The organism is Streptomyces sp. NPDC052016 (assembly GCF_044548445.1).
Taxonomy (GTDB): Bacteria; Actinomycetota; Actinomycetes; order Streptomycetales; family Streptomycetaceae; genus Streptomyces.
Genome location: NZ_JBIUBX010000035.1, coordinates 1 through 57015 on the forward strand (window position 1 = coordinate 1; position 57015 = coordinate 57015).

Genomic DNA, 57015 nt, shown 5'->3' on the forward strand with positions numbered 1-57015 from the left:
TCGCCTTCCTCCGCGAATACGAGGACGACCTGGTCCTGTGCGTCCACAACTTCTCGCGCTTCGCCCAGCCCACCGAGCTCGACCTGCGCCGCTTCGACGGCCGCCACCCCGTGGAGCTGTTCGGCGGGGTCCGCTTCCCCGCGATCGGCGAGCTGCCGTACCTGCTGACCCTCGCAGGCCACGGTTTCTACTGGTTCCGGCTCGCCCGAGCCGCATCCCGCGTCGGCCGGCGCCTGTGAGCGTGCGCCGAGGAAAGGACGCGTCACCATGCCGAAGACCGCATCTCTGAACCCCGGCAGTGCCGTCGGCGTCCGCTCCGGCGGGACGCTCGGGGCGCTGCTGCGCGAGTGGCTGCCCCGGCAGCGCTGGTTCGCGGGCAAGGACCGGCCCCTCAACGACCTGCGTCTGCTGTCGATGACGGAGCTGTATCCGGGCTGTCTGCACCTGCTGGTGCAGACCGGCCAGTCGGGCGTGCCCTCACCGGGCGGCACTCCCCCGCCCGGGGACTGCTACCAGCTGCTCCTGGGCATCCAGCGGCATGTGTCGCCGCGCATGGGCCGGGCCCTGATCGGCAGGGTGGAGGAGGGGGCGCTGGCCGGTCTCGCGGTGCACGACGCGTTGCAGGACCCCCGGTCCGCGCATCTGCTGCTGGAGCGCATGCGGCACCCGGGCCCGCTGGGTCCGCTGACCTTCGAGTCCGACCCGTCGGTGCCGCTGCCGGCCGGGCTGGCGCCCCGCCTGCTGGAGGCGGAGCAGTCGAACACGTCCGTGGTGTACGGCGACGCGTTCATCCTGAAGGTGTTCCGGCGCATCCAGCCCGGGGTGAACCCCGATCTGGAGGTGCCGGTCGCGCTGGCGGGGCAGGGGTGCGGCCGGGTGCCGGCCCCGGTGGCGTGGTTCAGGACGACGGATCCCCAGGACGCGACGCTGGGCGTGCTGCAGCCGTTCCTGCCCGACGCCTCGGACGGCTGGACCCTGGCCTTGAACGCCCTCGCCCACGGTGACGACTTCGCGGTGGAGGCCGAGGCCCTGGGCGGGGCCACCGCGGAGGTGCACCTCGCCCTGGCCGCGGCCTTCCCGGCCGCTCCGCAGGGTGACAACGCGCGGACGGCGGCGGCGATGACCGAGCGGCTGGAGACGGCCGCGCACCACGTGGCGGCCCTCCGCCCGTACGTCCCCGGCCTGACCACCGCCTTCGGCGCGCTCGCCGTCTGCGACCCGGGTCCGCCGGCCCAGCGCATCCACGGCGATCTGCACCTCGGGCAGGTGCTGCGCGCCGGGCGCGAGTGGTTCGTCATCGACTTCGAGGGCGAGCCGTCCCGCCCGCTGGCCGAGCGGCGCAGCGCGCACTCCCCGGTGCGGGACATCGCCGGCATGCTGCGCTCCTTCGACTACGCCGCCCGCCAGCGCCGGCCCTGGCGTCCGGAGTGGGCGCGCCGCTGCCGGGAGGCCTTCTGCGCCGGCTACGCGGCCCGGGCGGGCTGGGACCCCCGCAAGAAGCACGCCCTGCTGCGTGCCTACGAGACCGACCGGGCGGTGTACGAGGTGCTGTACGAGGCCCGGCACCGCCCCGACTGGCTACCCGTACCCATGGCGGCGATCGAGCGACTCGCCGTCCGAGGAGGCTGACCCATGGCTCTGCGCGACATCTCTCTGCCCGAGTCGGCCGGCCCCCGCCCGCCCGCGGCGCCCGCGCTCGACCCGACCGACCGCGGGCGCCTGCTGGCGGGCGCCCACCACGACCCGCACGCCCTGCTGGGCGCGCACCCGGTGCCGGGCGGCATCGCCTTCCGGGCGCTGCGCCCGTTCGCCCGCTCGGTGGCCGTCGTGGTGGACGGTGAGCGCGTCCCGCTCGTCTCGGAGGGCGACGGTCTGTTCTCGGCCGTCCTGCCGCTCGAGGCGATCCCCGCGTACACGCTGCTCGTGGCGTACGAGGAAGACGGCTCGGACGAGCGGGAGGTGCACGACCCGTACCGTTTCCTGCCCTCCCTGGGCGAACTCGATCTGCACCTCATCCGTGAGGGCCGGCACGAGCAGTTGTGGAAGGCGCTCGGCGCCGAGCCGATGACCCACGAGGGGGTGGCCGGCACCCGCTTCACGGTGTGGGCGCCGAACGCCCAGGGGGTGCGGCTCGCCGCGGACTTCACCTTCTGGGACGGGACCGCCTTCCCCATGCGTTCCCTGGGCGCGTCGGGGGTGTGGGAGCTGTTCCTGCCCGGGGTCGGCGAGGGCACCCGGTACAAGTTCGAGATCCACTCCCGCTACGGCCACCGCTTCCTCAAGGCGGACCCGATGGCGCGGTGCGCGGAGGTCCCGCCGGACACCGCGTCGATCGTGCACGCCTCGCACCACGAGTGGGGCGACGAGGAGTGGATGGCGCACCGGGGTGACGTGCCCGTGCACGTGGCGCCGTTCTCGGTGTACGAGGTGCACCTGCCGTCCTGGCGACCGGGGCTGACGTACCGCGAGCTGGCCGAGGAGTTGCCCGCGTACGTCAAGGACCTCGGCTTCACCCACGTCGAGTTCATGCCGGTCGCCCAGCATCCCTTCGCGGGGTCCTGGGGTTACCAGATCACCGGTTTCTACGCTCCGACCTCGCGGCTCGGCACCCCGGACGACTTCAAGTACCTGGTGGACCGCCTCCACCGGGCCGGGATCGGCGTGATCATGGACTGGGTGCCGGCGCACTTCCCCAAGGACGACTGGGCGTTGGCGCGCTTCGACGGGGATCCGCTGTACGAGCCCGGGAACTCCCAGCGGGCCGAGCACCCCGACTGGGGGACGTTCGAGTTCGACTTCGGGCGCACCGAGGTGCGCAACTTCCTGGTGGCCAACGCGACGTACTGGTGCGAGGAGTTCCACATCGACGGTCTGCGCGTCGACGCCGTCGCCTCCATGCTGTACCTCGACTACTCGCGGGACTCGGGGCAGTGGACGCCGAACGCGTACGGCGGCCGGGAGGACCTGGACGCGATGGCGTTCCTGCAGGAGATGAACGCGACGGTGTACCGGAGGAATCCGGGCGTCGTGACCATCGCGGAGGAGTCGACGGCCTGGGGCGGGGTGACCCGGCCCACCGACAGCGGCGGTCTGGGATTCGGCCTGAAGTGGAACATGGGCTGGATGCACGACTCGCTGGAGTACATCAGCAAGGAGCCGGTGCACCGCAAGTACCACCACCACGAGATGACCTTCTCGATGATCTACGCCTACAGCGAGAACTACGTCCTGCCGATCTCCCACGACGAGGTCGTCCACGGCAAGCAGGCTCTGGTGTCGAAGATGCCGGGCGACTGGTGGCAGCGGCGTGCCAACCACCGTGCGTACCTTGGGTTCATGTGGGCGCACCCCGGCAAGCAACTCCTCTTCATGGGACAGGAGTTCGCGCAGGGCGCCGAGTGGTCGGAGGCGCACGGCCCCGAGTGGTGGCTGCTCGACCCCGGCTACTGCGCAGCCGCCGACCACCGTGGCGTACAGGACCTGGTCCGCGACCTCAACGCCCTCTACCGGGCGACCCCGTCGCTGTGGCAGCGGGACACCGACCCGGGCGGATTCCGGTGGGTGCTGTGCGACGCGGCCGACGACAACGTCTTCGCGTTCCTGCGGTACGACGCCGACGGCAGGCCGCTGCTGGCCGTCAGCAACTTCTCCCCGGTCGTCCGCCACGACTACCGTCTGGCCGTCCCCGGCGAGGTCCCCGTCTGGCACGAGGCGCTCAACACCGACGCCGCGCGCTACGGCGGCAGCGACGTCACCCACGCCGACGGGATCAAGGCGGAGAACGGGGAGATCCGGCTCACACTGCCGCCGCTCGCCACGATGTGGTGGACGCCACCGGCCGTGTGAAGCAGGCCCGACGGGGCAGTCGGGTGCGTACCACCTGCCAGAGAAAGGCTGCATGCCGTGCGCACCGTCGGAGTGGAGGAAGAACTCCTCCTGGTCGACCCGGAGACCGGGGAGCCCCAGGCCCTGTCCGCCGCCGTTCTCGCCCGCGCCACGCGGGACCCCGAGGAACCGGACGTCTTCGAGAAGGAACTGCACAACCAGATGCTGGAGTTCGCCACCCACCCGCAGTCGGGCATGGACGAACTCGGCGAGGAGATCGTCCGCATCCGCGGGGAGGCGGCGCGGCACGCCGGGGAGATCGGGTGCACGGTGGCCGCGCTGGCCACCTCCCCGCTGCCGGTGCGCCCGTCCGTCGGCATGAACCGGCGCTACCAGTGGATGGCCGAGCAGTACGGCATCGCCACCCGGGAGCAGTTGGTGTGCGGCTGTCACGTCCATGTGTCGGTCGAGTCAGACGAGGAGGGCGTCGCGGTCGTCGACCGGATCCGGCCGTGGCTGTCGGTGCTGTCGGCGCTCAGCGCCAACTCACCTTTCTGGCAGGGGAAGGAGACGGGGTACAACAGCTATCGCAGCCGGGTGTGGCAGCGCTGGCCGTCGGCCGGCCCGACCGAGCTGTTCGGGTCGGCGGAGCGCTACCACCAGCGGGTGGCGGACATGGTGGCCACGGGCACGATCCTCGACGAGGCCATGGTCTACTTCGACGCCCGGCTGTCGGCGCGCTACCCGACGGTGGAGATCCGGGTGTCGGACGTCTGTCTGCACGCGGACACCGCCGTGCTCGTGGCCACGCTGGTGCGCGGGCTCGTCGAGACCGCCGCCCGGGAGTGGAAGGCGGGCGAGGAACCGGTGGACCACAGTGTGAGCCTGCTGCGGCTGGCCGACTGGCGGGCCGCCCGCTCGGGACTGACCGGGGACCTGCTGCACCCCGCGACCATGCAGCACGCGCCGGCCGAGACGGTGGTGCGGGCGCTGCTGGACCACGTCGAGGACGCACTGGCCGACAGCGGGGACCTGGAGCGGGCCCGTGCGGCCTGCGCGCGGTTGCTGCGCGACGGCAACGGGGCCCGGATCCAGCGTGAGGTGTGGGAGCGCACCGGCAGCCTCCGCGAGGTCGTCACCACGTGCGTCCGGCACACCCAGGGCTGACGCCGGCGCGGGTCCTCCCGCTCAGAGCAGGAGGACCAGGGCGTACGCCAGGAAGAAGGCCGCGACCAGCACGGCGAGGACGATGATCAGACTGAGCGGGCCCTTGGCCCAGCCCTTGGGGGGATTGTGCGTCTCCTGGGGTCCGGCCTCGGGCATGCTGCTCTCCGCGGGCGGGGTCTCGCCCGGGGGGACACCGCCGCCCGGTTCCAGGCCGGTGCTGCGTTCCGGTTCGGGGTCGGGGTTGATGTGCGTCATGTCCTCCGAGTCCCCAGGACCGGCCGGGATCATCAACGCGGATTAGTTGTTCGTTCCCGGCCCCAAGCGGTCCTGCCTGGGCTACATTCGACCACCGTCGATAACAGTCCTCATCGGCGGAGTCACAGCCCGTACATGTCAGGAGCAGCGCATGCGCGACGTCGCCCTCGCTCCCCCAGCCGCCTCGCCCCTGACCGGAGGGCTCGCCGACAGCGTCTTCGAGACAGCCGCCCGCACCCCCACGCTCCCGGTGCTCGCCCGTCGCTCGCCGGGCTCCGCCGGGTGGGAGGAGGTGACGGCGATCGAGCTGCGCGACGAGGTGGTCGACCTGGCCAAAGGGCTGGTGGCGTCCGGGATCTCACCGGGGCACCGCGTGGCGATCATGGCGCGGACCCGTTACGAGTGGTCGGTGCTCAGCCACGCGCTGTGGGCGGTGGGCGCGGAGGTGGTGCCGGTCTACCCGACGTCCTCGCGGGACCAGGTCGAGTGGATCCTGCGGGACTCGGGCTGTGTGGGAGTGGTCGTCGAGGACGAGCAGAGCGTCATGACGGTGGGCTCGGTGTGCGCGGCGCTGCCCGCGCTGCGGCACGTCTGGCAGCTCGACGCCGGCGCGCTCGAGGAGCTCACCCGGCTCGGTGCGGACGTCCCACTGACCACGGTGGACTCGCTGCGCCGCATCGTGCTGCCGGACTCCACCGCGGCGATCGCCTACACCTCCGGCACCTCGGGCCGCCCCCTGGGCTGCGCGCTGAGCCATCGCAGCCTGGCCGCCCCCTGCGACACGCTGCTGGCCGGCTGGAGACACACGGCGGCGCCGCCCGGACAGCAGCCGTCCGTCCTCGCCTTCCTGCCGTTCTCGCACGTGTACGGCCTGATGATCCAGGGGCTGTGCATCCGCGGCGGCATCCTCATGGGCCACGAGCCCGACCTGGGCGCGGCCGCGCTCACGGAGGCCCTGCGCACCTTCCGGCCGACGTATCTGTACGCGGTGCCGTCGGTGTTCGAGAAGATCTACAAGAACTTCCTGCGCACGGCCCAGCAGTCGGGCCGCGGCGCGCTGTTCGAGCGGGCAGCGGAGACGGCCCGGGACTTCGCGGCGGCCGTCGAACGCCGGCGGCTGGGGCGGGGCTCGGGGCCCGGTTTCGACCTGCGGTTCCAGCACGCCCTCTTCGAGCGGACGGTGTACCGCAGGCTGCGCGCCGCGCTCGGCGGCCGGGTCCACCGCGCCACCTCGGGCGGCTCACCGCTCCACCGCGACCTGTCCCTCTTCTACGAGGGCATCGGCATCTACGTCCACGACGGCTACGGTCTGACCGAGACCAGCGGCGGGATCACCATGCAGCCGCTGGGCCGGGAGAAGTCGGGCACCGTGGGCCAGGCGCTGCCCGGCACCGAGATCCGCGTGGCGGACGACGGGGAGATCCTGGTCCGCGGCCCGTCGGTGTTCCAGGGCTACGTCAACGACGACGCGGCCACCCGGGCGGCGCTGCACGGCGGCTGGCTGGCCACCGGGGACCTCGGGTTCCTGGACTCCGACGGCTATCTCACGATCACCGGCCGCAAGAAGGACGTCATCATCACCAGCAGCGGCAAGAGCGTGGCGCCGACGGCCCTGGAGCAGCGGCTGCGGATGCATCCGCTGGTCCATCAGGCGGTGGTCGTGGGCGACAACCGGCCCTGCGTGGGAGCGCTGATCACCCTGGACCCGGACTTCCTGGCGCACTGGCGCGGCGGGCTGGCGATCCAGGGCGACACGCCGAGCCGGGAGGCGCGTGAGGAGAACGCCCTGCGGGACGAGATCGGGCGCGCGGTTGCCGCGGCCAACAGCGCGGTGTCCCGCTCGGAGTCCATCCGTGTCTTCCGGGTGCTGCCGGAGCCGTTCGACCAGACCAACGGGCTGCTGACCCCGTCGATGAAGCTGCGCCGCGACTCGATCGTCCAGCACTACGCGGCGGAGATCGAGGCCATGTACCAGGCGCGGGCACGTCTGCCCCGGCAGAGCACCCCGGAGGAAGTCCTGAGCTGGGACGACACGGACAACGTCTTCCGGTGAGCCGGGCGGTGGGGCGTCGTCAGCGGACGGGTCCGGCGGCCGCGCCGCCGCCGCGGCCCAGCAGTCCCGTCGGCTCGATGTCCTCGAGCCGGCCGGGGCCGCCGCTGTGCCGGCTGTGCCAGGCGACGGCGCCGGGCAGCAGGGGTCGCAGCACCCGCACCGCGCGCAGCCAGGGCTGGCCGTACAGATGGACCGCGCGCCGTTCGATCCCGTCGGCCAGCCGGCCGGCGACGGGGTCGACCGGGTAGAGCTTGGAGCCGGGCCAGGGCATCCCCGCCTTGATGCGGCGCAGGGCGGGGTGGCGGTCGGCGTCCTCGGTCATGCCGGTCTCCGTCCAGCTGAGGTAGGCGACGCCCACGCCGACGCCGCGCGGGCCGACCTCCGCGCAGCACGTGGGCGAACGCCTCGACACCACTCTTGGAGGCGCAGTACGCCGACAGCAGGGGCGCCGGGGCGAGGGCCGCCGACGAGGCGATCTGCAGGTGGTAGCCCCGGGTGGCCAGCAGACCGGGGAGGAAGGCCCGCGCGGTGTTGGCGCTGCCGACGAGGTTGACCTCGACGATGCGCCGCCACACCCGCGGGTCGCAGCGCCCGAAGGGGCCGGCCTCCGCGACGCCCGCGTTGGCCACCACCACGGACGGTGTGCCGAGCCGTCGTTCGGTCCACGCGGCCGCGTCGGCCAGGCCGGCCTCGTCCGTGACGTCGACCACCCGGTGGACGGCGGCTCCGTCGGGCAACGAGGCGGCCACCCGGGCCAGTTCGTCCCCCTCCAGGCCCAGGAGGACCACCCGTGCTCCCCGCAGGACCAGGGCCCGGCCCAGCGCCGCCCCGAGCCCTCGGGCCGCCCCCGTCACGACCGCGGTCCGGCCGCGCAGCACCGACGTTCGCGTCATCCGTGTCCCCCTCCGTCGCCCGGCCGGCGTCGCCCGCCGGCGGTCCCGTTCGGCATTGTGCGGGCGGACACGCTGTGTGGCCAGAGGGTCGCCCGGCGTGGCCTGCTCCGTCGCCGTGGAGCGGACGCGTAGCCTGCGCGGCCCCGGGAACCCTGAAGAGTGGCGACGCGAGAGAGCCGCACGAGAAAGGACGACGGCCCCGGAACGAGGGGCCGCACTGACGACATGGCAACCGAGCCCCGTGGTAACGACTCACTGGCCTCCTGGGCGATTCCGAGCCGCACCGCCCGCTTCGCGGGCGAACCGCAGGACGTGACGGGTGCGCGCCTGGCCGCGGAGGAGTTCCTCCGTGTCCTCGAACGGGCGTCACCGCCCTCGGCGCCGGAGTACTGGCACGACATCGTGCTGATCGTCACAGAGCTGGCCTCCAACGCGGTCCAGTACGCGCCGGGTCCGTTCGAACTGCAGCTGCGCCCCACCTTCGACGGGGTGCACGTCACGCTGCACGACACCAATCCCACGCCGCCGGCTCCGCGCCCGTTCCGCCCCAACAGCGGGGGCGGCGGCATCGGCTGGCATCTGATCCACACGCTGTGCAGCCAGGTCAGCGTGGTCTCGGGTGACGACGGGAAGGACGTCCACGTCTTCCTGCCCTGGTGACGCCTCGTCAGCGCCGGTCGCCGGTGCCCGGGGGTTCCGACGTCCGGGTCCGGATCGGCACGAGGACGCTGACCGTCTTCCCGCCCGACGGCCGTCGGGCGACGGAGATGTCCCGGGCCAGCCTGATGATCAGCGGCCAGCCGTAGCCGTTGCCGTGGTGGCCGGTGGGAAGCGCGCCGGATCCGTACGCCACGGAGGGAACGACGTCGCTGTGGTCGTGCACCGCGATCCGCAGTCCGTCGCGCACCGGTGTCACCTCGAACCCGGCCAGGCCGCCGCCGTGCCGGATCGCGTTGGTGACCATCTCCGACACGACCAGCAGGAGGTCGATGACGTCCTCCTCGCGTGCCGGACGCCCGGAGGCGTTCCAGCGTGCGTCGACCACCGCACGCGCGTAGGCGCGTGCGGACGCGGCGGTCGTCACCGGGGCGAGTGCCGGTCCCGTGGGTGCGAGTTCGTCCCCTCTCACGGCTCGGTCACGGTCCTCGGCGGTCGCAGCGCCGGGTCTGCGTCGGTTCGGACATCGACACCCCGTTTCTCGATCGTGGCACGCGGCGGCCGGTCTGTGGTGGGCACTTGAGGACAAGGCGGGTACCCGCGCCCGTGGGCGGGGCCGCCGGGTGGGTCAGGCGGGCGCGCTTCCGCGCGGGCTCAGGCGGTGATAATAGTCACCGACGACCGTCAGGTACGCGGGGTCCATCGTCTCGCTGTCGGTCCGGAACCGGGGGGCCTGCCTGACCTCGTCCCCGGTGCAGGCCAGTGTGACGGTGCGGCTCCGCGGATCCACGGCCGTGACGACACCCACCGGTACGACGGCGCTCCTGCCGAACAGCCAGACGCCCGTGTCGACGACCAGGTGCCACATCCCGTGGTGGCCGTCCTCGCGCTCGACGTGACCTATCGTGCCGTCGGCCGCCGTCACCCCGTACCCCGTCAGGTCCTGCCCCTCGGTATGCCCGCTGCCCGGTGCGTAGGACCAGATTCCGTCGATGGTCACGCTGCTCCCTTCTCCCGTTCCACAGCTGCGGATACCCGCCCGTCGCGGCCGCATTCAGGGCGGGTCGCACGGTTGCCGGGCCGCCGTGCGCCGTCGGCCGGGCGGTGGCGCATCCGTTACGGCATGAGTCGGGGAAGCAGGGGCAGACGGAGTGCGTCATGTGACCGGCCCGGCGATCTTCGACACGTCCCGGCGGGCCCCGACGAACGGAGTGAGCGGAATGGATGCCGTGACGGCACAGGCACCGACGGCCACGGCAGGGCAGGAGGTCACCGACGACCTGTGGGGAGGGGTTCCGCTCGTCGACACGCCCACCAGGGTCAGCCCGAAGGACGCGCGGGAGCTCTCGCGCCCCTTCTTCGACCGGCTGGCCGTCCTGGAGGAGGGCACGCCCGAGTACCAGTACGTGCGCAACACCCTGATCGAGATGAACCTGTCGCTCGTGCGGTACGCGGCCTCCCGCTTCCGCGGACGGGGCGACGCGATGGAGGACATCGTCCAGGTCGGGACGATCGGCCTGATCAAGGCGATCGACCGGTTCGAGCTGTCCCGGGAGGTCGAGTTCACCTCGTTCGCCGTTCCGTACATCGTCGGCGAGATCAAGCGCTTCTTCCGGGACACGAGCTGGGCCGTCCACGTGCCGCGCCGGCTCCAGGAGGCGAGGGTCGAACTGGCGCGGGCGACCGAGGAACTGCAGACGCGGCTCGGCCGGATGCCGACCACGCGGGAGCTGTCGCAGCTGATGTCGCTGTCCGAGGAAGAGGTCATCGAGGCGCGCAAGGCCTCGAACTGCTACACCTCCGCGTCGCTCGACGCGGCCCTCACCTCCGAGGGCGGCGCCGACGGCGAGTCCGTGCTGGCCGACTTCATCGGCACGGAGGAGCCCGCACTGGAACTCGTCGAGGACTTCCACTCCCTGGCGCCCCTGATCGCCGAACTCGATGCCCGGGAGCGGCGGATCCTGCACCTGCGGTTCGTCGAGGAGCGGACGCAGGCCGAGATCGGCCGGGAGCTGGGGATCTCACAGATGCACGTCTCGCGGCTCATCAGCCGCGTGGTGCGCCGGCTGCGCGCCGGACTGCTCGGCTCGGACCTCGCCTGAGACCCCCGGCCCGGGCCTGGGGCAAACCCTGTCGGGTACCCCGTTTCCGGCGGCCCATGCGCGGTGCGCGCCCAGTGGAATTCCTGTGCGCAGAAGGTGACGGGCCACTTTGTTCCGCCGCGGGCGCGTGGGTTAGCCTGCGGCGGATTTCTTTCGTCACGCACATCCGTGAACTGCGGAAATGCGCGCACGACATGCGGCGCCGTCCACCGGGGACGGCGTGGTTCCGAGCTCCCGTCGGGGGGGCTCCTGGGGAGCGGAACGAGGATGCGCATGACCAGCAACGCCGCCGAGGTCGTCGACACTGTCCCGGGCGACCAGGAGCTGAGGCAGCTCCTGGCCGGTCTCACGGCCGTCCGCGACGGTGACTTCGGCACCCGGCTGCCCGCCGACGGCGACGGTCTCATGGGCGACATCGCCACCGTGTTCAACGGCATGGTCGACCAGTTGTCCGTGTTCACCTCCGAAGTGACGCGCGTAGCCCGCGAGGTGGGCACGGAGGGCACCCTCGGCGGACAGGCCGAGGTGCCGGGGGTCTCCGGGACCTGGGCGGACCTGACCGACTCCGTCAACGCCATGGCGGGCAATCTGACGACCCAGGTCCGCGACATCGCGCAGGTGGCGACCGCCGTCGCCAAGGGCGACCTGTCGCAGAAGATCGACGTGCCCGCGCGCGGCGAGATCCTCCAGCTGAAGGAGACCGTCAACACGATGGTCGACCAGCTCTCCGCCTTCGCCGACGAGGTCACCCGCGTCGCCCGCGAGGTCGGCACCGAGGGCCGCCTCGGCGGCCAGGCTCAGGTGCCGGGGGTCGCGGGGGTGTGGCGGGACCTCACCGATTCGGTCAATTTCATGGCCGGAAACCTCACCGCTCAGGTCCGCAACGTCGCCCAGGTGACCACCGCGGTCGCCAAGGGCGACCTCTCGCAGAAGATCACGGTCGACGCCCGGGGCGAGATCCTGGAGCTGAAGAACACCATCAACACGATGGTCGACCAGCTCTCCGCCTTCGCCGACGAGGTCACCCGCGTCGCCCGCGAGGTCGGCACCGAGGGCCGCCTCGGCGGCCAGGCCGACGTGAAGGGCGTCAGGGGAACCTGGCGGGACCTGACCGACTCGGTGAACTTCATGGCGGGCAATCTCACCGCTCAGGTCCGCAACGTCGCCCAGGTGGCGACCGCGGTGGCGGAGGGCGACCTCTCGCAGAAGATCACCGTGGACGCCCGGGGGGAGATCCTGGAGCTGAAGAACACCATCAACACGATGGTCGACCAGCTCTCCGCCTTCGCCGACGAGGTCACCCGCGTCGCCCGCGAGGTCGGCACGGCCGGCAATCTCGGCGGGCAGGCCACGGTCCGGGGTGTCTCGGGCACCTGGAAGGACCTGACCGACAACGTCAACGTGATGGCGTCGAACCTGACGGGTCAGGTGCGCTCCATCGCCCAGGTCGCCACCGCGGTGGCGCGCGGCGACCTCTCGCAGAAGATCACCGTCGAGGCCAAGGGCGAGGTCGCCGCCCTCGCGGACGTCATCAACACGATGGTGGACACGCTGTCGGCCTTCGCCGACGAGGTCACCCGCGTCGCCCGCGAGGTCGGCACCGAGGGCCGCCTCGGCGGCCAGGCGCACGTGCCGAACGTGGCGGGCACCTGGAAGGACCTCACCGACAACGTCAACTCGATGGCCAACAACCTCACCGGCCAGGTCCGCAACATCGCGCTGGTGACGACGGCCGTGGCACGCGGCGACCTTTCGAAGAAGATCGACGTCGACGCCCGCGGCGAGATCCTCGAGCTGAAGACGACGATCAACACGATGGTCGACCAGCTCTCCGCGTTCGCCGACGAGGTCACCCGCGTCGCCCGCGAGGTCGGCACCGAGGGCCGCCTCGGCGGCCAGGCGGAGGTGGAGGGCGTCTCGGGGACCTGGAAGCGGCTGACGGAGAACGTCAACGAGCTGGCCGGCAACCTGACCCGGCAGGTCCGGGCGATCGCCGAGGTCACCAGCGCGGTCGCCGAGGGCGATCTGACGCGCTCGATCAACGTGGAGGCCTCCGGCGAGGTCGCCGAGCTCAAGGACAACATCAACTCGATGGTGGAGTCGCTGCGCGAGACCACCCGGGCCAACCAGGAACAGGACTGGCTCAAGACCAACCTGGCGCGCATCTCCGGCCTCATGCAGGGGCACCGGGACCTGCCCGTGGTGGCCGAGCTGATCATGGACGAGCTGGTGCCGCTGGTGTCGGCCCAGTTCGGCGCCTTCCACCTGGCCGAGGACGGCCCTGACGGGCCCGAGCTGCGGCTCGTGGGGGCCTACGGCTACCCCGACGACGACACCCGCCCGACCCGGATCCCGTTCGGCCGCTCGCTGGTCGGCCAGGCCGCGCGCAGCCGCCGTACGATCACGGTGGACGAGCTGCCACCGGGGTACGTGACCATCTCCTCCGGGCTCGGCGAGGTGGAGCCCAGCGCGCTGATCCTGCTGCCGATCCTGTTCGAGGGGCAGGTGCTCGGTGTCATCGAACTGGCGTCGGTGACCGCGTTCACGCAGACCCACCGGGACTTCCTGGAGCAGCTGCGGGAGACCATCGGCGTCAACGTCAACACCATCGTGGCGAACGCCCGGACCGACGAGCTGCTGGACGAGTCCCAGCGGCTGACCGCCGAACTGCAGGCCCGCTCGGCGGAGTTGCAGGCGCAGCAGGAGGAGTTGCAGCGGTCCAACGCCGAGCTGGAGGAGAAGGCCTCCCTGCTGGTGGCGCAGAACCGCGACATCGAGGCGAAGAACCTGCAGATCGAGCAGGCGCGGCAGGAACTGGAGGCGCGGGCGCAGCAGTTGTCGCTGGCGTCGAAGTACAAGTCGGAGTTCCTGGCGAACATGAGCCACGAGCTGCGCACCCCGCTCAACAGTCTGCTGATCCTCGCCCAGTTGCTCGCCCAGAACCCCTCGCGCAACCTCACCCCGAAGCAGGTCGAGTACGCGGGCATCATCCACTCCGCGGGCTCGGACCTGCTCCAGCTGATCAACGACATCCTGGACCTGTCCAAGGTCGAGGCCGGCAAGATGGACATCTCCCCGGAGCGGGTGCCGCTGCGGCAGCTCATCGAGTACGTCGAGGCGACGTTCCGGCCGATGACCTCGCAGAAGAGCCTGGAGTTCACCATCAGCACGGCCGCGGGGGCGCCCGCGGACCTGCTCACCGACGACTCCCGGCTGCGCCAGGTGCTGCGCAACCTGCTGTCCAACGCGGTCAAGTTCACCGAGCAGGGCAGTGTCGAACTGCGCATCGAGCCGGTGTCCGGGGACGAGGTGCCCGAGGGCGTGGTGCGGGGCGGCACGGTGGTGGCCTTCCGGGTGAAGGACACCGGGATCGGCATCCCGGAGCAGCAGCTGGAAACCATCTTCGGCGCCTTCCAGCAGGCGGACGGCACCACGAGCCGCAAGTACGGGGGCACGGGACTGGGGCTGTCCATCACCCGGGAGATCGCCCATCTGCTCGGCGGCGCCGTGACGGTGGACAGCACGCCGGGCAGGGGCAGCACCTTCACGCTCTATCTGCCGGTCGCCCGCGGGGACTTCGAGGAGCTGGTCGGCAGCGGGCGTCCGCTGGAGCGCGGGCAGGCCGCCGAGCCGGTGCCGCTCGTCTCCCCCTCCCCCGGTCTGCCACCGGCGCCGGGCACGGCCGGTGAGCGGCCCCGCCGACTGCTGGTGGTGGAGGAACGGCCGCGCGGTCTGCTGACCCTGGTCGCCGAGAGTGTGGTGGCGGACATCGCGCGCGCCCGGGAGGACGGCACGCCGCCGCCCCCGGTCGACATCGTGACCGCCGTGGGGGCGCAGGAGGCCGCGGGGGCGCTGGCCGCCGAACCGTGCCACTGTGTCGTGCTGGAGCTGGGGATGCCCGACGCGGAGGCCTCCCGCTTCCTGGCGGCGCTCGCGGGCGATTCCGCGCTGGCGGGCGTGCCGGTGCTCGTGCACAGCGGGCACCGGGCGGACCTCGCGCAGGAGGAGACGCTGCAGTCCCGTGCGGTGGGCCGGCCCCTGGAGTTCCTCTCCAGCCTGGACGAACTGCGCGAGCGCATCACGCTGCACCTGTCCGCCGAGCAGCCGGGGGACGTCCTCGCCCTGGTCCGCCAGGAGGAGCCGCAGCCCGTGGCGCCCCAGCCCGTGGACGACGCCGTCGTGGGACGTACGGTCCTCGTCGTCGACGACGACGCGCGCAACCTCTTCGCGCTGAGCGGGATCCTGGAGTTGTACGGCATCCGTGTCCTGCACGCCGAGAACGGGCGCGAGGGCATCGAGACGCTGCGCAACAACCCGGACATCGCTCTGGTACTGATGGACGTGATGATGCCGGAGATGGACGGGTACACGGCCACGGCCGAGATCCGCACGATGCCGCAGTACGCCGATCTGCCCATCATCGCGGTGACGGCGAAGGCGATGCCCGGCGACCGGGAGAAGAGTCTCGCCTCGGGCGCCAGCGACTACGTCACCAAGCCCGTCGACACCCACGACCTGATGTCCTGCGTCCGCCGCTGGCTGACCGCCTGAGCGCGGCCGTCCTTCCGAGTGCCGGGTGTCCGGCCGAGGAGTCAACGCACCGTGAGCATTCCCGAACAGCCGCACGAGACGCACGACGGACTTGCAGGTCCCGCGTCGGGCGCGTCCGTCCCCGCGGGGAACGGCGCCGCACCGGGGCTGCCCGAGGGCGGCCCGTCCGGCACGGCGGCCCCGCACCAGGAACACGCGCCCGTCGTCCCGCCGGCCCCGGCAGGCGGGCCCGACGGCCGGGGCGAACCGGTCGGGGCCCCGGCCGGTCACCCGTCCGCGGCACAGGGCCTCGCCGGCCCGTCGTACCCGGCCGAGGCCGTCAGCGGTCAGCCGTCCGGGGCGCCGGGCCGGGCCGACGCGCCGGTCGTGGCCCCGGCCGCCGGCGCGCCGCCACAGCCTCAGGCGCCCGCCCGGCACTCCCCCGGAGCGACGGGCGGCGCCCCCTCCCCGGTGGGCCGTCTCGCGGCCACCGTCGAACGGCTGCGGCGCGAGGTGCGGGCGGCTCAGGCGGAGGCCGAGGGGCGCGCCCTGGTCGAACTGGCCAAGGGCGTCCTCGTGGAGCGGCTGGGCTGCGGGCCGGCCGAGGCCGCCCGGCAACTCACCGAACTGGCCGAGCAGGCGGGAATGTCCCCGCTGGAGTTCGCGGTAGAAGTCATCAACCAGGCTGCCAAGGACCGCGTGGCCGAGGTGACCGACGCCTTCATCGCGACCGTCTCGGACACGGACACGCCCGCCGAGGTCTCCGCGGCCGTACGCCTGCGGGCCGCCGAGAGCGGGGCGCTGGCGGCGCACGACACGCAGGCCGTCGCCGACTCCCTGCTCCAGCACGCTCTGGGGCCGCTGGGCGCGGTGGCGGTGGCGATCTGGGCGGCGGGCGCCGACGGATCCCTGACGCTGGCCGGAAGCGCCGGCTTCGCCGCCGGGGAGGCCGGCCGCTGGCGGTACGTGCCCCCGGACGTCGCCACGGTGGCCCGCCTCGGCCTCGCCGAGCGGTCCGGGCAGTGGATCGGCTCGCTGGCGCAGACCGGTCTGCCCACCGTCGGCCGGAACACGCACCCCGACGGCGGGCGGGTCGCCCTGCCCGCCGGGACCGGGGGGCGGGTCCACGGGGTCCTGGAGATCGCCTGGCCCGGGCCGCTGGAGCCGCAGCCGCCCCAGGTCGTCCGGCAGGTGGAGGCGCTGGCGGAGCTGTGCGCGCACACCCTGCAGTCGTACCCGAGCGGCCAGGGCGCCGGCCCGGAACCGCGGGTGCTGCCCGACGCGGCCGAGCTGATGGACCTGGCGGACGGGCTGCACGATCCGGCACTGGTCCTCGTCCCGCACGTCGACGCGGCCGGGCAGCTGGTGGACTTCCGCATCCAGCACGTCAACGACCGTTTCCTCGATCCGGCGGGACGGCCGCGTGCGGTGGTCAACGGCGCCCTGCTGCTGGAGGCCTACCCGATGGCCGCGGGCGGCAGCGACCTCTTCCAGCGCATCGAGCGGGTTCACGCCACCGGTGAGCCGTTCCGCGCCCGCCGCATGAGCCTGACCGCGCTGGTCGACGAGGTGCCGTTGTCGGCGGTCGCGGATCTCAGCATCAGCCGGCACGGCAGCTGTGTGCTGCTCATCTGGCGCATCGAGGACGAGACGGCACGGCTGGCGAGCCTGTTGCAGCACGCGCAGCGCCTCGGCCGGATCGGCGGCTTCGAGGAGAACGTGCTGACCGGCGAGACCACGTGGAACGGCCAGCTGTTCGCCCTGTACGGGCGGGCCCCGTCGAGCGCCCCGGTGCCGTTGGAGGAACTGGCGGCGCACGCCCACCCGGACGACGCGGTCGGCATCGGGCGCTTCCTGCGGACGCTGCTGCACCACCGACGTCCGTCCTCCGCGGCCTTCCGGCTCCAGCGGCCGGACGGGGTGACCCGGCACATGCGGCTCGTCGCCGAGCCGGTCCTGGACACCGACGGCCGGCTGGTCGCCGTCCGCGGGGCCTACCAGGACATCTCGGCCCAGCACTGGACGGAGGTCGCGCTCGCCGCCACCAGGGACCAGCTCGCGCAGACCGAGCAGCACGCGAGCGAACGCGGCCGGCTGGCGCTCCAGCTCCAGCACGCGATCATGCCGCCCACTCGGGCGCCCCTGGAGGTTCCCGGCCTCCAGGTGGCGGTCCGCTACCGGCCCGCCGAGGAGGAGCAACTGGTGGGCGGTGACTGGTACGACGCGGTCGTGCTGCCGTCGCGGCTGGTGATGCTGTGCGTCGGGGACGTGGCGGGCCACGGCATCGAGGCGGCGACCAGCATGGTGGTGCTGCGCAACGCGCTGCGCGGGCTGGCCGTGACCGGCGCCGGACCGGGCCAGTTGCTGTCGTGGCTGAACATGGTCGCGCACCATCTGACGGGCGCCGTCACGGCGACCGCGGTGTGCGGGCTGTACGACCCGGTCGGGCGCACCCTGCGCTGGGCGAGGGCGGGCCATCTGCCGCCCGTTCTGGTGCGCGGCTCCGATGCCGCCCCGCTGCCGCTGCTGAAGGGGCTGCTGCTGGGTGCCGTACCGGAGACGACGTACGAGGAGGAGGAGATCCAGCTCGCGGCCGACGACACGCTGCTGATGTACACCGACGGGCTGATCGAGCGGCGGGACCGGTCGGTGGAGGAGTCGCTGACGCAGTTGCTGAACCAGGTGAGCACGGTTCCGCCCACGCTGGACCAGCAGCTGGACCGGCTGCTCACCTACAGCAGGTCGGACACGGACGACGACACCTGCATCGTGGGCATCAGGCTCGGTTGAGGGCTGTCGGCAACGTCACGTCGTCCGCCCGGAGGGCGGGGAGAACCTGCAGGACATCCCCCGGGGGGTGTCCTGCGGCTGGGATCGCGGGAAGCGGCGGGGACCCGCCGTCCGTGGCACGGTCCGCCGTGCAGGTGGCCGAGCCGGGGGCGTCTTCCCGGGGCCGGTGCATGGGACTCCGGTTCCTGGGTATCCGCTGGGGCGCGATGCGAGGTCGAGAACCTCAGCCGAAGGGGAGGACACAAGTCCCGTGGTCGGACGTCCCGACGCCGGTGCTCGCCTCGCACCGCAGTCGCCCGCCGGGGTACGCAGCCCGGACCCTCAGTTTTCGGAGGTACACGTGTCCATCGCCCAGAACCCGTTGTCCGTCGAGGTCACCCTGCCCCGCGAGGACGTGGCCCTGGTCACGGTCGAGGGCCACCTGGATCTCGACACCGCCACCGAGTTCCAGGCCCATCTGGCGAACCAGCTCCACCACGGCAGGCGGCACTTCCTCCTGGACCTGTCGGCGGTGCCCTTCATGGACTCGTCCGGGATGAACATCATCCTGCGGGTGTACCAGGAGGCCCGGGGGCTGCCCGGCAGCGTGCACGTGATCAACCCGACGCCCGCGGTGCGCCGGGTGCTGGATCTCACAGGGGTCAGCCTCACGGTGCCGATCTCCGAGAAGGTCGACGAGGCCCTGGCGCGCATAGACCGTCCGGAGCCTTCGCCGCAGGACGGGGAAGCCTGACCCGCCGTCCGCCGCACCCCGCGAATCCGCAGGTGTGCGGGCGGCGGCGGCCCTCGGGCGGCCCGACAGTTGCCGTTTGACAACTGTACGTGCGGGGCAACAGAGTGGGCGGACCACGGACCGGCGGAACTCATGGAGACGGCGAGGCCGTTGGGGCATCGGCCACCCCGGCCGTCGAACGGATGTCGCCCCTTCGGACACGTGTCACGACGGCCGCCGCACGAGCGGGTTGCCGGGCCGGAGCGGGGTGTCGTACGAGATCGGCCCGTGGTTAGGGTGGTCGCCCGGCAGGGATCACCACGCCCCCCGCCGCCCGCGGGGAGGCGGCGGCAGGACGCAGACGAGGAGTGAAGCAGTGCCGGAGCACGAAGCGGCCACACCGAACGGAACACCGGCGGCCGAGGTCGGGGCCTTCCTGAGCCGCCGTCGGGAGCAGATCGCCCAGCGGTGGGCCGACGAACCGTTGTTCCGCACGGTGTTCACCGTCTCCCGCGACGAGGCGGTGGAAGCCGGCCGGAGCGTCGTCGACGCCCTCGCCCAAGTCGCCGACTCCGGCCGGGTGGAGGACTCCAACAGCGCCGGATTCACCGTGGTGCGCGAGCAGTTGGCACGGATGACGGCCGCCCGCTCCCGCTCCGGGATGAGCACCGCGCAGGTGTCCAGCGAGGTGGAGGCCCTGCGGGTCCCCGTCGAGAACCTGCTGGTCGCCGATCTCCCGGACGCGTCGGCGGAGCACCTCAGGGAGTGCACGACCGCGCTGACCGTCCTGATGGGCACCCTGCGGCTGGTGGTCATGGAGACCGCGCTGACCGAGGTGCAGGCCCTCATCGACCGGCAGCAGATGCAGCTGCTCGAAGTCGCGACACCCGTCATCAAGCTGTGGGACGGCATCGTCGCCGTCCCGCTCATCGGGACGCTCGACAGCGCCCGCAGCCAGGTGGTCATGGAGACGCTGCTGGAGGCGGTCGTCGACCAGCAGGCCCAGTACGCGATCCTGGACATCACCGGGGTCCCGACGGTCGACTCGCTGGTCGCGCAGCACCTGATGAAGACGGTGGCCGCCGTACGGCTGATGGGCGCCGAGTGCGTCGTCTCGGGCATCCGGCCGGCGATCGCGCAGACCATCGTGCACCTCGGCCTGGACCTGGGCACCGTGATCACCCGGGCAGGGCTCGCCGACGCCCTGGCGTACGCCCTGCACGGGCTGGGCGCCGGCATCGTGCACGCGACGCCCGGTGGTGCGGGTCCGCGGTGAACAACGACCTCTCCCGCATCGGCGCGGCACCCGTGCCGGTGCTCAGGCTGGGCGACGTCCTGCTCGTCACGTTGCAGGGGGACCTGCACGACGGCACGGCGGAACAGCTCCAGCAGGACATCGTGGAGGCGATCGCCCGCAGCCGGGTGACCGGCGTGGTCATCGACATCTCCGGGGTGGAGATCGTCGACTCGTTCCTCGGGCGGGTACTCGCCGAGATCGCGGCGAACGCCCGGCTGCTGGCCGCCCAGACCGTCGTCGCGGGCATGCGGCCGGCGGTCGCGATCACCCTGGTGGAGCTGGGCCTGACGCTTCCGGGGCTGCGGACCGCGCTGTCCACGGAGGCCGCTCTGCAGCTCCTCGGGCGGGCGAGCGTTCCGGTTCCACGCGGCCCGCGCCGGGAGCCGCGGTGAGCGGGACGGCCGCGGGCGTCGAGGCCCGCCTGCCGATCCGCTCCGACCTGGACTTGGTCTGGGTACGGCAGCATGTGCGGCAGGCCGCCGCCGCACTCGGTTTCGGCCTGGTCGACCAGACGAAGCTGGTCACGGCGGCCAGCGAGCTCGCCCGCAACACGCTGGTCTACGGCGGGGGCGGGGAGATGGAGACCGCTCGCGTCTCCGACGGACGCCACCAGGGGCTGCGGCTGACCTTCACGGACCACGGCCCGGGGATCGCCGACCTGGAGCAGGCGCTGCGCGACGGCTACACCTCCGGCGACGGGCTGGGGATGGGCCTGGGCGGCGCACGGCGGCTGGTGCACGACTTCGCCATCGACAGCACTCCCGGGGCCGGTACGACCGTCACGGTGACCTCGTGGGCGGCCCGGCCACCCCGGCAGCGCGAGGAGACCTGATGCCGCGCGTGTGGGAGGTGCCGGTCCACGACTCGACACGGGTACGCGACGCGCGCGTGGCCGCGGAGGCGGCCGCCCGGCTCGCCGGCCTCGACGAGTCGCGTACGGCTTCCGCGGCCCTGGTGGCGACGGAGCTGGCCACCAACCTCCTCAAGCACGCCCACGGGGGACAGCTCCTCGTGGACACCGTCGCCCCGCCGGGCGGGCGGATCGGACCGGTGGTCCAGATCGCCGCCGTGGACCACGGGCCCGGCATGGCCGATGTGACGACCGCGCTCGGCGACGGGTTCTCCACGACCGGCTCCCTGGGGGCCGGCCTGGGAACCTGCCGGCGGGTGGCCGACGACTTCGACCTGCACAGCGCCCCGGGGCGCGGCACGGTGGCACTGGCCCGGCTCGGCGCCGCCGCGAAGGCCACCGTCCGGGAGCCCGTGGCCGCGCGGGCCGGCGGTGTGAACGTCCCGTTCGCCGGCGCCGAGTACTCCGGCGACGCCTGGACGTGGGTGCGCGCCGACGACCGGCTGACCCTGATGCTGGCCGACGGGCTGGGCCACGGCCCCGAAGCGGCCCGCGCCTCGACCGCGGCGGTGGAGGAACTGCACCGCTCGGCCCGCCACACGCCCGCCGAGGTGCTGCGCCGCCTGCACGACGCGCTGCGCGGCACGCGGGGCGCTGCGGTGGCGGTGGCCCAGCTCGACGTGTCGGCCGGCCGGCTGCGGTTCGCCGGGATCGGCAACGTGGGGGCGCGGCTGCGCGAGGGCGACTCGTGGCGTCATCTGCTGTCCCGGCCCGGCATCGTCGGCGTGCACCGCCCGGCGTCCCTCGGCGACACCGAGGTGCCCTGGGCGGCCGACCGGCTGCTGGTGCTGCACAGCGACGGTCTGCCCAGCCGTTGGACACCGCCCTCCGACCCCCGTCTGTGGACGGCCGACCCGGCGGTGACCGCCGCGGTGACCGTGCGCGACGCGAGCAGTTCCGCCCGCCCGGTGCGTGACGACACGGCCGTGGCCGTCCTGTCCCCGAGCCCGCCGGACCGCCCATGATGCGTACCTGGCAGATCAGCACCGTCACCGACGCGGCGCGCGCCCGGATCGCCACCGCGCGCCTGGCCGCCGCGTACGGCGTCGCGCCCCTGGAGCGGACGCGGCTGGCGACCGCGCTCAGCGGCCGTCTGCGCCAGTGTCTGACCAAGGGCGGCACCTGGCGGCTCAGCCTGAAGGCGGGCGGGGGACTGCTGCGGATCGAGGTCGCCGCCTCCCCCGCCGCCGGCGAACCGCCGTGGCAGGTCGCCGTGGACTGCCCCGAGCCGGCGGACGCCGCCGTCCACGCAGGGGTGGCCGACGACACCGGTGTCCTCGCGGAGGCCCTGCTGGGCGCCGACGAGGACACCTCGCTGGTCCTGGACAAGCTGGCCGAGCAGGAGGAACTGGTCGCCTTCCACCGGGAGGAGCTGCACCAGACCAACCAGGGCGTGCTCGCGCTGCACGCCGAGCTGGACGCGGCCGGGCGGGCGCAGCGTGAGGCCTTCGCGGCGGAGCGCGCGGCCCGGCAGGAGGCGGAGAACGCCCGGCGCCGGCTGACCTTCCTGGCCGACGCCAGCGCGGTGCTGACCGCGTCCCTCAACCACGAGGAGATCGTGCGCCGGCTGCCCGAGCTGCTGGTGCCCGAGTACGCGCGCACGGTCGACGTCTGGCTCTTCGACTCCGACGACGACCGGCGCCCGCCCGCCCCGCACCCGGCGGCCGCCGTGGTCGCCGCGCGCACCGGACGGCCCCAGTACGCGGCCGACCATCCCGGCGGCCTGCCCGGGGTGGAGGACCAGCCGCCGTCGGCACTGGATCCGACCCGGCCGCTGCTGTGCGTCCCGCTGCCGACGCGGCGCGCGCCGCTCGGGGTGCTGACGCTGACCCCGCCGGGCGAGCGCTGGGATCCGGACGACGCCGTCATGCTGATCGAGCTGACCCGGCGGGCCAGCATCGCTTTGGACAACGCGCGGCGCTTCGAGCACAGCCGGGACATCGCCGAGACCCTCCAGCGCGCCCTGCTGACCGATCTGCCGACCACGCCGGGTCTGCGGCTGGCGGCCCGCTACCTGCCCGCGACGTACGGGCTGAACATCGGCGGCGACTGGTACGACGCCTTCCGGCAGCCCGACGGCAGCCTGATCACCGTGGTCGGCGACGTGACCGGGCACGGGCTGCACGCGGCGGTGATGATGAGTCAGCTGCGCACCGCGCTGCGCGCGTACGCCGTGGACGGCGGCAGCCCGGGCGTCCTCCTGACCCGGCTGCACACCTTCCTGCACCACCTCCAGCCCGACCTGTACGCGACGGCCGTGATCGCCCGGTTCCAGCCCGGCGAGCCGGTCCTGACGTGGGCGGCCGCCGGGCATCCGCCGCCCGTGCTGCGGGACCCCGACGGGCGGGTGCGCACGCTGGACGCCAAGCCGGGCGCGATGCTCGGCATCCCGCTGCGCCAGGAGATCGCCGACCACACGGTGCCCCTGGAGCCGGGTTCGACGCTGGCGCTGTACACGGACGGTCTGGTCGAGCGGCGCGCCCAGGGCATAGACCCGGGGATCGCGCGGCTCGCGACGGCGCTCGGCGCGTTCCGCACCGAGGAGCTGGACGCGGACCTCGACGGTTCGGCGGAGCGGATCCTGGACCCGATGCTCAGCGACTCCGAGCGTGACGACGACGTCTGTCTGCTGCTGTGTCACATCGACAGCCGGACGGCCCGCCTCACGCCGGGGAACTGAACTACCGTCAGTCATCGGTGCCGGCGGCGTGCGCCTGCCGGAAGGCGGACAGCCCGTGCTCCAGCGCCGTGCGCTGCGCCGGCGTCATGCCCTCGAACACGGAGGCCAGCCGCCGGACGCGCCGGTCGTTGACGTCCACGAGGACACGCCTGCCGTAGGCGGTCAGCACGAGCTGCACCTCGCGCCGGTTGCGCGGGTGCACGCTCCGCTCGAGCAGACCCGCCGCCTCCAGCCGGTCGCACAGGCGGCTGGCGGTGGGCAGACCGATGCCGAGATGCTCGGCCAGAGCGGTCAGGTTGAGCTCCGGGCGGCGCCGGATCGTTCTGAGGGCGACCAGCTGCCGGTCGGGCAGCCGCGGCGTGGTCTCCTCGGCCGCCGCGAGCCAGCAGGCCACCAGGCTCTCCACCGCGTCGACGACCCGCCGGGCCGTCGCCTCCCGGCTCTCCCGCCGGCCATCGTCGGTGCCCCGCGCCCACCCCACGTCACTACCCTCCGGCCACCACACTTGTCATGTACGTCGAGCTACCCGAAGTGCCCGGGCGTACACGGGCCCTTCCACGGGTACGTCGGTGGCCTCAGGAGAAACGTTCGTCTGCATGCGCCGCCCGGCTGGCGGAACCACTCCGGTCGCGGTGGGATCGATGGGATCGACGGCATCGGTCAGGTGCGACGGTGCCGCCCGGCGGGCACGCGCATCATGTCGAGCAGACCGCCTGGAGCCGCAGAAAGGGATGGACATCGTGACACGACCCAGGATCCTGGTGGTGGGCGCGGGCTTCGCGGGAGTGGGGTGCGTTCGGCGTCTGGAACGCAGGCTCGCCCCGGACGAGGCCGACGTCACCCTGGTGACGCCGTTCAGCTACCAGCTCTATCTGCCGCTGCTGCCGCAGGTCGCCTCCGGCGTGCTGACGCCCCAGTCGATCGCCCTCTCGCTGCGCCGCAGCAAGAAGTACCGCACCCGGATCATCCCGGGCGGCGCCATCGGCGTGGACCTTCGGTCGAAGGTCTGCGTGATCCGCACCATCACCGACCGGTTCGTGAACGAGCCGTACGACTACATCGTGCTGGCTCCCGGCAGCGTCACGCGAACCTTCGACATCCCGGGGCTGGTCGACAACGCCTTCGGGATGAAGACGCTCGCCGAGGCCGCCTACATCCGCGACCACGTCATCACCCAGCTCGACCTCGCCGACGCCAGCCAGGACCCCGCCGAGCGGGCCTCCCGGCTGCAGTTCGTGGTCGTCGGCGGCGGCTACGCGGGCACGGAGACCGCCGCCTGTCTGCAACTGCTCACGCACAACGCGGTCAAGCGCTACCCCCGGCTGGACCCGGGCCTGATCAAGTGGCACCTCATCGACATCGCCCCCAAGCTGATGCCCGAGCTGGGCGACAAGCTCGGCCGCAGCGCCCAGGAGGTGCTGCGCAGGCGCGGGATCGACATCTCGCTGGGGACGTCCGTCGCCAAGGCCGAGCCGGAGGAGGTCACCTTCACCGACGGGCGGGTGATCCCGACCCACACGCTGATCTGGACCGCGGGCGTCGTCGCCAGCCCGCTCATCGGCACCCTCGGCGCGGAGACGGTCCGCGGGAGGCTGGCCGTCACCTCGGAGATGTGCCTGCCCGGTCACGACGGGGTGTTCGCGCTCGGGGACGCCGCCGCGGTGCCCGACGAGGCCAAGGGCGGCGACGCGGTCTGCCCGCCGACCGCTCAGCACGCGATGCGGCAGGGCAAGGTCGTGGCCGACAACGTCATGGCGACGCTGCGCGGTCAGGCGATGCGGCCGTACCGGCACAAGGACCTCGGTCTGGTCGTCGACCTGGGCGGGACCGACGCCGTCTCCAAGCCGCTCGGCATCGAACTGCGGGGGCTGCCCGCCCAGGCGGTGGCCCGCGGCTACCACTGGTCGGCGCTGCGCACCAACGTGGCGAAGGCGCGGGTGCTGACGAACTGGACGCTGAACGCGCTCGCCGGTGACGATTTCGTCCGCACCGGGTTCCAGTCCCGCCGGCCCGCCAAGCTGAAGGACTTCGAGTACACCGACAGGTACCTGACGGAGGAGCAGGTGCGGGCGCACGTGGCGGGCACGGAGCCCGGGGCCGGGTGAGCGAGGGCTGCGGACCCGGGTGCGGGTGAGCGGAGCCCACGGGAGCCGGGTGCGGGTGATCGAGGGCTGCGGATCCGTGAGCTGGTGAGCGAAGCCCACGGACCCGGGGCCGAGTGAGCAAGGACTGCGGACCCGGGTGCGGGGTGCGCCGGGGTTCGAGCGAGCGGGAGAGAGTACGGACGCGTGAAGGCGGCGGATCGGTCCTTCTGGACGGGGTTGCGGGTTCGGATCGTGGCCTCCGATCCCGGGCTGCTGCGGCTGACGGCCGGGCTGCGGACGGTCGGTGCCATCTCGCTGACGCTGGCCGTGCTCTCTCTGCTGGGCGCCGACGTGAAGCACCTCGTCGCGGGGGCCATCGCGGCGATGGTCGGCACGTTCGCCGTCCGGGAGAAGCAGCGCGGGGCGCAGGCCGTCACCCTGGCGCTCGGGCTGCCCGTCGCCCTGGCCTCCGTGTCACTTGCGGCGCTGCTGAGCACCCGGGTGGTGGTGGGGGACGCCTTCTTCGTCGTCCTCATCTTCTGCGCGGTGTACGGCCGCCGGTTCGGGGACCGGGGCACCGCGCTCGGCCTGGTCGCCTTCCAGGTCTACTTCCTGTCCCTGTTCGTCGGCGTCACGACGGCCGGCCTGCCCGGTTTCTGGGGCGCGATCGCGGTCGCGTTCGTGTGCAGCGCGACGGCACGGTTCGTGCTGGTGCCGCAGACGCCGGCGGGGCTTCTCGAGCGGCTGCGGCAGGCCTTCCGAGCGCGGCTGGCGCAGCTGCTGGACGCGCAGCTCGAACTGCTCGACGCGGGTCCGGACGACGTGGGCAAGGCCCTGCAGCACGTGCGCGAGGGCACCGCCCGGCTGCACGAGACCGCCATGATGATCCAGAGCCGGCTGGAGGAGGGCACCCGCGACGAGGCGACCGCCCACCTGCTGCAGCGCCGGATCGCCGACGCGGAGATCGCCGCGGAAAGGCTGGGCCTGCTGCTGCTCACCGCACGCAGCACCGAACGGGCGGACACCCTGACCCTGCACCTGCCCGGTGCGCCGGTCCCCGACAGCGGGCGGCTGCCGGTGCGGGACGAGGCGACGGACGTGCTGCGCCGCGACCTGCGGGCGCTGCGGCTGCTCGTCCGCCATCCGGTCGCCGACGGCACGGGACTGGCGCAGGTGCGCAACCGGCTGCTCGGGTACCGCGAGGAGGAGAACCTGCCGAGCGCCTCACCGGCCGTGCAGGACGTCTTCCGGGGCGTCGGCGAGGCGTCGCGGGCCGTGCTGGGGCTGCGGGTCGCGCTCGACGGGCCGCAGGACGAGTCCGACGACAGCCCCGAGACGGCCCGCTCCCGCGAGGAGCTGGACGCGGAGGACGCGGCCATCGGCGGCGAGGAGGCGGCGAGGGAGGAGGCCACCGGGCTGCGCCGGCCGACGACCCGGGCGGCCGTGCAGGTCGCCGTCGGCTCCTCGCTGGCCATCGTCGGCGGCGAGCTGATCTCCGCACACCGCTGGTACTGGGCGGTGCTGACCTGCTGGATCGTGTTCCTCAACACCGCCTCGACCGGGGAGATCCTGGTCAAGGGCTACCGGCGGCTGCTGGGGACCGTGCTCGGGGTGATCGCGGGGATCGGGCTCGCGGGGGCGGTCGGCCACCACACGTGGACGGCGTTCGCGGTGGTCCTGCTGTGCGTGTTCGCGATGTTCTACACGGCGCCGCTGTCGTACACGCTGATGTCGTTCTTCGTCACCGCGGCGCTGGGCGTGCTCTACACGCTGCTGCACACCTACAGCCTGTCGGTGCTGGTGCTGCGGGTCCAGGAGACGGCGCTCGGGGCGGCCTGCGGAGTGGTGGCGGCGGTGCTGGTGCTGCCGGTGCAGACCGACCGGCGGACGAACGACCTGCTGACGACCGTCCTGGACCGGCTGACCGACGTGACGGAGGCCGCCGTCGACCAGCTCAGCGGGGGGCCGCCGACCGATCTGCTGGACCGGGCCCGGGACCTGGACCAGGCGCTGGACGACCTGCGGGCGGCCACCCAGCCGCTGACGCATCCGGTCACACCGCTGCGGACGCGCCGGGACACCGCGCGGTACGTCGTCGCCCTGCTGGAGACCTGCGCGTACCACGCCCGGACCCTCGCGGCCACGGCCGAGCTGCTGCCCACCCATCCCTCGATCGCGGCGGACCCGGGGCTGCGCAAGGCCGGGCAGCGCATCCGGCACAACATCGACGCGATCGCCGCCCGCGTCGCGGACGAGGACAGCACCGCCGAGGTGCGGACCAGCCCGAGCATCGCCTCGCTGCTCGAAGCCGGCGAGCCCGGCACCCCGCGCTACGGCCGGGTCACCGACCGGGTCCTGCGCCACCTCCAACGCCTGGACGAGGCAGTGATCGGCCTGGCCCGCCCACTGGGGGTACCGGTGACCCGCCCGGGGGCGTGAGCGTGAGTTTGGGTGGGGTTGGGCGGCGGTTGGGCGGGGGCGGGGCTTCGACCGGGGTCTGGACAGGTGCGGAGCCTGGACGGTCGCGGGGTATGTACGGGCGCGGGGCCTGGACGGGCGCTGGCCTCGGCGGAGGCCAGCACGCGGGAACCGGGCCACGAACCGGCCCGCCTGCGGGAAGGGCGACCCGCCCCGGAATACAGCCCACCCATGGGGCCTACCGGCGCGGCCTGACAGCCCGACCCGCCGCGGGAACCGGGCCACGAACGAGACCGCCTGCGTGAAGGCGAACCGCCCCCGGAGTCGCCTGCCCCAAAGGGCCCACCTGCGGCGCCTGGCAGTCTGCCCTGGGCGCCGACATATGACTAGAACTGCCTGACGAAGAGGAAGCCCCCGGAGAGACCCCCATTGAGCAGCAACCCGCAGGGCACTCCGCCCGTCGGGCACTCCGCCCCCTTGGGCGCTCCGCCCTTGGGCAGTCGCCCGCGGGGCGGCTCGTCCGCGGGGCGGCCCGCCCGCGGTCAGAAGTCCGTGGGCAGGCCGCTGGCCGCGGCGATGCCGCGCAGTTCCTCGGTGTCGCTCTGGCGGCGGCGGATGCAGCCGGCGATCTCGGCGAGCCGGACGGGGTCGGAGGCGGTGACCGCGTCGGTGACGACCCGGACCGGGCCGGTGCCGTCGACGTGGATCTCCACCAGCTGGTTGTCCAGCCGGCCGGTGACCGCCGTGGCGATGACCAGCGCGGCCTCGTCGCGGATCTCCTGGGGCAGGTCCTCGGTGTCCCGCGGATCCAGCGCGAAGTCGAGGGTCTCGGAAGGTTGTTCGTCCAGTGCGCGCAGCGCGGGCGCGACGACCTTGAGCAGCATCTCGAAGTCCTCGCTGTCCATGCGGACGCGGAGGAGGTCGAGGTACATGTCCACGGGTCGTCCGTCCGGCGGGAACTCGGATTCGTTCATTTCCCCCGGGTTCCCCCGGAGCCGGACGTTCAGACCTTGCGCCAGCGGGCCATGGCGAACGAGAACAGTCCGAAGAGCACGAGCCCCGCCGCCACGCAGGCCAGCAGGCCCGGCCCCACCGGGGTGCCGGCGAACGAGCGAAGGGTGTCGTCCAGCCCCTTCGCCTCGTCGGGCTCGTAGTCGACCGCGGCACGTATCGCGAAGGAGCCCGCGGCGGCGAACACCAGGCCGCGCGCCGCGCCGCCGACCACGCCGGTGACGTCCACCAGGCGGCGGACGCGCCGCGACATCTGCCCCATCCGCATCTTGTCCCGGAAGGCGCGCATCAGGGCCCGCGCCCCGATCCAGACGCCCGCGACCACGACGCCGGCGCCTGCCGCTCCGACGATCCACTGCCCCCCGGAGACCTCCAGCAGGCGGGCGGTGACGTCCCGGGACTGCTCGTCGCTGGAACCGCCTCCGCTGCCCGACCCCGCGGCGAACGCGAGGACGGAGTAGGCGACGAACGAGTAGAACACGCACCGGGCGAGCGCCAGCAGCCTCTTCTTCGCCTTCCGGCCGTCGGGCCCGACCGAGCCGAAGACCACCTCCGACAGGCGCCACAGCGCCATGCCGACCAGGCCGATGCCTAGGGCCCACAGCAACACGGAGCCGAAGGGCTTCCCGGACAGTTCGGCGAGGGCGCCCTGACGGTCGGCCTGCTGCTTCTTGTCGTCGCCGAAGGCGATCTGCAGGGCCAGCGCGCCGACCAGCAGGTAGATGACACCCCGCGCGGTCAGTCCCGCCTTGGCCGCCCACCTGGTACCCGACCCCCGCGCCGCGCGCTCGGCCTGGGTCCTGCCGTTGCTCGCCAGGACACTCGCGTTCATCTCGACCTCCCCTGAAGAGTCCCGGAATCCGGATGCCCCGGGTTGCCTCGCACACACTCGGCGGTGGGGCGACTGCTCTGCGCGACGACACCCCCCGGTCACACGCCGGGCGCCCCTCGGCGGTGGTCCACCGCCGAGGGGCGCCCGGCCGGGCCGCTCACGCGTACACGTGGGGCCCGTCGTCGGTGCGCGGCCTTGCCGCCGCGTCCGCCTCGGCCGCCGCGGCGAGCCAGCGGCGGGCGGCCTCCAGGGCGAGGGTGACGTCGCGCGTCCCGGTGGAGACGCACAGCGTGTAGGCGAGATCCTGCGCCCGGGCGTTCTTCGCCTCGGCGGATCCGCCCGCCGTCGCGGCCTCGTACTCGTCGACGAGCTTGCGCAGGACGGCGGGGTGGGGCATCAGCATTCGGGGTGCTCCTCTTCCGTGACGAACGGGTGGACGAACGACGGGGTGCGCGGTACGGCGGTGCGGGTGCGGGCTCAGCCGCGACCGTCCTGGCGGCCGAGGGCCTCCTCCCTCACCTGGGCGCAGCTGCGGCTGATGAGGCGCGAGACGTGCATCTGGGAGATGCCCAGGCGGTCGGCGATACGGCTCTGGGTCATGTCCTCGAAGAAGCGCATGTAGAGAATGGCCCGCTCCCGCTCCGGCAGACGGCGCAGGCTCTCCTTGGCGGACTCGCGGTCGACCACGATGTCGTAGGAGGCGTCGGGGCCGCCGAGGGTGTCGACGAGGCTGTACCCGTCGTCTCCGGCCGGGAGTTCGGCGTCCAGCGACAGCGTGCTGAAGCTCTCCAGCGCCTCCAGTCCCGCGCCGACCTCCTCCTCGGTGAGCCCCGTGTGGGCGGCGATGTCGGCGACGGAGGGCTCGGGCGCACCCGGGTTCTGGGTGAGCTCGCGGCGGGCGAGCCGCACCTTGTTGCGCAGTTCCTGCACCCGGCGGGGCACGCGCAGGGCCCACATCCGGTCGCGGAAGTGCCGCTTGATCTCGCCGGTGATGGTGGGGACGGCGTAGCTCTCGAAGGCGCCGCGTTCGGGGTCGAAGCGGTCGACGGCCTTCACCAGGCCGAGTGCCGCCACCTGCCGGAGGTCCTCGATCGCCTCGCCGCGGTCGCGGAACCGCCCGGCGATCCGGTGGGCCATGGGCAGCCAGGCCGTGACGATCTCGTCGCGCACGGCGTCCCGCTCGGGTCCTTCCTCCATGGAGGCGAGGCGGGCGAATTGACGTGCGGTGTCGGGAGCGTCGTCGTGGGTCCGACGTGACTGCGCGGTGGTGACGGCAGGCGTAGCAGGTCGGCTTGTCGACATGTCGATGAGCATGCGGATTCGCTCCTGAACGGTCGTTTCAGGGATTGACCACGGGAGGGCCGCTGTCGTCCGGGGCGCAGAGAGCGCCCCGGAGCAGCCATGCCGCTCCCGCTGGCGCGCCTCCGGTCCGAAGCACGAACCTCCGTCTGCCCTGACCCCGGAGGAACAAACTCCGCCCGTCGGACACGCGTTTCCGACGCCGCACCGGGAGGCCGTCGGGATGGCTGAAAAGCGGCGACGACGGCCCGAGGGGGCCGGGTGTCGCCCCCGAGGACGTGGTGACGTACTGGACGCGCATGCGTGGACGCCCGAACCCGGCTGGGGCCGACCCCGGCGTGCCCGATTGGGGCCGGCCCGGGCCGTGCCCACCCCTGCACCGCGGCGGACGGCGCGGGGATCCCTGACCGTGACCGTCGAGGCGGCGGTCTATTCGCGGTCTGGAATGGGCCTGGCGGTCCCGTCCGAGGTCGTTCCGGTCGCGCCCGTCGTTGCGGTCCCGCCCGTCATTGCGGTCCCGCCCGTCGTTCCGGTCGTTCCGGGTTTCGTGTGGAGGACCGCGCGGGCCTGGTCCGCGGCGCGGGCGGTGCTCTCGGAGACGAAGTCGAGAAAGCGGGCGATGTTCTCGAGGCGGGCGCCGGCCGGGGACGCGGGGCCGAGGATGCCCACGCCCTGCCGTGCGGTGTCGACTATCCGGGCGATGGCCCGGGCGCTGGCCATCATCGACTGGTACCAGACGTCGTCGTCGACGACGTAGCGCTCGCGGCGGCGTTCGTCGCGTTCCCGGCGGACGAGGCCCTGGCTCTCGAGGAAGGCGACCGCCTTGGAGATGGACGCCGGGCTGACCTGGAGGCGCTGGACGAGTTCGGCGGCGGTGAGGCTGCCCGCGTCGCTGATGCAGAGGCAGGCCAGCACCCGGGCCATCATCTTGGGCGTGCCCGACTGCATGAAGACGGTGGTCAGCGCCTCCTCGTACTCGCGCACGGCCTCGGCGTCGCGTCCGTGCGCCTGCGGGGGCACCTCCGGCCCCCGGGGCGCGGCCGGCCTGCGCCGGTGGGCGCGGTGTTCGGTGGCGCGGTGGGCGAGGTCGGCGCGGTAGGCGGTGGGGCCGCCGTTGCGCATCACCTCACGCGTGATGGTCGAGGTCGGGCGTTCGAGGCGTCTGGCGATCTCCGCGTAGGCCAGGCCGTCGGCCAGTCCCAGGGCGATCTGCTGGCGTTCCTGCTGGGTGAGCCTGCCTCCCGGCATCGCGGTCTCCTTCGTGGGGCGTGATGCCCCCAGCGTAGCGTTCGCCCTCATTTCATTGCAACGAACTCTCGCACGGTGTTGCATTACCCTTCAGGCCTATTGCAATGAATTAGTAGCTTTGACCTGCATCTACATTGATCACATGCAACGAGTGCGTTGCCGGATCCATGAATGCAACGTAGCGTTTCTCATGTCGGAAACGCCCGGCGCCAAGCACCGCACGCAGCAGAAGAAGGAGCGCACGATGCAGAAGTTCGACACCTCCGCCCCCATCACCGCCGTCCTGGACATCCCGGCGGGGCGCGTCCGGTTCATCTCCGCCGACCGGGCCGACACCACGGTCGAGATCCTCCCCGCGGACGCCTCCAAGAGCCGCGACGTGAAGGCGGCGGAGCAGACGGAGGTCGCATACGGCGACGGCGTCCTGCGGATCCAGGTGCCGGCGGCGAAGAACCGGATCCTCGGCAGCTCCGGATCCCTCGAGGTCACGGTCCAGCTTCCCGCCGGCTCCCGCGTCGAGGCCAAGGCGGCGGACGCCGAGTTCCGTGGTGTGGGACGCCTCGGAGACGTCGCCTTCGAGGCCGCGCAGGGCTCGGTCAAGCTCGACGAGACCGCGAGCGCCCGCCTCACCCTCCTCGCCGGCGACATCTCGGTCGGCCGCCTGGGCGGTCCCGCGCAGATCGGCACCCAGAAGGGCGACATCCGGATCGCCGAGGCCGTGCGCGGCACGGTCGAACTGCGCACCGAGCACGGCGAGATCTCGGTCGGCGCCGCCCACGGGGTCTCCGCATCCCTGGACGCCGGCACCACCTACGGCCGGATCCACAACGCGCTCACGAACACCGACGGTGCCGCCGCCGGCCTGAACATCCACGCGACCACCGCCTACGGCGACATCTCCGCCCGCAGCCTCTGAGGAGCACCCGTCATGACGAACCTGGCCATCGCGGCGAACGGGCTGCGCAAGTCCTACGGCGACAAGGTCGTGCTCGACGGCGTCGACCTGGCCGTCCCCGCGGGAACGATCTTCTCCCTGCTCGGCCCGAACGGCGCCGGCAAGACCACCGCCGTGAAGATCCTCTCCACCCTGATCTCCGCCGATCCGGGCACCGGTGGCATCCACATCGGTGGCCACGACCTCGCCGCCGACCCGCAGGCGGTGCGGGCCGCGATCGGCGTCACCGGCCAGTTCTCCGCCGTCGACGGCCTGATCACCGGCGAGGAGAACATGCTCCTCATGGCCGACCTGCACCACCTCTCCCGCGGCGAGGGGCGCCGCACCGCCGCCGAGCTGCTGGAGCGCTTCGACCTCACCGAGGCGGCGAAGAAGCCCGCCTCCACCTACTCGGGCGGCATGAAGCGCCGCCTCGACATCGCCATGACCCTGGTCGGCGACCCGCGCATCATCTTCCTCGACGAGCCGACCACCGGCCTCGACCCGCGCTCACGCCACACCATGTGGCAGATCATCCGCGAGCTGGTCGCCGACGGGGTGACCGTCTTCCTCACCACCCAGTACCTGGACGAGGCCGACCAGCTCGCCGACCGCATCGCGGTGCTCAACGGCGGCAAGATCGCCGCCGAGGGCAGCGCGGAGGAGCTCAAGCGGCTCATCCCCGGCGGACACGTGCGGCTGCGCTTCTCCGACCCGGCCGCTTACCAGGCCGCCGCCTCCGCTCTGCGCGAGGTCACCCGGGACGACGAGGCGCTGGCGCTGCAGATCCCCAGCGGCGGCAGTCAGCGCGAGCTGCGCGCCGTCCTCGACTGGCTCGACGCCGCCGGCATCGAGGCCGACGAGCTGTCCGTGCAGACCCCGGACCTGGACGACGTGTTCTTCGCCCTGACCGGCCCAGCCGACGTTCCCGACCTGACCGAGGAGACCGTCCGATGAGCTCCCTCCCCCTCGCCGTTCGCGACTCGGCCACGATGTTGCGCCGCAACCTCCTGCACGCGCGGCGCTATCCGTCCCTCACCCTGAACCTGCTGCTCACACCGATCATGCTGCTGTTGCTCTTCGTCTACATCTTCGGCGACGCGATGAGCGCCGGCATCGGCGGCGGCGGTCCGGACCGCTCCGCGTACATCGCGTACGTCGTCCCTGGCCTGCTGCTGATGACCATCGGCAGCACCGTGATCGGCACCGCGGTGTCCGTCTCCAACGACATGAGCGAGGGCATCATCGCCCGCTTCCGCACGATGGCGATCCACCGCCCTTCGGTGCTCGTCGGGCACGTCGTCGGCAGTGTGCTGCAGTCGGTCGTGAGCGTGGTCCTGGTGGGCGCCGTCGGCGTGGCCATCGGCTTCCGGTCCACGGACGCCACCGCCCTGGAGTGGCTGGCGGCGTTCGGGCTGCTCGTGCTCTTCGCCCTGGCGCTCACCTGGATCGCGGTCGGTATGGGCCTGATCAGCCCGAACGCCGAGGCCGCCAGCAACAACGCGATGCCCCTGATCCTGCTGCCGCTCCTGTCCAGCGCCTTCACCCCGGTCGAGTCCATGCCCGGCTGGTTCCAGCCGATCGCCGAGTACCAGCCGTTCACGCCCGCCATCGAAACCCTGCGGGGCCTGCTGCTCGGCACCGGGATCGGCCACAACGGGTGGTTCGCCGTCGTCTGGTGCCTGGGGCTCGCGGTCCTCGGTTACTTCTGGTCGACCTCGACGTTCAACCGCGACCCGAAGTAGCCGCCATGACCGCGCGGGCCGCCTCCCGCACCTCGTCCCGCCCCCGGGCGGTGTACTCCGACACCGGGTCGGCGTGCGCCGCCCCGTCGGCGTTCCCGGCCGTCCGCCGGGCCCTCTCCGCCGACATCCCCGACGAGAACTCCCCTCGCGCGCCGGGCCGTTCGGCCGACGCGGAGGAACCACGGAACGCCCCTCGTGCACGAGTCGCTCGACCTCGTCGCGCACAGGACATTCGGCTTCCCCGGCAGCCGAACCCACCGACGGCCTGCCCTGCACCGTGGATCACGGACAGGACATCGGGGCCACGCCCGCGTGCGGTGCACGCGACGCGCGCCGCTCAGAAGACCGGCACGACGGCGGTGATGCGCTTGCCGCCGGCCGGCAGGTCGGACACCCGGACGTCCCGGGCCAGCCGGCACACGATCGGCCAGCCGCGTCCGCCGGTGCGGCGCCGCCCGGCCTCGTCGAACGGGTCGGAGGCCACCGGCATGCGGTCGCTGCGGTCGCTGACCGAGACCCGCACGGCCTGTTCCTCGACGTCGACGTCGAAGCCGGTGACGCCGCCGCCGTGGAGGATGGCGTTGGTGGTGAGCTCGGAGGCGACGAGCAGGGCGTCGGAGAGGGCCTCCTCGTCGTACGGACGGCCGGTGGTCCCGCTGCGTCCGGCGACCGCGCGCCGTATGGCGGCCCGGACGTCGGACGGGCGGCACGGTCGCTGTCCTGTGCGGCCGACCGGGCCGTCCGTTGCGTCCGCGCGGTGGTCGGTCGTGTGGTTGCCAGGCATCCTTTCGCTCCCTGCGCTGCTGATCGACGGGTCGACGGGCCGGCGGGCGGGCCTGTGGTTCTGTGGTTCGCCGCGTGACCGATCGGTCCCTGAGCCTGTGAAGTAGCGCTGCACCGATGGCGGCCGGCGGTCCGGCCCGACCGCGTCCGGCTGGGCGGCCGCACCCGGCCCTCTCCCTGCCGGGCGGCGCGGCCCCTCTCTCTTCGGCTGGCCCTCGTGGGCCTGGCCAAACCTTCCGCGCACGGCCTCTTCGCGTGTCATCGTCCCGTCTCGCGGGGGTACGCGGAGTGCATGACGGATGTCGTGGACTCGGACGAACTGCTGCGCCGCATCCAGCGCGCCAGGGCCTGCGCGCGCGAGGAACTGCGCACCTGGCGGACCCGGAGCGAGGAACTGGGGCGGACCGACCCGGACGCGGCGCGTGACGCGCACGTGCGGGCCCTGTCCTACGAGGCGGTTCTCGACGTCGTGGACGAGATCCTGACGCCGGGCCACCACCCGGCCGAACCGTGAGGCCGGATCGCGCGGCGCCCGAGCCCTGATGACGGGCTCGGGCGCGCTCGCCCTCCGCGGGCGCGCGGACGCGAGGACGGCCGGACGAACGCGAACCGCGCACGGCCGAACGCGACGGCGGCGGGGCGCTCCCCCGCCGGCCCACCGAACGCGACGGAACGCCCGGCCCCCGCACACGACGGGCCCCTACACGGACGCGACAGCGCGCACCCGCCGAACAGCCGGACGCGCACAGGCCGAACGGCCGGCCCCGCAAGGCGGCACACAGCCGGACGAGTAGGTGACGCACGGTCGGACCAGCACGCGCCACACGGGCCGGACCAGCATGCGCCACAGGACCGACCGGACCAGCACCCGCAGCAAGGGCCGGTCGTGCACCCGCAGCAAGGGCCGGACCAGCTCCGCGTCTGTCGGCACCCGACGCGGTGGACGACGAGGCACACGAGGCCGCGACGACGGCGGGCGGCCGTGGGCCGCGCGCCCCGCTCGGCTCAGCGCTCCGCCGCGACCGGGGCGTCCGGCCTCCGCTCGATTGGCCGCCGGACGCGCGGGAACCCGGTGTGCATGACAGTCGACCACACCCGCGCACCCGTACTGGAAGCTCTCGTCGACTACCACCGCCAGGGGCGGTTGGGATTCTCACCGCCGGGGCACAAGCAGGCTCGCGGCGCCGATCCCGAGGTGCGGGCGGTGCTGGGGGACGCGGTGTTCCTGGGTGACATGCTGGCGTCGGGCGGGCTCGACGACCGGCTGACGCGGAGCCGTGTCCTGGAGCGGGCCGAGGAACTGATGGCGGACGCGGTCCACGCCGACCACACGTTCTTCTCGACGTGCGGGAGTTCCCTGTCGGTCAAGGCCGCGATGCTGTCGGTGGCCGGTCCGCACGAGAAGCTGCTGATCGGACGCGACGCGCACAAGTCGGTGGTGTCGGGCCTGATCCTCTCCGGAATCGAGCCGGTCTGGGTCGAGCCGCGCTGGGACGCGGAACGGCACCTGGCGCATCCGCCGTCCGCCGAGGAGTTCGAGAAGGCCTTCGAGATCCATCCCGACGCGAAGGGCGCCCTGGTCACGAGCCCGACGCCGTACGGCGCCTGCGCGGATCTGCGGGCGATCGCCGAGGTCTGCCACCGCCGTTCGGTCCCGCTGATCGTGGACGAGGCGTGGGGGGCTCACCTGCCCTTCCATCCCGCGCTGCCGTCGTGGGCGATGGACGCGGGTGCCGACATCTGCGTGACCAGCATCCACAAGATGGGCAGCGGACTGGAACAGGGGTCCGTCTTCCACCTGCAGGGCGATCTCGTCCCCGCGGAACTGCTGAAGATGCGCGCGGACCTGCTGGGCACCACCAGCCCGTCGGTGCTGCTGTACGCCGGGCTCGACGGCTGGCGACGCCAGATGTGCCTGCACGGCGAGGAACTCATGGGAGGGGCGCTGGAGCTCGCGGCGGAGGTTCGGGCCGCCATCGAGCAGATCGACGGAATGCACGTCAACGACCGGAACGACCTCTGCGGGCCCGGACTGGCGGACGACTTCGACCCACTGCCGGGCGTCATCGACGTCGACGGACTCGGCATCTCGGGCTTCCAGGCCGCGGACTGGCTGCGCGAGCACCGCGCCACGGACATGCACCTGTCCGACCACCGCCGGATCGGCGCCCAGATCACCCACGCCGACGACCGGGAGACGGCCGGGGAGCTGCTCGCCGCCCTCAAGGACCTGGCGCACGCGGCGCCGGACCTGCGGCCCGCCCCGCGGATGGAGGTGCCGGCGCCGTCCGAACTGCGGCTGGCCCAGGCGCTGCTGCCCCGTGACGCGTTCTTCGGGCCGGCCGAACACGTGCCGCTGTCCAAGGCGGCCGGCCGGGTCGCCGCCGAGATGATCACGCCGTATCCGCCCGGTATCCCCGCCGTACTCCCCGGCGAACGCCTGACCGAGCCCGTGCTGCGATACCTGAGCACCGGCAAGGAGGCGGGCATGAACCTGCCCGATCCCGCGGACCCGGACTTCGAGACGATCAGGGTCGTCACCCGGGATGCGGAGTGAGGCGGCCCGCGGGCGGGGCGAAACGGGGGCGGCGGCGGAGCGAACGGGGGCGGCGAAGTGAAACAGGTCACGTGGCCGGGTTTCAGGTACGCACGGACTCCGTGAATGGTTTACGGTTCATACATACGTGGTGACGGAGTCGACGACGCTCCTCCGTACACCACCCTTAGAACGGCCCTGGCTGGCTTCCCCCGTCCAGCCAGGGCTTTTTCCTGCCGTTTGACACAAGTCCCGTCCGCCGAGGTGCTCTGGGCGTCCGCAGCGGCTGAAATGGGTGAGAGGGATACCCGGAGACCACCCCCTCCGGACGGACCGACCCGGAATCCCCTCCCCCGGCGAGGAGCCCCGCGCCATGACCAAAGCCACGAAACTGCTGACCGCCCTCCCCCCGCCCCAGCGCCAGCGCCTGATGTCCCTCGCCCGGGAGGTGTCCTTCCCGGAGGACACGCGGATCTTCGAGGCGGGCGGCACGGCCGACCGGTTCTGGGTCATCCGCTCCGGCGCCGTCTCGCTCACCCAGCAGGTCACCTCCGTGCAGCGGGTCACCGTCGCCGGCCTCGGCGCCGGCGACCTGCTCGGGTGGTCCTGGCTGTTCCCGCCGTACCAGTGGGACTTCGGCGCCGAGGCCTTCAGCCCCGTCCGGGCCTACGAGTTCGAGGCGCAGCCGGTGCTCAAGCTGTGCGAGGAGGATCCCGCGCTCGGGCTGACGCTGGTGCGCATCGTGGCCGAGATCCTCGCGCACCGGCTGGAGATCACCCGGGGCAAGCTGATGGAGTCGTACGGGACGCAGCGGCGCCGGGTTCTCTAGCCGGGGGGACGGACGGGCGGCCTCGGCCTGGCGGCCCTCAGACGCGGTAGCGGCGCAGGGCCGGTGTCGCCGCCGCCAGCCCCAGCATCAGGGCGACGACGAGCAGCCCCCCGCCCGCGACGGCCGCGCGGGGGCCGAACGCGGCGCCCGCGGTGCCGTGCAGGACGTCGGCGAGGCGGGGTCCGCCCGCGACGACGACCGTGAAGACGCCCTGCATACGGCCGCGCATCTCGTCGGTGGCCGCGGAGAGGAGGATCGCTCCGCGGAAGACCATGGAGACCATGTCGGCGATCCCGGCTGCCGCGAGGAAGACGACGGCGAGCCAGAGGCTGGAGCTCAGCCCGAAGCCGGTGATGGACACGCCCCAGGCGATGACGGCGCCGATGACCATCAACCCGTGCCGGCGGGCGCGGGAGAACGTGCCGGAGAACAGCCCGCCCACCACCGCGCCGATGGGGATCGCCGCGAACAGCAGGCCCAGGGCGAGGCCCTCGCCGTAAGGCGCATAGGTCTCGGCGGCCAGTTGCGGGAACAGGGCGCGGGGCATGCCGAAGACCATGGCGACGACGTCGGCGAGGAAGGACAGCAGCAGCACTTTGTGGCGGGAGATGTAGCGGAAGCCCTCCGCGATCTCCCGCACCCCGGCGCGGCGGACGGCCGAACCGGCGAGCGGCGGCAGCGCGGGCAGCCGGACGACGGCCCACAGCGTCACGCACAGGGCGAGCGCGTCGATGAGGTACAGCTCGGGCAGGCCGATGACGGGGATGAGGGCGCCCGCCAGCAGCGGCCCGGCGACCAGGCCGGTCTGCATGACGGTGGAACCGAGGGCGTTGGCCGCGGCCAGTTCCTCCGCCGGCACCAGGCGGGCGATGGAGGCGTTGCGGGCGGGCGCGTTGAGTCCGAAGAACGCCTGCTGGGCGGCGAGCAGCACCATCAGCACCGCCACCGAGTCCAGTCCGAGGACGGCCTGGAGCCAGAACAGCACCGAGGTGACGGCGATGCCGGTGTTCGTGACGAGCAGCAGCCTGCGCCGGTCCATGGTGTCGGCGACCGCGCCGCCCCACAGCGCGAACAGCACCATCGGCAGCAGACCGGCGAGGCCGGCGTAGCCGACCCAGGCGGAGGAGCCGGTGATGTCGTAGATCTGCTTGGGCACGGCGACCGCGGTGAGCTGGCTGCCGACGGCCGTGACGATCGTCGAGGACCACAGCCGACGGTAGGCGGGCCGGCGCAGGGGGCGGGTGTCCATCGCCCAGCGGCGCCAGCCGCGGCGTGGGCGTTCCGGGGCGCCCGGGTCGGCCTCCGCCTCGGATGGGGTGCTGCTCTCGCTCGTGTCCACGGGTGTCCTGTGTGCTCGTTACATCTTTCGGGTCGGAGGTCACTATCGCAGCACCCGCTGTGATGTCACGTCGCCCATGAGCACGCGGTCTCACGCCTCGGACGACCGGTCCTCTCAGGCTCCGGCGACGAGGGTGACGCCGAGGGCGATCATCGTGGCGGCGACGAGCCCGTCCAGGACACGCCAGGCGGCCGGGCGGGTCAGGAAACTCCCGAGCAGCCGGGCGCCGAAGCCTAGCGCGGCGAACCAGCAGAGGCTGGCGGTCGCGGCCCCCAGGCCGAAGGTCCAGCGCAGCGGGCCTCGGTCGGCCGCGACGGTGCCGAGCAGGAAGACGGTGTCGAGGTAGACGTGCGGGTTGAGCCAGGTCATCGCCAGACAGGTGAGCACCGCCCGCCGACGGGAGCCGGTGGCCTCGCCCTCCGCCCGCAGGGCGCCGCCCGGCCTGAACACCCGGCGGGCGGCGAGGGCCCCGTACCCGAGCAGGAACGCGCCGCCGATCCAGGCGACGGCGGTCAGCGCACCCGGCCAGGCCACCACGATCGCGCCCACCCCGGCCACTCCGAGGGCGATGAGCAGGGCGTCCGACAGCGCGCAGATCCCGACGACGGCGAGGACGGCGTCCCGGCGGATGCCCTGGCGCAGGACGAAGGCGTTCTGGGCGCCGATGGCGACGATGAGCGAGAGACCGGTGCCGAAACCTGCGGCCGCGGCGGTGAGGGCGGGCGTCATGGCGACCACGCTAGAGAACCGATCACCGTGGGTACAGCTAAAGATTCTTACGTATCATTAGCAGTCGTGATGACGGACCTCCCTCTCGACCAGGTGCGTACCCTGCTCGCGGTCGTCGACGAGGGCACCTTCGACGCGGCGGCGGCCGCCCTGCACGTGACGCCGTCGGCGGTCAGCCAGCGGGTGAAGGCGCTGGAGCAGCGCACCGGCCGGGTGCTGTTGCTGCGCACCAAGCCGGTGCGGCCGACGGAGTCCGGGGAGATCGTCGTGCGGTTCGCCCGCCAGTTGGCCCGGCTGGAGCGCGACACGCGCGCCGAGCTGGGCATGAGCGGAGCCGGGGAGCCGACCCGCGTGACGGTCGCGGTGAACGCGGACTCCCTCGCCACCTGGTTCCTGCTGGCCCTGACCCGCGTGCCCCGGGAGCCGCAGCTCTGTTTCGAGCTCCACCGGGAGGACGAGACGCGCACCGCGGAGTTGCTGCGCGAGGGACTGGTCATGGCCGCGGTGACGTCCTCCCCCGACCCCGTGACCGGGTGCTCCGTGCACGCCCTGGGCAGGATGCGGTACCTGGCTGCGGCGGGCCCGGACTTCGTCGCCCGGCACCTGGGTGACGGTCCGTTGCACGAAACCCTCGCCCGGGCGCCGGTGTTGACGTTCGATCGGCGCGACGACCTCCAGGACACCTTCGTGCGCGGACTTCCGCGCAGCTCCGGCGGGGCCGGTCCGGTACGGCACGCCGTGCCGACCTCGGAGGGTTTCCTGGACGCGGTCGTCGCCGGGCTGGGTTGGGGCATGGTCCCGGAGGTGCAGGCGGGCTCGTTGCTGCGTTCCGGCCGACTGGTCTCCCTCGCGCCCGATCGGCCCCTGGACGTCCCGCTGTACTGGCAGCAGTGGAAGCTGGACTCCCCCGCACTGGCGGCGGTCGCGGAGGCCGTGACGACGACGGCGGTCGAGGCGCTGGGCGCCTGACGGGGACGGGGGAGGCGAGCGACGGCCGGCGCGGCCAGCCCACCAGATGCGAATGGCCGCAAGGCAGCGACGGATTCAGGCTCTCCCCGCACCCAGCTCCGCCAGCCGTGCCGCCGCGCTGTCCAGCAACATCTCCAGGGCCGTCGGATAGGCGCTGGTGACCATGCGCGTGGACAGCAGCGGGGCCGCTTCCGCGATCCGGGGGTGGGTGGTGGCGGGCAGGCGGGCGTACGTCGAGCGCCACATGGCGTCGTCGGCGCGCTGGGAGGCGCGCGGCAGGGCCAGGGAGGCCGCGTCGAGGGCGGCGAAGGCCAGGGTCTGGTCGATGAAGGCGTGGTAGATGCGCACGGTGTCCGGCAACGGGAAACCGGCCGTGCGCAGAACGTCCAGAACGGCTTCGTCGGCAGCCAGTTCGTTGGGCCGGCCGGTGACGCGGCTGGTGGTCAGCTGGGCGGCCTGCGGGTGCGCGACGTACGCGGCGTGGATGCGCAGCCCGATGCCGTGCAGATCGGCCCGCCACTCCCCCGTGGGCTCCCAGCCGCGCAGGGCCTGCCCGATCAGCGCGTCACCGATGGCGAGGGTCAGGTCGTCCATGCCCCGGAAGTACCGGTAGAGGGTGCTGGGATCGCAGTCGAGGGCCAGGCCGAGACGGCGGGCGCTGAGCCCGGCGCTGCCGTGCTCGCTCAGCAGCCGCAGCGCGGTCTCGACGATGAGCCGCTCGGACAGGACGGTGCCGCTCCTGGTGGGCCGGCGCCGACGCCGCTTCTCCTCCGGTACGACCGGTTTCGCCACGATCTCTCCCACCCTTATGCCAACACCATTGACCTTACGTGGCCGGACGGCGTTGTATCCACGGCAAGGCGCGCGCACCTGACCGTCGGGCCGGCTCCCCCGGCCTGACGACTTCTCGACTGTCCGACTCATCGACTCATCGACTCTCCGGTTCTCGACTTCTCGACAGGGAGTTCCGTCATGCGTGTACTGCTCGTGGGGGCCGGCGGCGTGGGCACCGCCATCACCCGGATCGCGGCCCGGCGTCCGTTCTTCGAGGCGATGGTCGTCGCCGACTACGACCCGGACCGCGCGGCCGCGGCGGTGGCGGCGCTCGCCGGCGACGACCGGTTCGTCCCCGAGCGCGTCGACGCCGGCGACGAGGCTGCGGTGGCCCGCCTGCTCGCCCACCACCGGTGCGACGTACTGCTCAACGCCACCGACCCGCGCTTCGTGATGCCGCTGTTCGGCGCGGCGCGCAGGGCGGGCGCCACCTACGTCGACATGGCGATGTCGCTCTCCCGCCCCCACCCCGACCGCCCGTACGAGGAGTGCGGGGTCAAGCTCGGCGACGCGCAGTTCGCGCAGGCCGCCGACTGGGAGCGGGCGGGCGCGCTGGCCTTGGTCGGTATGGGCGTGGAGCCCGGCCTGTCGGACGTCTTCGCCCGGTACGCAGCCGACGAGCTCTTCGACGAGATCGGGGAGATCGGGGTCCGGGATGGGGCGAACCTCACCGTGGACGGTTTCGACTTCGCCCCCTCCTTCAGCATCTGGACCACCATCGAGGAGTGCCTGAACCCGCCGGTGATCTACGAGGCCGCACGCGGCTGGTACACCACCGAGCCGTTCAGCGAGCCCGAGGTCTTCGACTTCCCGGAGGGCATCGGCCCCGTCGAGTGCGTGAACGTGGAGCACGAGGAGGTGCTGCTGGTGCCGCGCTGGGTGGACGCCCGCCGGGTCACCTTCAAGTACGGGCTCGGCCGGGAGTTCGTCGAGACGCTGAAGACGCTGCACCGGCTGGGGCTCGACCGCACCGACACCGTGACCGTGCCGAGCGCGGCGGGGCCGGTGCCGGTCTCCCCGCGGGACGTCGTGGCCGCCTGTCTGCCCGACCCGGCGACGCTCGGCGAGCGGATGCACGGCAAGACGTGCGCGGGCACGTGGGTGCGGGGCGTGAAGGACGGCGCGCCGCGCGAGGTGTACCTCTACCACGTGGTCGACAACCAGTGGTCGATGGCGGAGTACGGCAGCCAGGCCGTGGTGTGGCAGACGGCCGTCAACCCGGTCGTCGCCCTCGAACTGCTCGCCACCGGCGCGTGGTCAGGCTCGGGCGTGCTCGGCCCGGAGGCGTTCCCCGCCCGTCCCTTCCTCGACCTGCTGACGGCGTACGGCTCGCCCTGGGGCATGCGGGAGCAGTGAACGGCGGTTCCGTCCTTGCGGTTTCACTCCGTTCCCACCGGTGACCCGATCGGGAGCAACGCAGAGCAACTCAACCGGAAAAGCACGTACGACTTCGATCGCAGGTGACTTCGATGGACGACTGGCGACAGCATGCCGCGTGCCGCCACGAGGACCCGGACCTCTTCTTCCCGATCGGTACCTCCGGGCCGGCACTGCTGCAGACGGAACAGGCGAAGGCGATCTGCCGACGCTGCCCGGTGAGGGAACCCTGTCTGGAGTGGGCACTGGAGACCGATCAGAGCCTCGGTGTCTGGGGCGGCACGAGTGAGACGGAACGCCGCGCCCTCAAGCGACGCATCAAGGCACGCCGAAGTTCGTAACCACGACGGGCGCCTCGAAGCGGGGGCGCGGCCGCCCGGCAACGGGCGCACCCACCGGGAACGGGGCGCGCCCGCCGGAAACAGGCGCACCCTCGGTAATTGGGCGCACCTTCCGGAACGGCTGCGCACCCAACCGGAGACGGCGGCTCACCCGCCCGGGCTGCGTGCCCAACCGGGAGCGAGGGCTCACCCGCCCGCCTGCGCACTCACCCGGAAACAAGGGGCGCGGTCCGGCGGCGCGGGCGGCAGCCCCGCACCGGGGACGGCTTCCCGGCACGGGCCGACGGTACGGCACCCCGAGAGAGCGACACCGCCCGCACCCTCCCCAGCACCGCCGACGGCACGCGGCCGTGCCTCACCGGGCCCGAACCTCTGCCGTCGGCGGCTCCGGCTCCCGGCCGCTCGACCCGCCCCCGAGCGAGCTGCGACCGCGGGGCCGCAGTCTGAACGTCGGCAACGCGGTACCGGCCCGGGACCAGTCCCCCAGTCCCGGGCCGGGGCTGGCCGGCGATCCGCGGGCCGGGAGGCCTGCCGATTCCGCCCGGCGTTCCCGGCCCTTCCCTTCTTCCCCACGGCGGCCCGGTCGGGTACCCGCCGGACGGAGCCTCCGCCCGCGCCAGCGACCGCCGGTGTCACAAACCTTCCGGCGAACGTCAGTGACGCGGCGCCGGCGCCTGGACCGGCCTCCCCTGGACCGGCCTCCTCCGCCCTACGCCCATCGGCAGCTCGGCGCCGTACCGGAGCTCATCCTCACCGCGCGGCGCACACCGGCCCGACAGCTGCCGGACAGCCCACTCGGCCGGCAGCAGGACCGGCCCCGCCCCCTGCCCGCAGCCGTGGAGGTCACCCTGCAGCCGAGCCTCCGGCGCCGCAGTGCACCGACCGGACCGGTCGCGTCCAGCACGCCCAGCGCTGACCCCGACGCCCCGCTCCCCCGCTCGCCACCTCGCCACCTCGCCACCTCGCCACCTCGCCACCTCGCCCGAAGCTCACCGATTCCGCCCCGCCGTTCCACCGGCCCACCCGCCGCGACGGCCCCCTCGGCTGCCGGGCCGCCACCACTTCCGCCCGAAGTCCCCAGCCGCAGGAGCCCGGCGCGCGCAGCAGTGCGGGCCCGTGCCGGCCGACCCGGCCCGCCCACTCACCCTCACCCACCCACAGGTCACCGGCCCGATCGCCGTAGCGGGCCCCACCGCGCCTCCTGGCGGGCCACTTCCGTCTTGGCCTCCTCGATCACCGACGGGTCGATCCAGCACAGTGGGCGGGCGTCGGTGACGAGGGGTTCGTTGTCGGGGCCGCGGCCGGTCTCGCGGCCGGTCAGGACCCACGGGCGGACGCCGGGGCCCTTCTCGTGCGGGAGGTGGGCGTAGTCGTAGAGACGCCGGGCGACCCAGAGGGTGCGGGAGCGGTCGCCCCACCAGTTTTCGACGTCGAGGGGGTTGGCGGACAGGCCGGGCATGCGGACGCCGGTGAGGTCGTCCCTGCTGGAGACCGAGCCGAGGTCGATCTCGGGTCCGCGCGACCAGCGGACGTAGAGAGCCCGCTCCCGCTCGGTCAGAGCGGCCAGCTCGGCCAGGGTCCTCGCGACCGGCAGGTCGTCCGACGAGCACATGGCGTGACCTCCCTCTTCGCAGTCAGGCCAACGGGGTACCCGCACCATCAGCACGGAATCAGCCCTCGCGTCTCAGCCGTCCCGCGGAGGCGTCGCGGCGGGCAGTCGCAGGGTGAAGACGCTCCCCTCGCCGGGGGTGCTCGCGGCGTCCGCCGTGCCGCCGTGGGCGGCCGTCAGGTGGCGGACGATCGGCAGGCCCAGGCCGCTGCCCCCGGTGCGGCGGCTGCGTGACTTCTCGGCGCGCCAGAACCGTTCGAAGACGTGCGGCAGGTCCTCGGCCGCGATGCCGGTGCCGGTGTCGGCGACCTCGAGGAGGACCTGGGCGTCCTCCCGGCGGGCGGTCAGGGTGACCGTGCCGCCCGGCGGAGTGTGGCGTACGGCGTTGGTGACCAGGTTGCCGAGGGCCTGCCGCAGTCGCACCGGGTCGGCGTCCAGCCAGGGGGTGCCGTCGGTCCGCGTGCGCAGGGTGACGCCGGCGGCCTCGGCGGCGACGCGGTGGGCGGCCGTGACCTGGGCGAGCAGGTCGTCGGCGGCGACGGGTTCGCGGTGCAGGCGCAGGGTGCCGGCGTCGGCGGCGGCGAGGTCGCGCAGGTCGTCGATGACCCGCTGGAGGACCAGCGCCTCCTCGTGCAGGGCGGCGAGCAGCTCGGCGTCGGGCTCCACGAGGCCGTCGCGAGTGACCTCGAGCCAGCCGCGGATGTTGGTGAGCGGGCTGCGCAGCTCGTGGGCGACGTCGCTGACCAGGGCCTTGCGCTGGGCCTCGATGCGTTCGCGGCGCTCGGCGAGGTCGTTGAAGGCCTCCGCCAGGATGCCGGTCTCGTCCCGTGTGGTGACGGGCACGCGCGCGTGCCGGTCGGGCGGCTGCTGGGCGGCCTCGGTGAGGGCACGCAGGGGCCTGACGAGGCGGGTGGCGACGACGGCGGTCACGGCGACGGTGACGGCGAGCACCAGCCCGGCCGCTCCGACGACCTTCGTCTTGTTGGCCGGTGACAGGTCCCAGCGGGGTGCCGCGCCGTTGTCCCCGCCGCCCAGGAACAGCTCGGCGACGGGGGCGACGTACGGGTCGAGCTGGGTGCGCCGGGCGTCGTCGAGGCAGGCCTGGGCCGCCCGCACGGCCTTGGCGTCCCCCTTCATGAGGTATCCGAAACCGCCTGCCGGGTCGCGGGAGTCCAGGCCGACGAAAAGCAGGGCCGGGGACAGCGGTGCGCCGGTGTCCAGCCCGTGCCGGGTGAGGCAGCCGCGGGCCTGCTGCCGGAGCGCGGCCAGGGCCTTCTCCTCCGTCGGCGCCGGGGTGTTGAGCATGCCGTCGGCGCAGGGTTCGGGCACGTAGCCGGGCTCGGTGGTGCCCTCCGCGGCGGTCAGGACCGGGCGGCCGCTCGGGGTCCGGGTGAGGGTCGTCTCGATGCCGTGGCGGGCGAAGCAGCTCTGCCGTTTCCTGGCCAGGGCGTCAAGCTGGGTGCGTTCCGTCGCCGTGAGCCGGTAGGGGCCGACCACGCGCGGGTCGGTGCCGCTGAGCTGGGCGCCGCGCTCGCTGAAGGTGTCGGTGCGCAGTGGGTCGACGGTGGCGGCGGCGCGTGGCGGCAGGGAGGTGCCGCGCGGTGCCGAGTCGGCGAGGAGGGTGCGGTCGGCGGTGGTCAGGGCGATACGGCGCCCGGTCTGGGCGGACAGGGCGCGCACGGTGGCCTGGACGCCCTTCCAGTCGGGGTGGGTGGCCGCGTATCCGCTGAGCCGCGCGAGGATGTCCATGTCGTCGGCGAGTGCCTGGCCCTGTTCCTCCCGCAGCGCGCGGGTGGTGGTGGTCACCGCCAGCCAGGCGGTCGCGGCCACCGAGCACACGGCGATGAGGGCGGACGCGCTCAGCAGCCGGACCAGCAGTCGCTTGCGCAGGGGTATGCGGACGCGGTTCACGCACGGCCGCCGCTCAGCTTGTAGCCGACGCCGAACACGGTGACCAGCCGGACGGGTCTGCGCGGGTCGGCCTCGATCTTGCGACGCAGGTTCATGATGTGCACGTCGACGGCCCGTTCGGTGGAGGAGCGGTCGAAGCCGCGGGTGCAGTGGAGCAACTGCCGCCTGGTGAAGACCCGTTCGGGCTCGCCGACGAGGGCGAGCAGGAGCTGGAACTCGGCGGGCGTGCAGTCCACGGGCCGGCCGTCGCACCGCACCTCGTGCCGCACCGGGTCGACGGCGATCCCCGCCGCCCGGACGACCGGGTCGTCCCGCCGGTCACCGGCGGCCCGCCCGCTGCGCCGCAGTACCGTGCGGATCCGGGCCATCAGCTCGCGCGGGCTGTAGGGCTTGGTCATGTAGTCGTCGGCGCCCAGTTCCAGGCCGAGCAGGACGTCGTCCTCGGCCGCGCGGGCGGTCAGCATCAGCACGGGGATGTCATCGCCCTGGCGCAGCACCCGGCACACCCCGAAGCCGTCGATGACGGGCAGCATGAGGTCCAGCACGACGAGGTCGGGCCGGTCCCGACGCACCGCGTCCAGCGCGGCGGAGCCGTCGTGGACGACGGTGGCGGTGTGGCCCTCGGCGAGCAGGGAGCGGCGGATGAGTTCGGCCTGCATCGCGTCGTCCTCGGCGACCAGTACATGTGCGCACACGCGGCGGTTCCCCCTTCTGTCAGCGTGCCAGGGAGGCATGGTCGCCCATGACGACGACCGGGTGGAGTGCGGGGTCGAGCGTACGCAGCAGCGCCTTCATGGCGTCCTCGGCGATGCTGACGCAGCCTTGGGTGGGGCCGCCGTGGTCGACGTGGAGCCAGATCCCGCCGCCTCGCTTCGCGCCCAGCGGGCGGGTCCAGTCCAGCGGTGAGGTGCCGGGCTCACGGTTGTAGTTGATCGCGATCACGTAGTCGAAGGATCCGGCCAGGGGCTCGCCCTCGAATCCGGTGCCGGACGCGGTGAAGGCGCCGGACCGGTCGTACGGCAGGCGGGTACCCGGGTCGCGCAGCCGGCCGCCGGCGTCGGTGAGGCCGTAGACGCCGACGGGTGAGCGCAGGTCGCCGACCGTGTGGTGGTCGGTCCAGCCGCGCAGCGCGTTGTGGGCGGGCCAGGCGGTGCCGGCCTTCCAGCCGGAGGCGAGGCGGTGGTACAGGACGACCGTGGAGAGCGGGGAGTTGCGGCCCCGTCCCGTCACCACGACCACCTGGCGCGCCGTGGCGGGCACGGCGGCGCGGGTCTTCGGCCCGAGTCCCGGTATGCGCTGCGGGGCCGCCGGTGCGGAGACCTTGGGCGCGGGCGTGCCGGCCATGCCCGTGGGGGTCGGAGAGGGTGGTGTCGCGTCGGCCGTGTGGCCGGAGGAGGCCGCCGCGCCGCCGCCGCATCCGGTGAGCAGAAGGGAGGCGGCGAGCAGCGCGGCACGGGTTCGGTACGGGATCATGCGCCGACCCTGGCCTACTGGTGTCAGGAACTGGTCAGGATCACGAGGCCGGTCAGGGTTCTCCGGGGTGTGCGACCAGGTCGGGAGCGGCCCGTCGGGCTCCATGCCGGACATCCGCTCCGCAGGCGTTCGAACAGGACGGTGGTGGCGTTGCCGTGGCGGTGTTCGGCCGCCTCGACGCGCGGGATGCGGATCGGGGAGGGTCACGCGCGCTCCACGAAGGCGGCTTGTCGAGCGCGCTCGGACCAGGCACGGACCACGCACGGACCGGACGGGTTTCCCCCTCGATCAGGTCACGTTCCGCCGCGTCGCCCACCGTACGGAGCCGCCCGCGGCAGTACGCTCCCGGCACCACCCGCCACCCCGAGGAAGGCCCGCCCGTGAGCGTCCGCGTGCGCCGCGTCTACGATCCCGCCGAGCCGGACGACGGTGTCCGCGTCCTGGTCGACCGGCTGTGGCCGCGCGGCCTGTCCAAGGACGCCGCGCAGGTCGACGAGTGGCCCAAGGGCCTCACCCCGTCGACGGAGCTGCGCCGCTGGTACCACGCGGGCGAGGGCGGGTACGAGGAGTTCGCCCGCCGCTACGAGGCGGAGCTGTCCGCCCCCGAGGCGGCCGAACTCCTCGACCATGTGCGCGAGTTGGCTCGCGAGGGCCGGGTGACGCTGCTGACCTCGGCGAAGGAGCCGGAGCACAGTCACGCGGCGGTGCTGCTCCGCCTCCTGGGCTGAGGCGCAGGATCGGTCACGTTCCGGGCGGACGAGTCGGCTCTTCCGGTCGGGCTCTTCCGGTCGAACTCCTCCGGACGGGCCGGACGGGCTCTTCCGGACGGACTCCTCCGGACGGTCCGGTCGGGCTCTTCCGGACGGACTCCTCCGGACGGTCCGGTCGGGCTCTTCCGGACGGACTCCTCCGGCTCCCTGGGCGAGGCTCCCCGGCCGCGGAATCAGCCCGTCTGACGCGCCGCCGCCCGTCCCGCCGCGCGCCCGGAGAAGAGGCAGCCGCCGAGGAAGGTGCCCTCGAGGGCGTTGTAGCCGTGGACGCCCCCGCCGCCGAAGCCGGCCACCTCGCCCGCCGCGTAGAGGCCCTCGATCGGCTGTCCGTCGAGCCCCAGGGCACGCGAGTCGAGGTCGGTCTGGATGCCGCCGAGGGTCTTGCGGGTGAGGACGTGCAGTTTGACGGCGATCAGGGGTCCGGCCTCGGGGTCGAGGAGGCGGTGCGGGGTGGCGACGCGGCCCAGGCGGTCGCCGATGTAGCGACGGGCGTTGCGGATGCCCTGCACCTGGGCGTCCTTGGCGTATGGGTTGGCGATCTGGAGGTCGCGGGCCCGGATCTGGCGGCGCAGGCCGTCCGCGTCGAGGAGCGGCTCGTCGGTCAGGGCGTTCATCTTCTCGACGAGCCGGTCCAGGGTGTCGGCGACGACGAAGTCCGCGCCGTGGTCGAGGAACGCCTGCACGGGTGCGGGGGCGCCCTTGCCGAGGAGACGGTCGCGCAGGACGGCCTTGCGGTCCTTGGCGGTGATGTCGGGGTTCTGCTCGGAGCCCGACAGCGCGAACTCCTTCTCGACGATCTTCCGGGTGAGGACGAACCACGAGTGGTCGTGTCCCGCGATGTCCTGCGCGGTGCGCAGGTACTCGAGGGTGCTGAGGGTGTCGTAGCCCGGCAGGCAGGGGTCGGGCAGGCGGCGGCCGAGGGCGTCGAACCACATCGAGGACGGGCCGGGCAGGATGCGGATGCCGTGACCGGGCCAGATGGAGTCCCAGTTCCGGATGCCCTCGGTGTAGTGCCACATGCGGTCGCGGTTGACCAGCCGGACGCCCGCCCCGGCGCTGATGTCGAGCATGCGGCCGTCGACGTAGGCCGGGACGCCGGTGACCATCTGGGCGGGCGGGGTGCCGAGGCGCTCGGGCCAGTACCGGCGGACCATCTCGTGGTTGGCGCCGATGCCGCCGCTGGTGACGACGACGGCCTGGGCGATCAGTTCGAAGTCGCCGACGCGGTCGCGGTTGGAGGAGACGCCGCGCGGCGAGTCGTCGGGCGCGAGGACCGTGCCGCGCACCCCACGCGCGGCGCCGTTCTCGACGACCAGCTCGTCGACCCGGTGACGGTGGTGGAAGGTCAGCAGCCCGTCCCGGGCCGCCTGCCTGGCGTACCGGGCGAAGGGTTCGACGACGCCGGTGCCGGTGCCCCAGGCGACGTGGAAGCGGGGCACGGAGTTGCCGTGCCCGTCGGCGCGCAGGTCGCCCCGCTCGGCCCAGCCGACGGTGGGCACGAAGGAGATGCCGTGTCCGGTGAGCCAGCGGCGCTTCTCCCCCGCGGCCCACTCGACGTAGGCGCGCGCCCAGCGCACCGCCCAGGAGTCCTCGTCGTCGGTCCGGTCGAACCGCGCGCTGCCCTGCCAGTCGCTCCACGCGAGGTCGAGGGAGTCCTTGATGCCGAGGCGTCGCTGCTCGGGCGAGTCGACGAGGAACAGTCCGCCGAAGGACCAGAACGCCTGGCCGCCGAGGTTGGCGGCGTTCTCCTGGTCGACCAGGGCGACCCGCCTGCCCCTGCTGGTGAGTTCGTGCGCCGCGACCAGGCCGGCGAGGCCCGCTCCGACGACGATGACGTCCGCGTCCATGGCGACCGTTGCCCTTTCTCCCGGAGACTTCATTCCTGGTTGCCGCTGCCGTCGGTGAGCAGCGCGGTGAGGAGCTGCTTGAGCCAGGCGCGGGCGCCGTCGACGTCCTTGTCGAGCAGCAGCTGGGTGGTGACCCCGTCGTACGCGGCGACCACCGCGTGGGCGGCGGCGTCGGCGTCGCCGAGTACGGCGGGAAGTGCGGTGTGGCCGCGGGCGCGGGCGAGCCGGTCGGCGATGGCGCCGCGCAGCCTGGCCCGGTGTTCCAGCAGGGACTGTGCGACGGCCGGGTCGCGGGCGGCGTGGACCAGGAAGTCCGTCTTCACCAGCAGCCAGTCCAGGTCCAGGAGCAGCACGCCGGTGACCCGGTCCACGGAGGCGGGCACGTCGAGGTCCGGGCCGTCCCCGGCGAGCGCGTCGGCGACCTGCTGTGCGAGCAGGTCCGCGCGTTGCCGGTAGAGCGCGAAGAAGAGTTCGTCCAGGCTGTCGAAGTTGGAGTAGAAGGCGCCCCGGCTGTAGCCGGCCGCCTCGCAGACCTCCTCGATGGAGACCCGCCCGAAGCCCTTGGCGGCGAACACCTCGAAGGCGGCGTCGAGCAGCCTGGCCCGGGTGTGCTCGCGCCGCCGGGTGACGCGCCCGCCCGTCCGCTCCGCCGCCATGCCGCACCTCCGTTCGATGCGGGAATGTATCCGATACATCGATGCATCGAAAGGGTTGTGACATAGACCCGACCCGATCACCACCCGACCAGAAGCGATCACAGACCCAGACCAGCAGGGATCACCGAACCGGGCCACGACTGATCACCGAATTCGGCCACAAGCGGCCCCCGAACCCGGCCACGATGGTCACCGGACCCGGCCACGAGTGGCCCCTGAACCCGGCCACGGTGGCCACCGGACCCGACCAGGAGCGACACCCGCACCAGCCCGAGGCGACCACAGAGAACAAGTTTTCGATTCCGGAGTAGGCTGACTTCATGACCAGGCACCACCTCCAGGCCTCCCTCTTCGACCAGACCGACGAGCTGCGGCTGGGTTCCCTCGACGGGATCCACCGGACCGTGCTGGGCTCGGGGGCCTGGATCGACGTGCTGCCGGGCTGGCTCTCCGGATCAGCCACGCTCTTCGAACAACTGGCGAGCGAGGTGCCGTGGCGGGCCGAGCGCCGGAAGATGTACGACCACACGGTGGACGTCCCCCGACTGCTCGCCTTCTACGGGCCGGGCGAGGAACTGCCCCACCCGGTACTGGAGCAGGCCCGCGACATGCTGAGCACCCACTACGCCCACGAACTGGGCGAGCCTTTCGTCACCGCAGGTTTGTGCTACTACCGCGACGGCCGCGACAGCGTCGCCTGGCACGGCGACCGGATCGGCCGGGGCGCCCGCGAGGACACGATGGTCGCGATCCTCTCCGTGGGCGCGCCCCGCGATCTGCTGCTGCGCCCGGCGCACGGCGGCGGCGGCAGCGTGCGGCGTCCCCTGGGACACGGCGACCTGATCGTGATGGGCGGCTCCTGCCAGCGGACCTGGGAGCACTGCATCCCCAAGTCGACGCGTGCCACAGGTCCGCGCATCAGCATCCAGTTCCGCCCGCGGGGCGTGCAGTAGGGGCGCGTTCGAGCGCGCAAAGGAGGGTCGGCGTTCCGCGTTTACATACCCCTTGGGGGTATGTACGTTGGGGTGATGACGAACCCACCGGACCACGTGACGTCCACCGCCCCGCGTCCCGACGCCCGGCGTCCCGCCGTCGTGCGGCACTGGGCCGCCTGGGCGGCGATCGCGGCGACCGCGCTGATCGCCTTCGACATGTCCGAGGGCGTCGACGTGGCTCCCGCCCTGGCCGCCTCGGCGCTGGTCTACTTCGGCGCCGCGGTGCTGGGCAGGCCGTCCACCGCGTGGACCCTGTTCTTCGGGTCCGTCGTCGTCATCTTCGCCGCCGAACTCCTGGGCGGCGGCGACATCGACCCGACCTGGGTGGTGCTCGCCCTGGCCCTGCCCCTGCTGGTGTACGGGCTGCGGCCCGCCGCGCTCCGTGAGCGGGGCGGGCCGGCGCCCCTGCAGGTGGCCGGTCTGCTCGCCTTCGGCGGCGCGGCCGCCCTCGCCCTGGGAGCCGGTGACGATGCGGGCGCCTACCTGGTGGCGGCTGGACTGTTCGGGCATGCGCTCTGGGACGCGCACCACTACCGGAGCGGCCGGGTGGTCGTGCGCCCCTTCGCCGAGTTCTGCCTGGTGCTGGACGCGATCCTCGCCGCGACGATCGTGGCCGTGACGGTCACCGGCTGAGCGCTCGCCGAGGGCGGAGCCCGACCCGCGACGCCGCGGTCCGCACGCGTGCCTCCCCGCCGTCGGCGCACCCGCCCCGATCTGCTTTGCTGTCTCCGTCGAGCACGGACCTCACCCCCACGGGACGGACATGCGGGCAGACGTACGGCAAGTGGCGGACGGCACCTACCTGGTGCACGGCAGCAACACCAACTGGGTGATCCTGACCGAGGGGGACGCCCTCACCCTCATCGACACCGGCTACCCGGCCGACCGGCGGCAGCTCCTCGACTCCCTGACGCAGGTGGGCGGTTCACCGGAGGCCGTGGCGGCCGTACTGATCACCCACGCGCACAACGACCACCTGGGCTCCGCCGAGCACCTGCGCGCCGCGTACGGCACCCCGGTCTATCTCCACCCGGCCGAAGTCCCGCACGCGCGGCGGGACTTCCTCCAGCAAGTGAGCGTCCGCGAGGTGCTCCGGAACGCCTGGCGCCCCGGTGTGCTGCCGTGGATGGTGCACGTACTGCGCGCCGGCGGCACCGAGCAGCATCCGGTCACCGCGCCGGAGCCCTTTCCGGTCGCCACCGGTCCGCTGGACCTGCCCGGCCGGCCCGTGCCCGTGCAAACCCCGGCCACACCGACGGCCACACCGTCTTCCACCTCCCGGACGCCGGCGCGGTCGTCTCGGGGGACGCGCTGGTCAGCGGCCACGCGACCTCCCGGATCCAGGGGCCGCAGCTGCTGCCCGACATGTTCCACCACGAGCGCGCCCGCGCCGTGGCGTCCCTGGACGTGATCGGGGAACTGACGGCCGACGTCCTGCTGCCCGGCCACGGGCCGCTCCACCGGGGCTCCGTGCGGGAGGCGGCACACCGGGCGCGCGAACGGGCCGTCTAAGGTCGGGCCATGGCTTTGCAGATCAGCGCCACCAACCCGGAGCACCCGGCCCTCCTGCTGGAGCTGCCGTGGCACGTGCCCTTGGAGGAATGGCCCGAAGAGGTCCTCGTGCCGCTGCCGCGGGGCATCTCCCGGCACGTGGTGCGCTATGCCCGCGCCGGCGACGAGGTCATCGCCGTCAAGGAGCTCGCGCAGCGCCCGGCGCTGCGCGAGTACGAACTGCTGCGCGACCTCGACCGGCTGGGCATCCCGGCCGTCGACCCGCTGGCCGTGGTCACCGGGCGCACCGACGGCACCGGCGAGCCGCTGGAGCCGGTGCTGGTGACCCGGCACCTGGGCGGCTCGATGCCGTACCGGTCGATGTTCGAGACGACCATGCGGCCGGCGACCATGCACCGGCTGATGGACGCCCTCGCGGTGCTGCTGGTCCGGCTGCACCTCGCCGGGTTCGCGTGGGGTGACTGCTCCCTGTCCAACACGCTCTTCCGCCGCGACGCGGGCGCCTACGCCGCCTATCTCGTCGACGCCGAGACCGGCGACCTGCACCCGCAGCTGAGCAACGGCCAGCGCGACTACGACCTCGACCTCGCGCGCGTGAACATCAGCGGCGAGCTGCTCGACCTGGAGGCCTCCGGCGCGCTGCACCCGTCGGTGGACCCGATCGAGTTCGGCATGGAGATCTGCGCCCGCTACCACGGCCTGTGGGAGGAACTGACCCGCACCTCCGTCTACCCGGCGGGCAAGTACCACTACATCGAGCGCCGGATCCGCCGGCTCAACGACCTCGGCTTCGACGTCGCCGAGATGCAGATCGAGCACTCCACCAACGGCGACACCGTCACCTTCGTTCCGAAGGTCGTCGACGCGGGCCACCACCAGCGCCAACTGCTGCGGCTGACCGGCCTGGACACGGAGGAGAACCAGGCCAGGCGGCTGCTGAACGACCTGGAGAGCTGGATGGCGACCCAGGACGACTACGCGCCCGGCGACCCCCTCGCCGCCCGCCCCGAGGTGCTGGCGCACCGGTGGGTGCGGGACGTGTTCCGGCCGACGGTGCGGGCGG

The 57015-nt window shown here is 73.0% G+C and carries 49 protein-coding genes and 2 pseudogenes (1 of these 51 only partly in view); 31 read left to right on the forward strand and 20 right to left on the reverse strand.

Annotated features, from left to right (window positions below; all coding sequences use genetic code 11):
• From ACIHAR_RS34705 to ACIHAR_RS34720, 4 genes are all read left to right on the forward strand, one after another.
• Positions 1-239: alpha-glucosidase C-terminal domain-containing protein (locus tag ACIHAR_RS34705; protein ID WP_400023206.1), on the forward strand; the 239-nt coding region annotated here is incomplete at its 5' end.
• 28 nt (positions 240-267) lie between these two features.
• The gene (locus ACIHAR_RS34710) at positions 268-1629 is read left to right on the forward strand and encodes a maltokinase (RefSeq protein WP_400023208.1); all 1362 of its coding nucleotides are present in this window, start codon (positions 268-270) and stop codon (positions 1627-1629) included.
• 3 nt (positions 1630-1632) lie between these two features.
• The gene (glgB, locus tag ACIHAR_RS34715; protein WP_365471167.1) at positions 1633-3846 is read left to right on the forward strand and encodes a 1,4-alpha-glucan branching enzyme; all 2214 of its coding nucleotides are present in this window, start codon (positions 1633-1635) and stop codon (positions 3844-3846) included.
• 57 nt (positions 3847-3903) lie between these two features.
• On the forward strand, positions 3904-4992 hold the full coding sequence (locus tag ACIHAR_RS34720) for a glutamate--cysteine ligase (protein ID WP_365471170.1): 1089 nt from the start codon (positions 3904-3906) through the stop codon (positions 4990-4992).
• A gap of 21 nt (positions 4993-5013) precedes the next feature.
• On the opposite strand, the gene ACIHAR_RS34725 is transcribed toward ACIHAR_RS34720, so the two are convergent.
• The gene (locus ACIHAR_RS34725; protein ID WP_365471173.1) at positions 5014-5247 is read right to left on the reverse strand and encodes a DUF6480 family protein; all 234 of its coding nucleotides are present in this window, start codon (positions 5245-5247) and stop codon (positions 5014-5016) included.
• A gap of 151 nt (positions 5248-5398) precedes the next feature.
• Here ACIHAR_RS34725 and ACIHAR_RS34730 point away from each other — a divergent pair, with 151 nt between their 5' ends.
• Positions 5399-7300 carry an AMP-dependent synthetase/ligase gene (locus ACIHAR_RS34730; RefSeq protein WP_365471176.1) on the forward strand — a complete coding sequence of 634 codons (1902 nt, stop codon included), beginning with the start codon at positions 5399-5401 and terminating at the stop codon, positions 7298-7300.
• A 19-nt stretch (positions 7301-7319) separates the two neighbouring features.
• Here ACIHAR_RS34730 and ACIHAR_RS34735 read toward each other — a convergent pair.
• Positions 7320-8193: pseudogene (locus ACIHAR_RS34735) on the reverse strand (short-chain dehydrogenase/reductase).
• A gap of 225 nt (positions 8194-8418) precedes the next feature.
• Here ACIHAR_RS34735 and ACIHAR_RS34740 point away from each other — a divergent pair.
• Positions 8419-8853, forward strand: coding sequence for an ATP-binding protein (locus ACIHAR_RS34740; RefSeq protein WP_365471182.1), 435 nt, complete (start codon positions 8419-8421; stop codon positions 8851-8853).
• A 7-nt stretch (positions 8854-8860) separates the two neighbouring features.
• Here ACIHAR_RS34740 and ACIHAR_RS34745 read toward each other — a convergent pair whose 3' ends face one another.
• Together ACIHAR_RS34745 and ACIHAR_RS34750 are read right to left on the reverse strand one after the other, a co-directional pair.
• Positions 8861-9322 (reverse strand): ATP-binding protein, encoded by a 462-nt coding sequence (locus ACIHAR_RS34745; RefSeq protein WP_365471185.1) that lies wholly within the window; start codon positions 9320-9322, stop codon positions 8861-8863.
• Positions 9323-9478: 156 nt separating this feature from the next.
• Positions 9479-9850, reverse strand: a complete 372-nt coding sequence (locus tag ACIHAR_RS34750; protein ID WP_365471188.1) for a PRC-barrel domain containing protein — start codon at positions 9848-9850, stop codon at positions 9479-9481.
• Positions 9851-10070: 220 nt separating this feature from the next.
• Between ACIHAR_RS34750 and ACIHAR_RS34755 the strand changes: the two genes are divergently transcribed.
• The 9 genes from ACIHAR_RS34755 to ACIHAR_RS34795 all read left to right on the forward strand — a co-directional run bounded on the left by ACIHAR_RS34755 (position 10071) and on the right by ACIHAR_RS34795 (position 23871).
• The gene (locus ACIHAR_RS34755) at positions 10071-10952 is read left to right on the forward strand and encodes an RNA polymerase sigma factor SigF (protein WP_365471191.1); all 882 of its coding nucleotides are present in this window, start codon (positions 10071-10073) and stop codon (positions 10950-10952) included.
• 273 nt (positions 10953-11225) lie between these two features.
• Entirely contained in the window at positions 11226-15503 is a 4278-nt protein-coding gene (locus ACIHAR_RS34760; RefSeq protein ID WP_365471194.1) for a HAMP domain-containing protein, read from the forward strand.
• Between the two features lie 366 nt (positions 15504-15869).
• Complete coding sequence (locus ACIHAR_RS34765; RefSeq protein ID WP_400023278.1) at positions 15870-18272, forward strand: SpoIIE family protein phosphatase; 2403 nt, start codon at positions 15870-15872, stop codon at positions 18270-18272.
• A 340-nt stretch (positions 18273-18612) separates the two neighbouring features.
• The gene (locus ACIHAR_RS34770) at positions 18613-19005 is read left to right on the forward strand and encodes an STAS domain-containing protein (RefSeq protein WP_365471200.1); all 393 of its coding nucleotides are present in this window, start codon (positions 18613-18615) and stop codon (positions 19003-19005) included.
• A gap of 355 nt (positions 19006-19360) precedes the next feature.
• A complete protein-coding gene (locus tag ACIHAR_RS34775) occupies positions 19361-20260 on the forward strand; it encodes an STAS domain-containing protein (RefSeq protein ID WP_400023211.1) in 900 nt (299 codons plus the stop codon).
• Positions 20257-20673 carry an STAS domain-containing protein gene (locus tag ACIHAR_RS34780; RefSeq protein WP_365471205.1) on the forward strand — a complete coding sequence of 139 codons (417 nt, stop codon included), beginning with the start codon at positions 20257-20259 and terminating at the stop codon, positions 20671-20673. The genes ACIHAR_RS34775 and ACIHAR_RS34780 overlap by 4 nt, the downstream gene beginning before the upstream one ends.
• Positions 20670-21113 (forward strand): anti-sigma regulatory factor, encoded by a 444-nt coding sequence (locus tag ACIHAR_RS34785; RefSeq protein WP_365471208.1) that lies wholly within the window; start codon positions 20670-20672, stop codon positions 21111-21113. Before ACIHAR_RS34780 ends, ACIHAR_RS34785 begins: the two co-directional genes overlap by 4 nt.
• Complete coding sequence (locus ACIHAR_RS34790) at positions 21113-22156, forward strand: SpoIIE family protein phosphatase (protein ID WP_400023212.1); 1044 nt, start codon at positions 21113-21115, stop codon at positions 22154-22156. The genes ACIHAR_RS34785 and ACIHAR_RS34790 overlap by 1 nt, the downstream gene beginning before the upstream one ends.
• Positions 22153-23871 carry a PP2C family protein-serine/threonine phosphatase gene (locus ACIHAR_RS34795; RefSeq protein WP_400023213.1) on the forward strand — a complete coding sequence of 573 codons (1719 nt, stop codon included), beginning with the start codon at positions 22153-22155 and terminating at the stop codon, positions 23869-23871. The genes ACIHAR_RS34790 and ACIHAR_RS34795 overlap by 4 nt, the downstream gene beginning before the upstream one ends.
• 7 nt (positions 23872-23878) lie before the next feature.
• Here the strand turns inward: ACIHAR_RS34795 and ACIHAR_RS34800 are convergent, their stop codons facing one another.
• Positions 23879-24352, reverse strand: coding sequence for a MarR family transcriptional regulator (locus ACIHAR_RS34800; protein ID WP_365471216.1), 474 nt, complete (start codon positions 24350-24352; stop codon positions 23879-23881).
• A 250-nt stretch (positions 24353-24602) separates the two neighbouring features.
• On the opposite strand from ACIHAR_RS34800, the gene ACIHAR_RS34805 reads away from it, so the two are divergent.
• Positions 24603-25976 (forward strand): NAD(P)/FAD-dependent oxidoreductase, encoded by a 1374-nt coding sequence (locus ACIHAR_RS34805; RefSeq protein WP_365471219.1) that lies wholly within the window; start codon positions 24603-24605, stop codon positions 25974-25976.
• 183 nt (positions 25977-26159) lie between these two features.
• Entirely contained in the window at positions 26160-28394 is a 2235-nt protein-coding gene (locus ACIHAR_RS34810; RefSeq protein ID WP_365471222.1) for an FUSC family protein, read from the forward strand.
• Between the two features lie 521 nt (positions 28395-28915).
• Here the strand turns inward: ACIHAR_RS34810 and ACIHAR_RS34815 are convergent.
• From ACIHAR_RS34815 to ACIHAR_RS34835, 5 genes are all read right to left on the reverse strand, one after another.
• Entirely contained in the window at positions 28916-29347 is a 432-nt protein-coding gene (locus tag ACIHAR_RS34815; protein WP_365471225.1) for a hypothetical protein, read from the reverse strand.
• A gap of 29 nt (positions 29348-29376) precedes the next feature.
• Entirely contained in the window at positions 29377-30216 is an 840-nt protein-coding gene (locus ACIHAR_RS34820; RefSeq protein WP_400023216.1) for a DUF1206 domain-containing protein, read from the reverse strand.
• 157 nt (positions 30217-30373) lie between these two features.
• Complete coding sequence (locus ACIHAR_RS34825) at positions 30374-30619, reverse strand: DUF5133 domain-containing protein (protein ID WP_400023218.1); 246 nt, start codon at positions 30617-30619, stop codon at positions 30374-30376.
• A 74-nt stretch (positions 30620-30693) separates the two neighbouring features.
• The gene (locus ACIHAR_RS34830; protein ID WP_365471234.1) at positions 30694-31530 is read right to left on the reverse strand and encodes a SigB/SigF/SigG family RNA polymerase sigma factor; all 837 of its coding nucleotides are present in this window, start codon (positions 31528-31530) and stop codon (positions 30694-30696) included.
• Positions 31531-31944: 414 nt separating this feature from the next.
• Positions 31945-32763, reverse strand: coding sequence for a helix-turn-helix domain-containing protein (locus ACIHAR_RS34835; protein ID WP_400023220.1), 819 nt, complete (start codon positions 32761-32763; stop codon positions 31945-31947).
• A gap of 244 nt (positions 32764-33007) precedes the next feature.
• On the opposite strand from ACIHAR_RS34835, the gene ACIHAR_RS34840 reads away from it, so the two are divergent.
• Genes ACIHAR_RS34840 through ACIHAR_RS34850 form a run of 3 tightly spaced genes read left to right on the forward strand, consistent with a single transcriptional unit; the run spans position 33008 to position 35442 of the window.
• Positions 33008-33679, forward strand: a complete 672-nt coding sequence (locus tag ACIHAR_RS34840) for a DUF4097 family beta strand repeat-containing protein (RefSeq protein ID WP_365471243.1) — start codon at positions 33008-33010, stop codon at positions 33677-33679.
• Between the two features lie 12 nt (positions 33680-33691).
• Positions 33692-34654: an ATP-binding cassette domain-containing protein gene (locus ACIHAR_RS34845; RefSeq protein WP_400023222.1), complete on the forward strand. Its 963-nt coding sequence runs from the start codon at positions 33692-33694 to the stop codon at positions 34652-34654.
• Positions 34651-35442 (forward strand): ABC transporter permease, encoded by a 792-nt coding sequence (locus tag ACIHAR_RS34850; protein ID WP_400023224.1) that lies wholly within the window; start codon positions 34651-34653, stop codon positions 35440-35442. Before ACIHAR_RS34845 ends, ACIHAR_RS34850 begins: the two co-directional genes overlap by 4 nt.
• 337 nt (positions 35443-35779) lie before the next feature.
• Here ACIHAR_RS34850 and ACIHAR_RS34855 read toward each other — a convergent pair whose 3' ends face one another.
• Positions 35780-36226 (reverse strand): ATP-binding protein, encoded by a 447-nt coding sequence (locus tag ACIHAR_RS34855; RefSeq protein ID WP_365466544.1) that lies wholly within the window; start codon positions 36224-36226, stop codon positions 35780-35782.
• Between the two features lie 291 nt (positions 36227-36517).
• On the opposite strand from ACIHAR_RS34855, the gene ACIHAR_RS34860 reads away from it, so the two are divergent.
• From ACIHAR_RS34860 to ACIHAR_RS34870, 3 genes are all read left to right on the forward strand, one after another.
• Positions 36518-36739 (forward strand): hypothetical protein, encoded by a 222-nt coding sequence (locus tag ACIHAR_RS34860; protein WP_365466546.1) that lies wholly within the window; start codon positions 36518-36520, stop codon positions 36737-36739.
• Between the two features lie 564 nt (positions 36740-37303).
• The gene (locus tag ACIHAR_RS34865; protein ID WP_400023225.1) at positions 37304-38782 is read left to right on the forward strand and encodes an aminotransferase class I/II-fold pyridoxal phosphate-dependent enzyme; all 1479 of its coding nucleotides are present in this window, start codon (positions 37304-37306) and stop codon (positions 38780-38782) included.
• A gap of 352 nt (positions 38783-39134) precedes the next feature.
• Positions 39135-39590, forward strand: a complete 456-nt coding sequence (locus tag ACIHAR_RS34870; protein WP_365466550.1) for a cyclic nucleotide-binding domain-containing protein — start codon at positions 39135-39137, stop codon at positions 39588-39590.
• 37 nt (positions 39591-39627) lie between these two features.
• Here the strand turns inward: ACIHAR_RS34870 and ACIHAR_RS34875 are convergent, their stop codons facing one another.
• Positions 39628-40929 (reverse strand): MFS transporter, encoded by a 1302-nt coding sequence (locus tag ACIHAR_RS34875; RefSeq protein WP_400023227.1) that lies wholly within the window; start codon positions 40927-40929, stop codon positions 39628-39630.
• A 114-nt stretch (positions 40930-41043) separates the two neighbouring features.
• The gene (locus ACIHAR_RS34880; RefSeq protein WP_365466554.1) at positions 41044-41658 is read right to left on the reverse strand and encodes a LysE/ArgO family amino acid transporter; all 615 of its coding nucleotides are present in this window, start codon (positions 41656-41658) and stop codon (positions 41044-41046) included.
• A 69-nt stretch (positions 41659-41727) separates the two neighbouring features.
• Between ACIHAR_RS34880 and ACIHAR_RS34885 the strand changes: the two genes are divergently transcribed.
• Complete coding sequence (locus ACIHAR_RS34885; protein ID WP_400023229.1) at positions 41728-42627, forward strand: LysR family transcriptional regulator ArgP; 900 nt, start codon at positions 41728-41730, stop codon at positions 42625-42627.
• Positions 42628-42702: 75 nt separating this feature from the next.
• Here the strand turns inward: ACIHAR_RS34885 and ACIHAR_RS34890 are convergent, their stop codons facing one another.
• Complete coding sequence (locus ACIHAR_RS34890) at positions 42703-43419, reverse strand: TetR/AcrR family transcriptional regulator (protein ID WP_365466557.1); 717 nt, start codon at positions 43417-43419, stop codon at positions 42703-42705.
• Between the two features lie 180 nt (positions 43420-43599).
• Here ACIHAR_RS34890 and ACIHAR_RS34895 point away from each other — a divergent pair, with 180 nt between their 5' ends.
• Positions 43600-44817: a saccharopine dehydrogenase family protein gene (locus tag ACIHAR_RS34895; RefSeq protein WP_400023230.1), complete on the forward strand. Its 1218-nt coding sequence runs from the start codon at positions 43600-43602 to the stop codon at positions 44815-44817.
• A 113-nt stretch (positions 44818-44930) separates the two neighbouring features.
• Entirely contained in the window at positions 44931-45179 is a 249-nt protein-coding gene (locus ACIHAR_RS34900; protein ID WP_365466561.1) for a WhiB family transcriptional regulator, read from the forward strand.
• A 1162-nt stretch (positions 45180-46341) separates the two neighbouring features.
• Here the strand turns inward: ACIHAR_RS34900 and ACIHAR_RS34905 are convergent.
• The 4 genes from ACIHAR_RS34905 to ACIHAR_RS34920 form a co-directional block, all read right to left on the reverse strand.
• Positions 46342-46791, reverse strand: coding sequence for a DUF6098 family protein (locus tag ACIHAR_RS34905; protein WP_365466563.1), 450 nt, complete (start codon positions 46789-46791; stop codon positions 46342-46344).
• A 72-nt stretch (positions 46792-46863) separates the two neighbouring features.
• On the reverse strand, positions 46864-48699 hold the full coding sequence (locus tag ACIHAR_RS34910; protein WP_400023232.1) for a sensor histidine kinase: 1836 nt from the start codon (positions 48697-48699) through the stop codon (positions 46864-46866).
• Positions 48696-49394, reverse strand: coding sequence for a response regulator transcription factor (locus ACIHAR_RS34915; protein ID WP_365466567.1), 699 nt, complete (start codon positions 49392-49394; stop codon positions 48696-48698). Before ACIHAR_RS34915 ends, ACIHAR_RS34910 begins: the two co-directional genes overlap by 4 nt.
• Before the next feature lie 19 nt (positions 49395-49413).
• The gene (locus ACIHAR_RS34920) at positions 49414-50172 is read right to left on the reverse strand and encodes a hypothetical protein (RefSeq protein WP_400023234.1); all 759 of its coding nucleotides are present in this window, start codon (positions 50170-50172) and stop codon (positions 49414-49416) included.
• A gap of 380 nt (positions 50173-50552) precedes the next feature.
• On the opposite strand from ACIHAR_RS34920, the gene ACIHAR_RS34925 reads away from it, so the two are divergent.
• Entirely contained in the window at positions 50553-50900 is a 348-nt protein-coding gene (locus tag ACIHAR_RS34925) for a DUF488 family protein (RefSeq protein WP_365466571.1), read from the forward strand.
• A gap of 215 nt (positions 50901-51115) precedes the next feature.
• Here the strand turns inward: ACIHAR_RS34925 and ACIHAR_RS34930 are convergent, their stop codons facing one another.
• Both ACIHAR_RS34930 and ACIHAR_RS34935 read right to left on the reverse strand, forming a co-directional pair.
• The gene (locus tag ACIHAR_RS34930) at positions 51116-52789 is read right to left on the reverse strand and encodes an FAD-binding dehydrogenase (protein ID WP_400023236.1); all 1674 of its coding nucleotides are present in this window, start codon (positions 52787-52789) and stop codon (positions 51116-51118) included.
• Between the two features lie 29 nt (positions 52790-52818).
• The gene (locus ACIHAR_RS34935) at positions 52819-53445 is read right to left on the reverse strand and encodes a TetR/AcrR family transcriptional regulator (protein WP_365466575.1); all 627 of its coding nucleotides are present in this window, start codon (positions 53443-53445) and stop codon (positions 52819-52821) included.
• Between the two features lie 320 nt (positions 53446-53765).
• Here ACIHAR_RS34935 and ACIHAR_RS34940 point away from each other — a divergent pair, with 320 nt between their 5' ends.
• From ACIHAR_RS34940 to ACIHAR_RS34955, 4 genes and pseudogenes are all read left to right on the forward strand, one after another.
• Positions 53766-54398, forward strand: a complete 633-nt coding sequence (locus tag ACIHAR_RS34940) for an alpha-ketoglutarate-dependent dioxygenase AlkB (RefSeq protein WP_400023237.1) — start codon at positions 53766-53768, stop codon at positions 54396-54398.
• A gap of 75 nt (positions 54399-54473) precedes the next feature.
• Positions 54474-55073: a hypothetical protein gene (locus ACIHAR_RS34945; protein ID WP_400023238.1), complete on the forward strand. Its 600-nt coding sequence runs from the start codon at positions 54474-54476 to the stop codon at positions 55071-55073.
• Between the two features lie 130 nt (positions 55074-55203).
• A pseudogene (locus ACIHAR_RS34950) lies at positions 55204-55952 on the forward strand (MBL fold metallo-hydrolase).
• 9 nt (positions 55953-55961) lie between these two features.
• On the forward strand, positions 55962-57015 hold the 5' portion of the coding sequence (locus ACIHAR_RS34955) for a DUF4032 domain-containing protein (protein ID WP_388753007.1). It continues 182 nt past the right edge of the window; 1054 of the gene's 1236 nt are visible here — the first part of the coding sequence; the start codon lies at positions 55962-55964; its stop codon lies beyond the right edge, outside the window.

Coding starts and splice junctions, on each gene's coding strand:
- ACIHAR_RS34930 (WP_400023236.1), bottom strand. CDS start 52,789: ATGGACGCGGACGTCATCGTCGTCGGAGCGGGCCTCGCCGGCCTGGTC.
- ACIHAR_RS34905 (WP_365466563.1), bottom strand. CDS start 46,791: ATGTGCTCGTCGGACGACCTGCCGGTCGCGAGGACCCTGGCCGAGCTG.
- ACIHAR_RS34805 (WP_365471219.1), top strand. CDS start 24,603: ATGGACATCGTGACACGACCCAGGATCCTGGTGGTGGGCGCGGGCTTC.
- ACIHAR_RS34855 (WP_365466544.1), bottom strand. CDS start 36,226: ATGCCTGGCAACCACACGACCGACCACCGCGCGGACGCAACGGACGGC.
- ACIHAR_RS34920 (WP_400023234.1), bottom strand. CDS start 50,172: ATGATCCCGTACCGAACCCGTGCCGCGCTGCTCGCCGCCTCCCTTCTG.
- ACIHAR_RS34830 (WP_365471234.1), bottom strand. CDS start 31,530: ATGCTCATCGACATGTCGACAAGCCGACCTGCTACGCCTGCCGTCACC.
- ACIHAR_RS34935 (WP_365466575.1), bottom strand. CDS start 53,445: ATGGCGGCGGAGCGGACGGGCGGGCGCGTCACCCGGCGGCGCGAGCAC.
- ACIHAR_RS34820 (WP_400023216.1), bottom strand. CDS start 30,216: ATGAACGCGAGTGTCCTGGCGAGCAACGGCAGGACCCAGGCCGAGCGC.
- ACIHAR_RS34860 (WP_365466546.1), top strand. CDS start 36,518: ATGACGGATGTCGTGGACTCGGACGAACTGCTGCGCCGCATCCAGCGC.
- ACIHAR_RS34790 (WP_400023212.1), top strand. CDS start 21,113: ATGCCGCGCGTGTGGGAGGTGCCGGTCCACGACTCGACACGGGTACGC.
- ACIHAR_RS34725 (WP_365471173.1), bottom strand. CDS start 5,247: ATGACGCACATCAACCCCGACCCCGAACCGGAACGCAGCACCGGCCTG.
- ACIHAR_RS34815 (WP_365471225.1), bottom strand. CDS start 29,347: ATGAACGAATCCGAGTTCCCGCCGGACGGACGACCCGTGGACATGTAC.
- ACIHAR_RS34940 (WP_400023237.1), top strand. CDS start 53,766: ATGACCAGGCACCACCTCCAGGCCTCCCTCTTCGACCAGACCGACGAG.
- ACIHAR_RS34845 (WP_400023222.1), top strand. CDS start 33,692: ATGACGAACCTGGCCATCGCGGCGAACGGGCTGCGCAAGTCCTACGGC.
- ACIHAR_RS34900 (WP_365466561.1), top strand. CDS start 44,931: ATGGACGACTGGCGACAGCATGCCGCGTGCCGCCACGAGGACCCGGAC.
- ACIHAR_RS34835 (WP_400023220.1), bottom strand. CDS start 32,763: ATGCCGGGAGGCAGGCTCACCCAGCAGGAACGCCAGCAGATCGCCCTG.
- ACIHAR_RS34880 (WP_365466554.1), bottom strand. CDS start 41,658: ATGACGCCCGCCCTCACCGCCGCGGCCGCAGGTTTCGGCACCGGTCTC.
- ACIHAR_RS34840 (WP_365471243.1), top strand. CDS start 33,008: ATGCAGAAGTTCGACACCTCCGCCCCCATCACCGCCGTCCTGGACATC.
- glgB (WP_365471167.1), top strand. CDS start 1,633: ATGGCTCTGCGCGACATCTCTCTGCCCGAGTCGGCCGGCCCCCGCCCG.
- ACIHAR_RS34850 (WP_400023224.1), top strand. CDS start 34,651: ATGAGCTCCCTCCCCCTCGCCGTTCGCGACTCGGCCACGATGTTGCGC.
- ACIHAR_RS34740 (WP_365471182.1), top strand. CDS start 8,419: ATGGCAACCGAGCCCCGTGGTAACGACTCACTGGCCTCCTGGGCGATT.
- ACIHAR_RS34825 (WP_400023218.1), bottom strand. CDS start 30,619: ATGCTGATGCCCCACCCCGCCGTCCTGCGCAAGCTCGTCGACGAGTAC.
- ACIHAR_RS34870 (WP_365466550.1), top strand. CDS start 39,135: ATGACCAAAGCCACGAAACTGCTGACCGCCCTCCCCCCGCCCCAGCGC.
- ACIHAR_RS34760 (WP_365471194.1), top strand. CDS start 11,226: ATGACCAGCAACGCCGCCGAGGTCGTCGACACTGTCCCGGGCGACCAG.
- ACIHAR_RS34755 (WP_365471191.1), top strand. CDS start 10,071: ATGGATGCCGTGACGGCACAGGCACCGACGGCCACGGCAGGGCAGGAG.
- ACIHAR_RS34945 (WP_400023238.1), top strand. CDS start 54,474: ATGACGAACCCACCGGACCACGTGACGTCCACCGCCCCGCGTCCCGAC.
- ACIHAR_RS34795 (WP_400023213.1), top strand. CDS start 22,153: ATGATGCGTACCTGGCAGATCAGCACCGTCACCGACGCGGCGCGCGCC.
- ACIHAR_RS34895 (WP_400023230.1), top strand. CDS start 43,600: ATGCGTGTACTGCTCGTGGGGGCCGGCGGCGTGGGCACCGCCATCACC.
- ACIHAR_RS34730 (WP_365471176.1), top strand. CDS start 5,399: ATGCGCGACGTCGCCCTCGCTCCCCCAGCCGCCTCGCCCCTGACCGGA.
- ACIHAR_RS34865 (WP_400023225.1), top strand. CDS start 37,304: ATGACAGTCGACCACACCCGCGCACCCGTACTGGAAGCTCTCGTCGAC.
- ACIHAR_RS34710 (WP_400023208.1), top strand. CDS start 268: ATGCCGAAGACCGCATCTCTGAACCCCGGCAGTGCCGTCGGCGTCCGC.
- ACIHAR_RS34885 (WP_400023229.1), top strand. CDS start 41,728: ATGACGGACCTCCCTCTCGACCAGGTGCGTACCCTGCTCGCGGTCGTC.